The 57,671-nt window shown below is 33.1% G+C and carries 59 protein-coding genes and 3 pseudogenes (1 of these 62 running past the window's edge); 49 read left to right on the top strand and 13 right to left on the bottom strand.

Annotation, left to right across the window (positions count from 1 at the left end; genetic code table 11):
* Together ACM55F_RS16930 and ACM55F_RS16935 are read left to right on the top strand one after the other, a co-directional pair.
* Window positions 1-114: pseudogene (locus ACM55F_RS16930) on the top strand (IS982 family transposase); the annotation flags it as partial.
* A 39-nt stretch (window positions 115-153) separates the two neighbouring features.
* Window positions 154-525 carry a hypothetical protein gene (locus ACM55F_RS16935; protein ID WP_416855004.1) on the top strand — a complete coding sequence of 124 codons (372 nt, stop codon included), beginning with the start codon at window positions 154-156 and terminating at the stop codon, window positions 523-525.
* Window positions 526-569: 44 nt separating this feature from the next.
* On the opposite strand, the gene ACM55F_RS16940 is transcribed toward ACM55F_RS16935, so the two are convergent.
* The gene (locus tag ACM55F_RS16940; protein WP_416855005.1) at window positions 570-1,370 is read right to left on the bottom strand and encodes a helix-turn-helix domain-containing protein; all 801 of its coding nucleotides are present in this window, start codon (window positions 1,368-1,370) and stop codon (window positions 570-572) included.
* 74 nt (window positions 1,371-1,444) lie between these two features.
* On the bottom strand, window positions 1,445-1,585 hold the full coding sequence (locus tag ACM55F_RS16945) for a zinc-binding dehydrogenase (RefSeq protein WP_416855006.1): 141 nt from the start codon (window positions 1,583-1,585) through the stop codon (window positions 1,445-1,447).
* A gap of 170 nt (window positions 1,586-1,755) precedes the next feature.
* On the opposite strand from ACM55F_RS16945, the gene ACM55F_RS16950 reads away from it, so the two are divergent.
* Complete coding sequence (locus tag ACM55F_RS16950; protein WP_416855007.1) at window positions 1,756-2,163, top strand: winged helix-turn-helix transcriptional regulator; 408 nt, start codon at window positions 1,756-1,758, stop codon at window positions 2,161-2,163.
* Window positions 2,164-2,179: 16 nt separating this feature from the next.
* Here the strand turns inward: ACM55F_RS16950 and ACM55F_RS16955 are convergent, their stop codons facing one another.
* Entirely contained in the window at window positions 2,180-3,007 is an 828-nt protein-coding gene (locus tag ACM55F_RS16955; RefSeq protein WP_416855008.1) for an AraC family transcriptional regulator, read from the bottom strand.
* Between the two features lie 210 nt (window positions 3,008-3,217).
* Window positions 3,218-4,270 carry a 2Fe-2S iron-sulfur cluster-binding protein gene (locus ACM55F_RS16960; RefSeq protein WP_416855009.1) on the bottom strand — a complete coding sequence of 351 codons (1,053 nt, stop codon included), beginning with the start codon at window positions 4,268-4,270 and terminating at the stop codon, window positions 3,218-3,220.
* 124 nt (window positions 4,271-4,394) lie between these two features.
* On the opposite strand from ACM55F_RS16960, the gene ACM55F_RS16965 reads away from it, so the two are divergent.
* The 23 genes and pseudogenes from ACM55F_RS16965 (at window position 4,395) to ACM55F_RS17075 (ending at window position 25,904) form a co-directional block, all read left to right on the top strand.
* Window positions 4,395-5,864, top strand: a complete 1,470-nt coding sequence (locus ACM55F_RS16965) for a DUF5687 family protein (RefSeq protein ID WP_416855010.1) — start codon at window positions 4,395-4,397, stop codon at window positions 5,862-5,864.
* A gap of 50 nt (window positions 5,865-5,914) precedes the next feature.
* Window positions 5,915-6,610: an ABC transporter ATP-binding protein gene (locus ACM55F_RS16970; RefSeq protein ID WP_416855011.1), complete on the top strand. Its 696-nt coding sequence runs from the start codon at window positions 5,915-5,917 to the stop codon at window positions 6,608-6,610.
* 238 nt (window positions 6,611-6,848) lie between these two features.
* Window positions 6,849-9,476: a type IX secretion system periplasmic lipoprotein PorW/SprE gene (gene porW, locus ACM55F_RS16975; RefSeq protein WP_416855012.1), complete on the top strand. Its 2,628-nt coding sequence runs from the start codon at window positions 6,849-6,851 to the stop codon at window positions 9,474-9,476.
* Between the two features lie 2 nt (window positions 9,477-9,478).
* Window positions 9,479-9,886 (top strand): bactofilin family protein, encoded by a 408-nt coding sequence (locus ACM55F_RS16980; RefSeq protein WP_416855013.1) that lies wholly within the window; start codon window positions 9,479-9,481, stop codon window positions 9,884-9,886.
* Complete coding sequence (locus ACM55F_RS16985; protein WP_416855014.1) at window positions 9,855-10,079, top strand: AtpZ/AtpI family protein; 225 nt, start codon at window positions 9,855-9,857, stop codon at window positions 10,077-10,079. Before ACM55F_RS16980 ends, ACM55F_RS16985 begins: the two co-directional genes overlap by 32 nt.
* 107 nt (window positions 10,080-10,186) lie before the next feature.
* A complete protein-coding gene (locus ACM55F_RS16990) occupies window positions 10,187-10,579 on the top strand; it encodes a DUF6168 family protein (RefSeq protein WP_416855015.1) in 393 nt (130 codons plus the stop codon).
* A 120-nt stretch (window positions 10,580-10,699) separates the two neighbouring features.
* Window positions 10,700-11,830, top strand: a complete 1,131-nt coding sequence (gene atpB, locus ACM55F_RS16995) for a F0F1 ATP synthase subunit A (RefSeq protein WP_416855016.1) — start codon at window positions 10,700-10,702, stop codon at window positions 11,828-11,830.
* Between the two features lie 95 nt (window positions 11,831-11,925).
* The gene (gene atpE, locus ACM55F_RS17000; protein WP_073353856.1) at window positions 11,926-12,117 is read left to right on the top strand and encodes an ATP synthase F0 subunit C; all 192 of its coding nucleotides are present in this window, start codon (window positions 11,926-11,928) and stop codon (window positions 12,115-12,117) included.
* A gap of 116 nt (window positions 12,118-12,233) precedes the next feature.
* Window positions 12,234-12,734, top strand: coding sequence for a F0F1 ATP synthase subunit B (locus ACM55F_RS17005; RefSeq protein ID WP_416855017.1), 501 nt, complete (start codon window positions 12,234-12,236; stop codon window positions 12,732-12,734).
* Between the two features lie 5 nt (window positions 12,735-12,739).
* Window positions 12,740-13,273 carry an ATP synthase F1 subunit delta gene (gene atpH / locus ACM55F_RS17010; RefSeq protein WP_416855018.1) on the top strand — a complete coding sequence of 178 codons (534 nt, stop codon included), beginning with the start codon at window positions 12,740-12,742 and terminating at the stop codon, window positions 13,271-13,273.
* Window positions 13,274-13,311: 38 nt separating this feature from the next.
* Window positions 13,312-14,889 carry a F0F1 ATP synthase subunit alpha gene (gene atpA, locus ACM55F_RS17015; protein ID WP_035669021.1) on the top strand — a complete coding sequence of 526 codons (1,578 nt, stop codon included), beginning with the start codon at window positions 13,312-13,314 and terminating at the stop codon, window positions 14,887-14,889.
* Between the two features lie 85 nt (window positions 14,890-14,974).
* A complete protein-coding gene (gene atpG, locus ACM55F_RS17020) occupies window positions 14,975-15,835 on the top strand; it encodes an ATP synthase F1 subunit gamma (protein ID WP_416855019.1) in 861 nt (286 codons plus the stop codon).
* A gap of 321 nt (window positions 15,836-16,156) precedes the next feature.
* On the top strand, window positions 16,157-16,591 hold the full coding sequence (locus tag ACM55F_RS17025) for a DUF547 domain-containing protein (protein WP_416855020.1): 435 nt from the start codon (window positions 16,157-16,159) through the stop codon (window positions 16,589-16,591).
* Window positions 16,592-16,711: 120 nt separating this feature from the next.
* Window positions 16,712-17,155, top strand: a complete 444-nt coding sequence (locus ACM55F_RS17030) for a GNAT family N-acetyltransferase (protein ID WP_416855021.1) — start codon at window positions 16,712-16,714, stop codon at window positions 17,153-17,155.
* Window positions 17,156-17,229: 74 nt separating this feature from the next.
* The gene (locus tag ACM55F_RS17035; protein ID WP_416855022.1) at window positions 17,230-17,664 is read left to right on the top strand and encodes a hypothetical protein; all 435 of its coding nucleotides are present in this window, start codon (window positions 17,230-17,232) and stop codon (window positions 17,662-17,664) included.
* 38 nt (window positions 17,665-17,702) lie between these two features.
* Window positions 17,703-19,169, top strand: coding sequence for a lipopolysaccharide biosynthesis protein (locus tag ACM55F_RS17040; protein ID WP_416855023.1), 1,467 nt, complete (start codon window positions 17,703-17,705; stop codon window positions 19,167-19,169).
* Window positions 19,170-19,592: 423 nt separating this feature from the next.
* Window positions 19,593-19,823: pseudogene (locus tag ACM55F_RS17045) on the top strand (dCTP deaminase/dUTPase family protein); the annotation flags it as partial.
* A 105-nt stretch (window positions 19,824-19,928) separates the two neighbouring features.
* The gene (gene tnpA / locus ACM55F_RS17050) at window positions 19,929-20,393 is read left to right on the top strand and encodes an IS200/IS605 family transposase (protein ID WP_416855024.1); all 465 of its coding nucleotides are present in this window, start codon (window positions 19,929-19,931) and stop codon (window positions 20,391-20,393) included.
* A gap of 316 nt (window positions 20,394-20,709) precedes the next feature.
* Window positions 20,710-21,144 (top strand): dUTP diphosphatase, encoded by a 435-nt coding sequence (gene dut, locus ACM55F_RS17055; RefSeq protein ID WP_416855025.1) that lies wholly within the window; start codon window positions 20,710-20,712, stop codon window positions 21,142-21,144.
* 228 nt (window positions 21,145-21,372) lie between these two features.
* Entirely contained in the window at window positions 21,373-22,383 is a 1,011-nt protein-coding gene (locus ACM55F_RS17060) for a sugar phosphate nucleotidyltransferase (protein WP_416855026.1), read from the top strand.
* A gap of 36 nt (window positions 22,384-22,419) precedes the next feature.
* Window positions 22,420-23,769, top strand: coding sequence for a tetratricopeptide repeat protein (locus tag ACM55F_RS17065; RefSeq protein ID WP_416855027.1), 1,350 nt, complete (start codon window positions 22,420-22,422; stop codon window positions 23,767-23,769).
* Window positions 23,769-24,569 carry a lipoprotein insertase outer membrane protein LolB1 gene (lolB1, locus tag ACM55F_RS17070; protein ID WP_416855028.1) on the top strand — a complete coding sequence of 267 codons (801 nt, stop codon included), beginning with the start codon at window positions 23,769-23,771 and terminating at the stop codon, window positions 24,567-24,569. Before ACM55F_RS17065 ends, lolB1 begins: the two co-directional genes overlap by 1 nt.
* Before the next feature lie 60 nt (window positions 24,570-24,629).
* A complete protein-coding gene (locus ACM55F_RS17075; protein WP_416855029.1) occupies window positions 24,630-25,904 on the top strand; it encodes a murein hydrolase activator EnvC family protein in 1,275 nt (424 codons plus the stop codon).
* Between the two features lie 104 nt (window positions 25,905-26,008).
* On the opposite strand, the gene ACM55F_RS17080 is transcribed toward ACM55F_RS17075, so the two are convergent.
* From ACM55F_RS17080 to ACM55F_RS17115, 8 genes are all read right to left on the bottom strand, one after another.
* On the bottom strand, window positions 26,009-26,962 hold the full coding sequence (locus ACM55F_RS17080; RefSeq protein WP_416855030.1) for a transglutaminase family protein: 954 nt from the start codon (window positions 26,960-26,962) through the stop codon (window positions 26,009-26,011).
* 5 nt (window positions 26,963-26,967) lie between these two features.
* Window positions 26,968-27,921, bottom strand: a complete 954-nt coding sequence (locus ACM55F_RS17085) for an alpha-E domain-containing protein (protein ID WP_039108408.1) — start codon at window positions 27,919-27,921, stop codon at window positions 26,968-26,970.
* A gap of 44 nt (window positions 27,922-27,965) precedes the next feature.
* Window positions 27,966-29,402: a circularly permuted type 2 ATP-grasp protein gene (locus ACM55F_RS17090; protein ID WP_416855031.1), complete on the bottom strand. Its 1,437-nt coding sequence runs from the start codon at window positions 29,400-29,402 to the stop codon at window positions 27,966-27,968.
* A gap of 452 nt (window positions 29,403-29,854) precedes the next feature.
* Complete coding sequence (locus ACM55F_RS17095) at window positions 29,855-30,703, bottom strand: polysaccharide deacetylase family protein (protein ID WP_416855032.1); 849 nt, start codon at window positions 30,701-30,703, stop codon at window positions 29,855-29,857.
* 11 nt (window positions 30,704-30,714) lie between these two features.
* Complete coding sequence (locus ACM55F_RS17100; RefSeq protein WP_416855033.1) at window positions 30,715-31,740, bottom strand: hypothetical protein; 1,026 nt, start codon at window positions 31,738-31,740, stop codon at window positions 30,715-30,717.
* A 455-nt stretch (window positions 31,741-32,195) separates the two neighbouring features.
* Window positions 32,196-32,639, bottom strand: a complete 444-nt coding sequence (locus ACM55F_RS17105) for a c-type cytochrome (protein ID WP_416855034.1) — start codon at window positions 32,637-32,639, stop codon at window positions 32,196-32,198.
* Window positions 32,640-32,642: 3 nt separating this feature from the next.
* Window positions 32,643-33,767: a PQQ-dependent sugar dehydrogenase gene (locus tag ACM55F_RS17110; RefSeq protein WP_416855035.1), complete on the bottom strand. Its 1,125-nt coding sequence runs from the start codon at window positions 33,765-33,767 to the stop codon at window positions 32,643-32,645.
* 814 nt (window positions 33,768-34,581) lie between these two features.
* Window positions 34,582-35,322 carry a tyrosine-protein phosphatase gene (locus ACM55F_RS17115; protein ID WP_416855036.1) on the bottom strand — a complete coding sequence of 247 codons (741 nt, stop codon included), beginning with the start codon at window positions 35,320-35,322 and terminating at the stop codon, window positions 34,582-34,584.
* Window positions 35,323-35,479: 157 nt separating this feature from the next.
* On the opposite strand from ACM55F_RS17115, the gene ACM55F_RS17120 reads away from it, so the two are divergent.
* From ACM55F_RS17120 to ACM55F_RS17130, 3 genes are all read left to right on the top strand, one after another.
* Entirely contained in the window at window positions 35,480-36,349 is an 870-nt protein-coding gene (locus ACM55F_RS17120; protein WP_416855037.1) for an ABC transporter permease, read from the top strand.
* A 295-nt stretch (window positions 36,350-36,644) separates the two neighbouring features.
* The gene (locus ACM55F_RS17125; protein ID WP_416855038.1) at window positions 36,645-36,941 is read left to right on the top strand and encodes a nucleotidyltransferase family protein; all 297 of its coding nucleotides are present in this window, start codon (window positions 36,645-36,647) and stop codon (window positions 36,939-36,941) included.
* Window positions 36,934-37,386 carry a hypothetical protein gene (locus ACM55F_RS17130; RefSeq protein ID WP_416855039.1) on the top strand — a complete coding sequence of 151 codons (453 nt, stop codon included), beginning with the start codon at window positions 36,934-36,936 and terminating at the stop codon, window positions 37,384-37,386. Before ACM55F_RS17125 ends, ACM55F_RS17130 begins: the two co-directional genes overlap by 8 nt.
* 276 nt (window positions 37,387-37,662) lie before the next feature.
* Here ACM55F_RS17130 and ACM55F_RS17135 read toward each other — a convergent pair.
* Window positions 37,663-37,761: pseudogene (locus ACM55F_RS17135) on the bottom strand (histidinol phosphatase); the annotation flags it as partial.
* A gap of 265 nt (window positions 37,762-38,026) precedes the next feature.
* Here ACM55F_RS17135 and ACM55F_RS17140 point away from each other — a divergent pair.
* From ACM55F_RS17140 to ACM55F_RS17235, 20 genes are all read left to right on the top strand, one after another.
* A complete protein-coding gene (locus tag ACM55F_RS17140) occupies window positions 38,027-38,890 on the top strand; it encodes an ABC transporter permease (RefSeq protein ID WP_416855040.1) in 864 nt (287 codons plus the stop codon).
* A complete protein-coding gene (locus tag ACM55F_RS17145) occupies window positions 38,890-40,077 on the top strand; it encodes an ABC transporter ATP-binding protein (protein ID WP_416855041.1) in 1,188 nt (395 codons plus the stop codon). Before ACM55F_RS17140 ends, ACM55F_RS17145 begins: the two co-directional genes overlap by 1 nt.
* Window positions 40,078-40,083: 6 nt before the next feature.
* Window positions 40,084-41,160: a DegT/DnrJ/EryC1/StrS family aminotransferase gene (locus tag ACM55F_RS17150; RefSeq protein ID WP_416855042.1), complete on the top strand. Its 1,077-nt coding sequence runs from the start codon at window positions 40,084-40,086 to the stop codon at window positions 41,158-41,160.
* Window positions 41,154-41,801 (top strand): acetyltransferase, encoded by a 648-nt coding sequence (locus ACM55F_RS17155; RefSeq protein ID WP_416855043.1) that lies wholly within the window; start codon window positions 41,154-41,156, stop codon window positions 41,799-41,801. The genes ACM55F_RS17150 and ACM55F_RS17155 overlap by 7 nt, the downstream gene beginning before the upstream one ends.
* A 1-nt stretch (window position 41,802) precedes the next feature.
* Window positions 41,803-43,362, top strand: a complete 1,560-nt coding sequence (locus ACM55F_RS17160; RefSeq protein ID WP_416855044.1) for a glycosyltransferase — start codon at window positions 41,803-41,805, stop codon at window positions 43,360-43,362.
* A 53-nt stretch (window positions 43,363-43,415) separates the two neighbouring features.
* The gene (locus ACM55F_RS17165) at window positions 43,416-44,627 is read left to right on the top strand and encodes a glycosyltransferase (RefSeq protein ID WP_416855045.1); all 1,212 of its coding nucleotides are present in this window, start codon (window positions 43,416-43,418) and stop codon (window positions 44,625-44,627) included.
* Window positions 44,628-45,003: 376 nt separating this feature from the next.
* Complete coding sequence (locus ACM55F_RS17170) at window positions 45,004-45,129, top strand: hypothetical protein (protein WP_416855046.1); 126 nt, start codon at window positions 45,004-45,006, stop codon at window positions 45,127-45,129.
* Entirely contained in the window at window positions 45,122-46,105 is a 984-nt protein-coding gene (locus tag ACM55F_RS17175; protein ID WP_416855047.1) for a glycosyltransferase family 2 protein, read from the top strand. Before ACM55F_RS17170 ends, ACM55F_RS17175 begins: the two co-directional genes overlap by 8 nt.
* Complete coding sequence (locus ACM55F_RS17180; protein ID WP_416855048.1) at window positions 46,105-47,007, top strand: glycosyltransferase family 2 protein; 903 nt, start codon at window positions 46,105-46,107, stop codon at window positions 47,005-47,007. Before ACM55F_RS17175 ends, ACM55F_RS17180 begins: the two co-directional genes overlap by 1 nt.
* Window positions 47,007-47,960 (top strand): glycosyltransferase family 2 protein, encoded by a 954-nt coding sequence (locus tag ACM55F_RS17185; protein WP_416855049.1) that lies wholly within the window; start codon window positions 47,007-47,009, stop codon window positions 47,958-47,960. The genes ACM55F_RS17180 and ACM55F_RS17185 overlap by 1 nt, the downstream gene beginning before the upstream one ends.
* On the top strand, window positions 47,947-48,810 hold the full coding sequence (locus ACM55F_RS17190; RefSeq protein WP_416855050.1) for a glycosyltransferase: 864 nt from the start codon (window positions 47,947-47,949) through the stop codon (window positions 48,808-48,810). Before ACM55F_RS17185 ends, ACM55F_RS17190 begins: the two co-directional genes overlap by 14 nt.
* A 26-nt stretch (window positions 48,811-48,836) precedes the next feature.
* The gene (locus ACM55F_RS17195) at window positions 48,837-49,646 is read left to right on the top strand and encodes a hypothetical protein (RefSeq protein WP_416855051.1); all 810 of its coding nucleotides are present in this window, start codon (window positions 48,837-48,839) and stop codon (window positions 49,644-49,646) included.
* Window positions 49,643-50,581 carry a glycosyltransferase family 2 protein gene (locus ACM55F_RS17200; RefSeq protein ID WP_416855052.1) on the top strand — a complete coding sequence of 313 codons (939 nt, stop codon included), beginning with the start codon at window positions 49,643-49,645 and terminating at the stop codon, window positions 50,579-50,581. Before ACM55F_RS17195 ends, ACM55F_RS17200 begins: the two co-directional genes overlap by 4 nt.
* 12 nt (window positions 50,582-50,593) lie before the next feature.
* Complete coding sequence (locus tag ACM55F_RS17205) at window positions 50,594-51,538, top strand: glycosyltransferase family 2 protein (RefSeq protein ID WP_416855053.1); 945 nt, start codon at window positions 50,594-50,596, stop codon at window positions 51,536-51,538.
* Window positions 51,535-52,647 (top strand): non-hydrolyzing UDP-N-acetylglucosamine 2-epimerase, encoded by a 1,113-nt coding sequence (gene wecB, locus ACM55F_RS17210; protein ID WP_416855054.1) that lies wholly within the window; start codon window positions 51,535-51,537, stop codon window positions 52,645-52,647. Before ACM55F_RS17205 ends, wecB begins: the two co-directional genes overlap by 4 nt.
* The gene (locus tag ACM55F_RS17215; RefSeq protein WP_416855055.1) at window positions 52,644-53,897 is read left to right on the top strand and encodes a glycosyltransferase family protein; all 1,254 of its coding nucleotides are present in this window, start codon (window positions 52,644-52,646) and stop codon (window positions 53,895-53,897) included. Before wecB ends, ACM55F_RS17215 begins: the two co-directional genes overlap by 4 nt.
* A 7-nt stretch (window positions 53,898-53,904) precedes the next feature.
* Window positions 53,905-54,930 (top strand): glycosyltransferase family 2 protein, encoded by a 1,026-nt coding sequence (locus tag ACM55F_RS17220; protein ID WP_416855056.1) that lies wholly within the window; start codon window positions 53,905-53,907, stop codon window positions 54,928-54,930.
* Between the two features lie 3 nt (window positions 54,931-54,933).
* Window positions 54,934-55,818 carry a glycosyltransferase family 2 protein gene (locus ACM55F_RS17225; protein WP_416855057.1) on the top strand — a complete coding sequence of 295 codons (885 nt, stop codon included), beginning with the start codon at window positions 54,934-54,936 and terminating at the stop codon, window positions 55,816-55,818.
* A gap of 388 nt (window positions 55,819-56,206) precedes the next feature.
* Window positions 56,207-56,842: a hypothetical protein gene (locus ACM55F_RS17230; RefSeq protein WP_416855058.1), complete on the top strand. Its 636-nt coding sequence runs from the start codon at window positions 56,207-56,209 to the stop codon at window positions 56,840-56,842.
* A 126-nt stretch (window positions 56,843-56,968) separates the two neighbouring features.
* On the top strand, window positions 56,969-57,671 hold the 5' portion of the coding sequence (locus tag ACM55F_RS17235; RefSeq protein ID WP_416855059.1) for a cytidylyltransferase domain-containing protein. 458 nt of this gene lie beyond the right edge of the window; only the first 703 of its 1,161 coding nucleotides appear in the window; its start codon is at window positions 56,969-56,971; the stop codon falls past the right edge of the window.

Here is a 57,671-nt window from a genome sequence, read left to right on the forward strand (position 1 = left end):
GAAGGTTTTAGAACAAGAGTTTTGGCTAAAATAACAGCATTAACAATGGTACAATATATCAATAAATTTATCTTTCAAAGACCGATAAATAATATTAAAAATCAAATTATTTAATTACACCCAACGGGTAATTAAATAATAAATAAGTTTCAAATGTCAGAACAATCAATTTTGCGGCTCACTATGTCCGCAGCGGTAAATCCCAATGAATGGGAAAAATTAGAACAATTAATGGCAGAAGCAAGAATCGCAGTGCCGAAAGAAGGAGACGGGGTTTTAATCCACGAATGTCATTATAATCCGGAGACATTAGATATTCTTTTCCTGGAATCTTACGCGAACGAAAATGAATTGATGAAACACGCACAAGCGTTTGCTCCGGTGATGAATAATCATAAAGTGGATTGGAAAATCAATAGAATAGACCTGCTTGGCAACTATTCTGAAGAGATTTTTGCAATGATGAAAGGAATGGCAAACGGTGCGGAAGTAAATCTTTACAAAAAAGTATTTAAAAACAAATAATAATCCGCAATGGATTATTATTTGTTTGAACTTTAGCTTACAGATTATAATTCTGAAGGAGAATAGCCAAACTGTTTCTTAAAGGCAAAAGAAAAATGGGAGAGATTTTCAAAACCAATTTCTAAATAAATATCTCCCGCTTTTTTGTCTTTTTTGGAAAGTTGAAAATGAGCCAGCTCCAGTCGTTTTCTTGTAAGCCAACGTTGCGGCGTGATTTTAAAAGCCTTCTTAAAATCTCTGATAAATGTTGAAAGACTGCGACCCGTGAGATAGGCAAATTTTTCAAGAGGCATATTAAACTTGTAATGTTTCTCCATGAAATCAACCAGGTTTATTTTTCCGGGTTCAGAGAAATCTGCGAGAACACTGTCGATATTTGGTTCAATAAATCTGAGAATGGATATTGCCTCTTCAAATTTAAGCTTTGCAATATTTTCGGGAAGATTTTGCTCCAATTCAAAATAAGGAATTATGGATGAAAAGAAACTTTTCAACAATGGCTGTTCATTTAAAATTCGGACAGACGGGTCTGGCGGAACGTTAAGATTTGGTTTTTCTTTTGCGTAAAATGCTTTCAGTCTTTCTACCGTCAACCCAAAAACGACAGCTTTGTAAGGTCTGCCATCTTTAGGTTGTTTTATGACAGCCGATATCTGATTTCTAGGAAACAACAACATACTTTCCGCACCGAATGTATATGATTTGTCTGCCTGTATGATTTTCATTTCGCCGGAAATAATCAGCACAAAAGAATGAAATTCAAGACTAAGGTCGTCTTTATAAATGCCTTCCTCGGTAACCGTCCAAACAAGATCTGTGAATTTGTTAAAGTTTTGTTTTGCCATTAGTTTTGATTATTATTTACATTAAATAATAGCTGTGTTGAATACCAAAATTACAAATATTAACTTTAAATAAATTAAAGTTTGACCACGATTTTGCCTTTAGTAGCGTGGGTTTCTATTTGTTGGTGTGCCTTATACGTTTCTTTGAGTGCAAAAGTTTGAGAAATGTGTGACTTCAATTTACCAGCTTCCAATAACTCTTTAATCTCTTCCACATCACTCTTTTAATTGTTTTTTGTTTTTAAAATTTCTAGTGTCATAATTTTACTTTTTAATTAATTCTTGAAAAATCGTTATGTTATTATTACTCAAAAAAATTATAGTATATTTGCTAACAATTTATTAGTAGTTACTTAAAGGTTAGTGACTAAGAAACATCATAGTTATGGCTGAAGTAAAAGAAAATCAAATAGATAACAAAGCATTTACAGAAGAATGTAATGCTGTTTTAATGGCAGTTTCAGACGCATTATACGCCATTGGAGGAAAATGGAAATTGATGATTATCATTGCAATGGCAAGAGGAAACAAGCGTTTTACCGAAATTCAGCGACAAGTAAATGGCATTTCGGCAAGGGTACTTTCGAGCGAACTTAAAGAATTAGAACTAAACGGATTTATTATAAAAAAAGTGGCAGTTGGTTATCCGGTTAGTATTGAATATGAATTGCTACCGTACAGCCAAACCTTAGAAGAAGTTGTCGGGGCAATGACCAAATGGGGAATGCAACACCGCCAGAAGATTAGAAACGAAAGTTCTTTGGAAGCGTCATCTAAAAGTTCGAAAAAGTAAAACTGACTCCAAAATTTTAAACTTCTGTAGGTGAAATTCCATATTGTTTTTTAAAAGCCGTAGAGAAATGCGATGGATTTTTAAATCCAACTTCCACATACACATCCTGTACTTTTTTACCTTCTTCTTTCAGTTTAAAATAGGCAACTTCAAGACGTTTTTTAATCAGCCATTTTTGTGGAGTAAGATTGCTTATTTTTTTGAAATCTCGTTTAAAAGTTGCTAAACTACGCCCCGTGAAGGATGCAATTTGTTCCATGGTCAGTTCGTCCTGATAATTTTCATTTAGGAATTCAATGATGTCTACTTTCCAGGGTTCAGCAAAATCAAAAAGTATTGGATATAATAATTCATTACTATTTAACAAGGCATAAATTCCTTCCAATAATTTCAGATGGGTTACACCTTCGGTTGGTTTCACATTGCTATCAAAATAAGGATTCAACGATTGAAATAGACTTTCTATTGCGGGCGAAGGTTGTAATTTAAAAACATAATCATCTGAAACAGCTATGTTTTTCGGCATTTCAGCCTTATCCATTTTACTGTAAAATTCACGCAACACACTTCGTTTAAACGTAAGCGAAATGCCTTTGTATAATTCTTCTCCCTTGCTGTTTTTGTACATTTTCAAACGGTGGTCTCTTCTGATAAATGCACAATCACCTGCCTGTAACGTTATTTTCCTATTTCTATCTTCAATTACTTGTTCACCAGAATACAGATAGATCAAAACGTGTTCTGGAGTTGCGTGAATACATTTTTCGCTATAATCTGAAAAGCAGGATAAAAATATACCTGAATAAGCTATGGTTTTTAAACTATCGTCTTGTTGCATATTCATAATTTGCTGATGTTAGATTATTAACCAACAAATTTAAGTTTTTTGCTTTAGTATGACTTTATTGCAAGGTTCATTTTGTCTTTCTGTAAGGCTCACTTTAAAATTGTGCCTGTCAAGTTGTGCTGGTTTGCGGTGTCGCTTTACAAAACCTCCTTAAAATAAAAAAACTTCCCTTTTCAGAGAAGTTTTCGGTATCATTTAGACTATTTGCTAAACATCGTCATAATCTACATAAATGCTTTCTGACGTTGGGTGCGCTTGACAGGTTAAGATTAAACCATCGGCGATTTCTTTATCAGTAAGAATCGAGTTTTTAGTCATTTCGGCAGTTCCTGAAGTTACACGAGCCAGACAACTGCTACAGATTCCGCCTTGGCATGAATAGGGAGCATCAAGACCTTGTTTTAAAGCTGCTTCAAGGATGGTTTGTTTTTGTGACATTTCAAAAGTCGTTTCATCATCATCCACCATAACAGTGATTTTAGAATGTCCTTCTAATGATTTTTCGATTTTATGTTCTTTGGAAGAAGTAGTAAACAATTCAAATTTTATGGCTGATTCTTTGATGTTTTTTGCTGCCAAAACACCAGAAACGGCATTAATCATTTCCTCTGGGCCACATAAATAGAACTTATCAAATTCCAATTCTTTGTGTTTGTTATTCAAAACAAAATTCACCGTCGATTTATCTATTCGGCCAAATAATGCATGTTCTGCTTTGGCTTGACTGTAAACATAATGCACAAAAAGACGGCCTACATATTGCAATTGCAAATCGTGCAATTCTTGATGAAAGATAGTTTCCTCGGGAGATCTGTTTCCATAAACAAGGACAAAAGAACTTTTAGGTTCGCTTTTCAATACTGATTTCAGGATAGAAAGTACGGGTGTGATTCCGCTTCCGGCTACAAAAGCCACATAATTTTTTTGTCGGTCAGCTTGTGGTTCAAAAGTAAATTTCCCTTCTGGTTTTCCTACTTCAAGAGCGTCACCTGCCTTCAATTTTGTATTGGCAAACTGAGAAAAAGCACCATTTTTTACTGCTTTTACAGCGATTCGTAATTCCCCACTTTCTGGAGCAGAACAAAGAGAATACGCACGACGAATTTCCTGATTGTCTAAGGTAAGTCTAAGATTAATATATTGACCTGCAACAAAAATATAGTTTGGTTTTAATTCCTCAGGAACATTAAAAAGTATGGAAACCGCATCTTTGGTTTCACGTTTTACTTCTTTTATAATAAGTTTTAAAAAGGATGGCATGTGATTAATTTTTTACAAAAGTAGGAAACGACAAATAAATGGGGATTATAATTGCCGATTTTTTTATCTTAGATCTAACATTTCAAGAATTTAACTACCTATTTGCAAAACCAAACTATAAACCATGTTCAAAAAATTTATCTATCTCGAATGGAAGGCTTTTACGAGATCAGCTTCCTTCGCAACAAATTTAGGTTTAAAAATCTTGATGCTTTTTCTGGCTATTTATTTTGCTTTAGTTTTTTTGGCTTTGGGAATTGGAGCCTTTTATATTATCAAGAAAATGAATCTGGAACCATTGGAAACCGTCAATAAATTCCTGATTTACTACTTTTTATTTGATTTGATTTTTCGTTTGCTGTTGCAAAAAATTCCGGTAATGAACATCCGTCCCTTATTGGTTTTACCGTTTAAGAAACCAACAATTGTTCATTTTTCGTTGGGCAAAACCGTATTGTCTTTTTTTAATTATGGACATGCTTTTTTCTTTTTGCCATTTTCAGTAGTATTAATTATTGAAGGATATGATGTGGTGAGCGTATTGCTTTGGCATTTAGCCATGATTTCGTTGATTTACGTCAATAATTTTCTAAATATCATATTGAATAATAGAGATAATTTGTTTGCCATTTTCGTGGGAATTGTGATTGTTTTGGGGGGCTGTCAGTATTATCATGTTTTTGATATTACTAATTATACGACCATTTTCTTTGAGGGTTTATTCTACACAAAATGGATGTTTTTACTGCCAATTTTGGCTTTAATTGGACTGTATTATGTTACGTTCAAGTATTTCAAAAACAATTTATACCTTGATTCAGGACTTTCAAACAAACAACAAATCGCCAAAACCGAGGATTTAACGTGGTTGAATCAGTTTGGAACATTGGGAACATTCTTGAAAAATGACATTAAACTCATCAAAAGAAACAAACGGTCTAAAACTACCGTTATCATGAGTGTGGTGTTTTTATTTTATGGTTTCCTATTCTTTACCAATAAAATTGAAGCGTATAATAATCCCATAATGCACATTTTTGCAGGAATTTTTGTTTCGGGGGGTTTTCTCTTCACTTTCGGACAATTTGTGCCTAGTTGGGACAGCTCTTATTATCAATTAATGATGACCCAAAATATTCCGTATCGAGGATATTTGAGTTCAAAATGGTGGCTAATCGTTATTGCAACAGTTATTTCGACGATTTTGTCTTCATTCTATTTGTATTTTGGATGGCAGGTGTATCTGACAATTGTTGTGGGCGCCATTTATAATATTGGAGTAAATTCACATTTGGTACTTCTTGCGGGCGCTTATACTAAAACGCCAATAGATTTAGATTCCAGCAAAGGCGCTTTTGGAGATAAAAAAGCCTTTAATGTAAATACCATGTTGATCTCGTTGCCTAAATTGCTATTGCCGTTGGGACTTTATTGGATTGGTTCCACGTTAATGAGTCCTAATTTAGGATTAGCAATGGTGGCAATTGCTGGAATAATAGGTTTTGCTTTGAGAGATAAGGTCTTTTCATTGATCGAAAGAATTTATAAAACAGAGAAGTACAAAACGATAGCGGCTTACAAACAAAAAAGTTAATTAGAAATCAGATTAACCAATAACCAGTTAAACGATTAAACTTTAAAAAAATGATACAAGTAAACGATCTTTCAAAAATATATAACGGCACAACGGTTCTTAAAATCGAAAATCTGGAAATCCCAAAAGGGCAAAGTTTTGGATTGGTAGGGAATAACGGCGCCGGAAAAACCACATTTTTCAGTTTGCTATTGGATTTAATCCAGCCTTCAACGGGGCATATTATCAACAGTGCCATTCAAGTAAATACAAGCGAAAACTGGAAACCTTTCACCGCTTCTTTTCTGGACGAAAGCTTTTTAATTGGCTACTTAACCCCCGAAGAATATTTTTATTTCATAGGCGATTTACGCGGACAGAACAAAGCGGATATTGATGCTTTGCTGGACAAACACGAGGAATTTTTTAATGGTGAAATCCTTAAAAACAAGAAGTATTTGCGTGATTTATCCAAAGGAAACCAGAAGAAAGTGGGAATTATCGCGACACTCATAGGAAACCCTGAAGTGATAATTCTGGATGAACCCTTTGCTAATTTAGACCCTACAACGGTCAATAGATTGAAAAAAATCATCAAAGAATTAGCGGAAAATCCGGATGTAACAGTGCTGGTTTCCAGTCATGACTTGCAACATACGGTTGAGGTTTGTAACAGAATTGTTGCGTTAAACAAAGGCGAAGTCGTGAAAGATATTCAAACATCTGCCGAAACGTTGCAAGAACTGGAACTGTTTTTTGCAGTTTAAAATTTAATTTGGGCGTGACCCGGAAAGAAAAATTCCGGGTCGGGCTTTTCGCTCTCAATCTTTTTTATTCTTGAAAAAAGAATAAAAAAGGATTTCCGCTGCTAACCCTCACGCAAAAGCAAAACTGGCAATCAAAAAGAAACCCAATAATTTCCACGATAGCAAAAAGAAACGTATTTTTACAAGTCATTATACTAAATAGTACTTTTAGAAGTTAATTGATAAAAAACGTTTACCATTGAAAACCAACACATTCAAACATATATTTTCGCTAGGATTTTTATTGTTTTTGGTAGCGTGTTCTACTAAAAAGGACACTTTTTTGGCGAGAAAATCACATGCTTTGAGCACGAAATACAATATTTTATACAACGGGCAAATAGGGTTGGACAAAGGAGTTAATGGTATAAAAGCAAACAGTAAAGATGATTTTTGGAAGCGTTTGCCAATCGAAAGAATGCAAATGGAGGAGGATGTTTCTCCTGATGGAAAACCTAAAAATACTGATTTTGAATTGGCCGAAACCAAAGCCACAAAGGCAATTCAAAAACACTCCATGAACATTGGCGGAAGAGAAAAAAACAGCCAAATAGACGAAGCGTATTTACTACTTGGTAAATCCCGTTATTACGACCAAAGATTCGTTCCGGCATTGGATGCATTCAATTATATTTTATACAAATATCCCAACAGCAGTAGAATTTATGAAGCCAAAATTTGGCGTGAAAAAACCAATATGCGACTTGGAAACGATGCTTTGGTTGTGAAAAATATGACCAAAATGCTGAAGGAAAAAGAGTTGAAAAAACAGGTTTTTGCTGATGCAAATGCACTATTATCAGAAGCTTTTTTGAACTTGGAAGAAAAAGACAGCGCTTTAGTAAAATTAAAAATAGCCGAAAGATATACTAAAGTAAAAGCTGAAAGAGCGAGATATCGCTTTATTCTTGGGCAATTGTACGAGGAATTAGGCAAAAAAGACAGTGCTATTTACAGCTATCAATCGGTGATTGATATGAATAGAAAATCCGAAAGGAAATATGTTATTCAGGCTTACGCCAAAAAAGCGCAATTATTCGATTATAAAACCGGAGATACCACTGCGTTTTTAAAAACATACAACAAACTAATTGCCGACAGAGAAAACAGACCATTTCTAGATGTAATTTATAGAGAAAAGGCAGTGTTTTATGATAAAAATGACAAACAAAAAGAAGCTTTAAATTTTTACAACACTTCGCTAAAAAAAGCAACAACAGACCAATATTTGATCGCTTCAAATTATAGGGATTTAGGAAATATGTATTTCAAAAATGCCGATTATCCAGTTGCCGCTAAGTATTATGACAGTACTTTAGTAAAGCTGGATGTTAAAACCAGAGAATTCATTCGCATTCAAAAAACCAGAAAAGATTTAGACGAAGTAATACAACTCGAAGCTATTGCCAAAACAAACGACAGTATTTTGAATGTGGTTGCTTTGTCAGAAACGGACAGGGTTTTATATTTTGAAAATTATATCGACAAGTTAAAAAAGGATGATGAAGCCAAAAGAATTTTAGAAGAGAAGCTTAAAGAGAAACAGGAAAATATAGAAAGAAATACTAAAACTGCCTTGATTGATCCAGCTTCCCCTAATCAGGAAGCAGGAAAACCAATAAGAAAATCACCATTAGCACCTCCAACAATTGATGTTTCTTCTTCACAACAGGCAGCAAGTGTTTTCTATTTTTACAATCCCACAACCATTGCTTTTGGAAAACTGGAGTTTAAAAAAACATGGGGAGACCGATCTTCAAGGGGGAATTGGAGATTGTCAGCCAACAAAACGGACTTTGCTGTGAATGATTCCATCAATGGAAACAAAGCAACATCGGAAGATAAATTAGCAATTGACAAACCAGTTGAAACATACACCACCGATTATTATCTAAAACAGCTTCCAACAAAACAAACCGCGATTGACAGCATTGCCAAAGAACGTAATTTTGCCTATTATCAACTTGGGGTTATTTATAAAGAAAAATTCAAAGAATATGAATTGGCCAGTACTAAACTGGAACAGTTATTAAAAAATAATCCAGAAGAAAAACTGATTCTTCCGGCACTCTATAATTTATATAAAATTTACCAAATTACGGATGTTGCTAAAGCGGAGACAATCAAAAACAAAATTTCTAGTCAATTCCCGGATTCTCGGTATGCACAAATAATAAACAATACCAATTCGAATGTAGCTTCAGATAATGAATCACCGGAGAAAGTCTATAATAAATGGTATAAATTGTACCAAGAAGAGCAATATGCTGTTGTATTAGCAAAAATTGACGATTTGATTAATCAGTTTTCAGGTGATGAAATTGTTTCCAAATTTGAACTTTTAAAAGCAACCACTCTTGGAAAACTTAGAGGATTATTAGCCTATAAAAAAGCATTGCAGGAATTGGCGGATAATTATCCTAATAGCGAAGAAGGTAAAAAAGCTGTAGAAATTCTGACAGCTCAAATTCCGTTTTTAGAAGAAAAAGACTTTAGTACTGCTGATACCAAGAATTGGAAAATTATTTATAAAGTAGGAGCAAGAGCCGATAAAAACACAAAGACAATTGAAGACAAATTAAAGTTGTTCATTACCAATGAGAATTTTAAGGTTTCTTATTCCTATGATGTTTATACTGAAAACGAAAATTTTATAACTATTCATGGGATAAACTCGGAGCCTTTTGCAAAAAATATCATTCAGGTTTTAAAAGAAAATAAGAAATATAAAATTGATGAACCTGCAATAGTTGTTTCGGCTGAAAACTATACAGTAATTCAAATCAAGAAAAACCTTGAGGTGTATTTAGCACCTAAAAACCCATAATTATGTTTGATAAAAAGGCAAAATCATATACTGATCTTTTGGGAAAAACCAATAGAATAGTTGAAGGAACCACCATAAAAGGCGATATTATTTCTCAGGCCGATTTTAGATTGGATGGGGAATTAATTGGGAATTTCCAATCAAGTGGAAAAATAGTTATTGGCCCCGCGGGAAGTGTTACCGGTGATATCGTTTGTAAAAACGCTGATATTGAAGGGAAGTTCAATGGTAAAATTCAGGTAACCGAAATCCTGAATGTAAAATCCAAAGCAAGTATTCAAGGTGAAGTTTCAGTTGGGAAATTATCAGTAGAACCGGGTGCTGATTTTAGTGCTTCTTGTGCAATGAAGACCAATATAAAAAATCTAATGCCAAACGATGGACAACAAACCCAACAAAAGACAAGCTAGTAAATGGCTGGCCCTGATTAATATCCCGATTCAAATGGGGGCGATCATCTTTCTGTTTTCCTATCTTGGAGATTGGTTAGACGAAAATCATCCCAATCCAAAAGTGTATTATAATAAAATCTTGATAATGGTTGGTGTTGCATTGGCTTTGTATAATGTGATACGACAGGTAAACGAAATCAACAAAAAGTAGTGATTTTTCAAAAGAAAAAATAGTAAGAACCAGGTGTAAATGTATTTCTCTGTCAGAAATCATAATAACTTTACGTCTTAGTACCTTCGCGGCAAAAAACAAACCCAATGAATTTACAAAATTACAAACCGCTTCTAAGCTTACTGTCACTTGCGGGATTAGCCTACATTCTTCATAAAATTATTTTTTATGTTTTACATATAAATGATGAAGCTTTTTATTATTCGATTGAAACGCTCTATTTACTTTTTTTAGGTTTATCAATAATTGTCTTTATTGTTTTGTTGAAAGTCAAAGAACGCAGTTTTGATAATGTTGGAATGTCATTTCTTCTGGGAACAAGCATTAAAATGGTTTTTTGTTATTTGATTTTAAGACCTTTATTGCAAGTCTCAAATCAAAATAACACAATGGAGAGGAAGAATTTTTTTGTGATGTTTATTCTCTTTTTAGCAATTGAAACCGTTCTAACGATACGCATACTAAACGAAAAGCAATAAATATGATGTTTATGTATCAAATGTTCCAAAAATAAATTTTTATATGCTTTTGAATATTAATAAAAAATGTACATTTGCACCAAATTTCAGAAACGTAATAAATTAAGATAATTAACTGTTATGGTGATTTCAAACAAACCACTTAGATTTATATTAGTAGCTTTTGTAGCGTGTCTTCCTCTAATTAGTTTTGCAAATCCTGAAAAGGATTCTGTGAAAGTAAAAACGGAAGTTGCTCATGAGGTGACAGAAGAGGCTCATGCTGAACCAACAGATGTGAAATCTAAAATTAAGGAATTTATCAATCATCACCTTTTGGATGCTCATGATTTTACATTTTCTGTAAATGAAGAAACAGGAGAGCATTATGGTTTTTCATTGCCAATTATTCTTTGGGATAATGGTTTGCAAGTATTTTCTTCTTCAAAATTTCATCATGGTGAAGAAGTTGCAGAACACAATGGAAACTTCTACGTATTGCACCATGAAAAAATATACAAAACGGACGCTTCTGGAACTTTAACAGAAGAGCATGGTCACCCAACAAATGCAACTCCACTAGACTTATCTATTACAAAAAGTGTAATCGGTATTTTAGGAATAGCAGTCTTAATGTTTGTATTGTTTACAGGTTTAGCAAAATCGTATGCTAAAAATGGCGGTATAGCTTCAGGAGCTGGTCGTTTCTTTGAACCACTTGTTCTTTATGTAAGAGACGAAATTGCAATTCCAAACATTGGAGAAAAAGGATATAAAAAATACATGAGTTATTTATTGACTATATTTTTCTTTATTTTCTTTTTAAACATATTAGGATTAACTCCGCTAGGATTTAACGTAACAGGTAATATTGCTATTACAGCATCATTAGCTTTGTTAACGTATTTAATTACAACTTTCACTGCTAATAAAAATTACTGGGGACATATTTTCTGGATGCCAGGTGTGCCAACTCCAATGAAATTTATTTTGGCTCCAATTGAATTATTGGGAACAATCATCAAACCATTTTCATTAATGATACGTTTATACGCTAATATTTTAGCAGGACACGTTGTTTTGATGAGCATCATTGGTTTAATGTTTATCTTTAAAAGCTGGATTGGAAGTACTTTGTCATTCGGATTGGCATTTGCACTTTCTATCCTTGAAATATTAGTTGCGTTTTTACAAGCGTATATTTTCACCATGTTGTCGGCTCTTTATTTTGGAGCAGGAAACGAAGAGCATCATCACGACGAAGCTCATTAAAAAAGTTTAATCGTTTTTTGTTTAATCGTTTAACCGAATAAACAATTAACCGAATAAACCTTAACAAAGAATGTTTAATTTTTAATATATATATTATGGAAATTCCAACTATTGTAGGAGCAGGATTGATTGTTATCGGAGCAGGTTTAGGTATTGGTAGAATTGGTGGTTCAGCAATGGACGCTATTGCTCGTCAACCAGAAGCTTCTGGAAAAATCCAAACAGCTATGCTTATTGCAGCTGCACTTATTGAAGGTATTGGTTTTGCTGCGTTATTCGCATCTTAATTAAAACTTAAAAAAACAATAGTTACAACGGTTGGTTGTAACTATTGTTTTTAAAATTAAAACATTAAAATTGCGATTAAAAGCAATTCATACTTTAAAATTTATAATTAGATATAATGGATAAGTTAATAAATGATTTTTCGTTTGGTTTGTTTATTTGGCAAATAGCAATATTTGTTGGATTAATATTCTTATTAAAAAAATTCGCTTGGAAACCAATTCTTGATGCAGTTAATGATAGAGAAGAAGGAATCAAAAATGCATTACTTTCTGCTGAAAATGCTAGAAAAGAAATGCAAAATCTTCAAGCAGACAACCAACGTATTTTACAAGAAGCGAGATTAGAGCGTGACAACATGCTTAAAGATGCTCGTGAAATGAAAGAGAAAATGGTTGCTGATGCTAAAAACGAAGCGCAAGTTCAAGGTCTGAAAATGATTGAGCAAGCGAAAGCAGCAATTGAAAGCGAAAAAAATGCAGCTATGGCAGAATTGAAATTACAAGTTTCAACTTTATCATTGAGTATCGCAGAAAAAATATTGAAAGACGAATTATCTAACAAAGAAGCTCAAACTAAATTAGTTGAGAAAATGTTAGGCGACGTAAAGTTAAACTAACAATTATGGCAAGTACAAGAGCAGCAATTCGTTATGCAAAAGCAATTCTAGACTTAGCAAACTCAAAAGGTGTTGCCGAAGTTGTAAATAACGATATGAAATCTATTGCTTCGACAATTAATGGTAATTTGGAATTGAGTACTTTTATTCAAAATCCTACCATGAAAGTGGAAGTGAAAGAAAAAGCACTGTTAGAAGTTTTTGCAGGTATCAATGGGGTAACTCAAGGGTTATTTCATTTGTTATTTGAAAACAAAAGATTCGAAATTCTAGAAGCAATTGCAATAGAGTACAGTAAGTTATCTGATATCATGAATGGTGTTGAAGTGGCGCAAGTTACTACAGCTATCACAATGGATGCAGCATTAGAAGCTAAAGTTTTAGCTAAAATTGCAACATTATCGGATAAAAAAATCACAATAGAAAATATAGTAGATGCTTCAATCATTGGAGGATTTATTCTAAGAATAGGCGACAAGCAGTATAATGCTTCAGTAGCCAACAGATTACAAGTATTAAAGAGAGAGTTAAGTAATTAGTTTTATTACACATTTAAGTGTCTAAATTATAAATTAAGATGGCGGAAATCAAACCTGCTGAAATTTCAGCAATATTAAGAAAGCAAGTAGAAGGTTTTGAATCTGGTGCTACACTAGAAGAAGTAGGAACAGTACTTCAAGTTGGAGATGGTATTGCTCGTGTTTACGGGCTTTCTAATGTTCAATACGGAGAATTAGTTGAATTTGACAATGGATTAGAAGCTATTGTTTTGAATCTTGAAGAAGACAATGTAGGTGTGGTACTTTTAGGACCATCTACAGGAATCAAAGAAGGATCAACTGCAAAAAGAACACAACGTATTGCTTCTCTTAAAGTAGGAGAACAAATGGTAGGTCGTGTAGTAAATACTCTTGGTTTTCCAATTGATGGAAAAGGACCAATCGGTGGAGATTTATACGAGATGCCTTTGGAAAGAAAAGCTCCTGGAGTTATCTTCCGTCAACCAGTTACTGAGCCATTACAAACCGGTATTAAAGCAGTAGATGCTATGATTCCAGTAGGTCGTGGACAACGTGAGCTAGTTATTGGTGACCGTCAAACAGGTAAATCAACTGTTTGTATCGATACTATCTTAAATCAAAAAGAATTTTATGATGCTGGGAAACCAGTATTCTGTATATATGTTGCAATTGGACAAAAAGCGTCAACTGTAGCAGGAATTGCTAAAATGTTAGAAGAAAAAGGCGCAATGGCTTATACCATTATTGTTGCTGCTAATGCTTCTGATCCAGCTCCAATGCAAGTGTATGCTCCTTTCGCAGGTGCTGCAATTGGAGAATATTTTAGAGATTCAGGTCGCCCGGCTTTAATTGTTTATGATGATTTATCTAAACAAGCTGTTGCTTACCGTGAGGTTTCTCTTTTATTAAGAAGACCACCGGGACGTGAAGCATATCCTGGAGACGTTTTCTACCTTCACAGTAGATTATTAGAACGTGCTTGTAAAGTAATTGCAGATGATGGAATTGCTAAAGACATGAACGATTTACCAGATTCATTGAAATCAATTGTAAAAGGTGGTGGTTCATTGACTGCTTTACCAATTATTGAAACTCAAGCTGGTGACGTTTCTGCCTATATCCCAACAAACGTAATTTCGATTACAGATGGTCAAATTTTCTTGGATGGAGATTTGTTTAACTCTGGGGTTCGTCCGGCAATTAATGTAGGTATTTCGGTATCTCGTGTTGGAGGAAATGCACAAATTAAATCAATGAAAAAAGTAGCAGGTACTTTAAAACTGGATCAAGCACAATTCCGTGAATTGGAAGCGTTTGCTAAATTTGGTTCTGATTTAGATGCAGTTACTTTAAACGTAATTGAAAAAGGAAAAAGAAACGTTGAGATCTTGAAACAAGGTTTAAATGATCCTTATACTGTTGAAGACCAAGTTGCGATTATCTATGCTGGTTCTAAAAACTTATTGAGAAATGTTCCTGTGAATAAAGTAAGAGAATTTGAGAAAGATTTCTTAGAATTCTTAAACAACAAACACAGAGCGACTCTTGATGCTTTGAAAGCAGGAAAATTAACAGACGAAATTACTGATGTAATCGAAACTGTAGCAAAAGAATTATCAGCAAAATATAACTAAAAAAGTTTTAAATTTTAAGTAGTAAGTAGTAAGGTTTTCTTTATTACTTATTACTTAATAATTACTACTTAATACTTACAAAAAAATGGCAAATTTAAAGGAAATCCGTAATAGAATTACTTCCGTTTCATCTACGATGCAAATTACATCGGCAATGAAAATGGTTTCTGCAGCAAAGCTAAAGAAAGCACAAGATGCAATCACAGCAATGCGCCCTTATGCCGAAAAATTAACGGAATTATTGCAAAATCTTTCTGCTACACTTGAAGGTGATGCAGGTGGAGAGTTTACAACACAACGTGAGATTAAAAAAGTTTTAGTTGTAGCCATAACTTCAAATAGAGGTTTATGTGGTGCATTTAATACAAATGTTATCAAAGAAGCGAAAAGCCGTTCTGAGGTTTATGCTGGAAAACAAGTTGATATTTTTGCTATCGGTAAAAAAGGAAATGATGTTTTGAGCAAATCACTTTCAATTGTTGATAATCAAAGCGCTATTTTTGACGATTTGACTTTTGACAATGTGGCTAAAATTGCGGACCTGTTAACGGAGAAATTCGTTTCTGGTGAATACGATAAAATTGAGTTGATTTACAACCAATTTAAAAATGCTGCGACACAAATCGTTCAAACCGAACAATTTTTGCCATTAGCACCTATAAAATCTGATCTTACAGTTTCGACTGGTGATTATATTTTTGAACCTTCAAAAGAAGAAATCGTGTTGACTTTGATTCCAAAATCATTAAAAACACAATTGTATAAAGGAATTCGTGATTCATTTGCTTCAGAGCACGGAGCGCGTATGACTGCCATGCACAAAGCAACGGATAACGCAACGGAGTTGAGAAATCAATTGAAATTGACTTACAATAAAGCACGTCAAGCTTCTATTACTAATGAGATCTTAGAGATTGTTGGTGGTGCCGAAGCATTGAATGGATAATAAATTATTGATTGAAAATATATTAAGAGCCAACCATGTGTTGGCTCTTTTTTTTTTGGTATAAATTTTTAGTCCATTAGCCAGTACTCAGTATAATATTTTCTGTTATCTAAATAGTTGCAGAGATTCTTGTTGATTATTGATAAACAACATTAATTTAATGTGAGTAATGATTGCTTAACAATTGTAATAGTTTTAAAATTTAAATTAATTCAATCTTTGCATTTTTATTCAATTCATTATCGAGTAGAAAAATACGGTGATTGAATTGTTTTTATCTGTTGCAACGGGATTAAATTTTAAATCTATATTTAAATTATTTTGGAAAATTATCTAATACTTTTATCGGAAAGAATTCTATTGAAAGCTCAGTCAAGGGAAGATTCTGTTTTATTGAGAAGAGAGCTTTTTTACTTAAAACAAAAAAACATTGATATCAATTTGAATACGGATGATTTAAAAAAAACGTTTTGGATTAATATCTACAATGCTTACGTTTTAATAATCGCTAACGAACCAAGACAGCATACGTCTGTTTTTAAACAAAAGAGAATTAAGATTTCGCGGTATCATTTATCCTTAAATGATATTGAGTATGGAATTTTAAGAAATTACAGCTATAATATTGGCTCCATTTATATTAACAACCCATTTTATTCAAAGTTTATAAAAACGATTGCTATAAGCCAATTAGATTATAATTTGCATTTTCTATTGAATCGTGGCGCTTTAAGCTTTAATCCATCCAGAGTTTAATCTATAAATTTTCCTAAATTATTGGTTGTAAAAGAATAACGTGTTTCTATAAATATTTCAATGGCCTATATTTACAGGTTCTTTTTGTTTAATTTTATAGTTTAAAACACAGTAGGAAGAATGCAATTAGAAATTAAAGAACTGACCACGTTAGCCGAAATGCTTAGCAATATCGAAGTAATGCGGTTTTTATATCCCACATTTACTTTAGAAAAATATGAATCGTATTTGGTTGAAATGATTCCGCATAATTACAAGCAAGTAGCTGTTTTTGAAAATGAGGTTTGTGTGGCTGTTTCCGGATTTTGGTCGGGAACAAAACTTTGGTCGGGAAAATACATTGAGATAGACAATTTTATCGTTCACCCGGAACATCGTTCTAAAGGTCTGGGCAAAATGATGACAGATTATATAGATATAAAAGCCAAAGAGACAGGCTGTACCATGATTGTTTTGGATGCTTTTACGGGAAATTTTACTGCTCATCGCTTTTATTACAACCAAGGATATGTGCCAAAAGGATTTCATTTTCTTAAGATTTTAAACGAAGAAGGATTAAGTTAAATCGCCAAAAGATGAAACGATATAAAAGAATAGTGCTCTTTTTTATGCTTACAATCAGCTTAACTTTTTGTGCTATGAAACAAGAATTTCAAATGGAATTTCCACAAGAAATCAAATCCGTTTATTTTCAAAAATGGATTGGTGGGCAAGATGGAATGATAAGCGGAATCGATTTTTATATTGAATTCAAAAAACCGCTTTCTAAGGAAATTAAGCTGGGGAAAATCTATTTTAGAAATCAGGAATCAAATCTTGAAGAAGTTACCAAAAGTACTTTTGTAGTACATTTTTACCAAAAAAATAGGATTCCGGATTTAATCATGGATAGTGATTCCTTAAAAGAATATGGGAACAAAGCACCAGTTATTATAAAATCCAAATTCGATTTAAAACTTAACGAAGCAGTATTGGAATACAAGAAAATGGATCAAACGCTTTTTTTTAAAATAGTAAATCCCAAAGAAAAGCCAATGATTGCCTATCCATCGATAAATAAACCAAAGAATTAGTTATTTTTGTTTTTATAAATATTAACAGATAAATCATTTTGGGATTATATAAAAGCCTTTTCAAACAAACAGCAATTTATGGACTAGCTACGGTTATACCTAGAATGTTCAGTTTTTTACTGGTCCCGCTTTATACTGATTTATTGCCAAAAGCCGAGTATGGAAAAGTATCTATCATTTTTGCATGGATGATTTTTTTTAATGTTATTTTAGCTTACGGAATGGAAACTGCTTTTTTTAGGTTTTATAATAATGAAACCAATAAGAAATCAGTAGTTGAAACAACAATGGTTTCAATTTTTTGGACCTCGATTTGCTTTCTGTTCGCTGCGCTTTTATTTCGAAACACATTGGCACAATGGTCAGGAATAGATGCGCAATACATTACCTATACCATTTGGATTTTAGCATTGGATGCTTTGGTGATTATTCCGTTTTCAAAATTGAGAGCCTATCAAAAACCGATGGTTTATGCTGCAATCAAAATTGGAAATGTTTTAATTAATCTTTCTTTAAGCGTTTTCTTTTTACTCTTTTTACCCAAAATTGCGGAATCCCATCCTAATGGATCTTTAGGTTCGTTATTCATTGAAAATTTCCAGATTGGGTATATCTTTTTAGCCAACATCATTGCCAGTTTGTTGACATTTGTAGTGCTGTCACCGGATTATATTTTGCTTAAATGGAAGTTTGATGCAGCTCTTTGGAAGCGAATGATGCGTTATGGATTACCTATAATGGTCGCCGGAATCGCATTTGCCATCAACGAGCAGTTTGATAAAATTCTATTAGGGAGATTATTGCCGGTAAATATTGCCGAAGCTGAAGTTGGAGTGTATTCGGCTTGTTATAAATTAGGGTTATTCATGGTTTTGTATCGAACCGCCTATACATTAGGAATAGAGCCTTTCTTTTTTAGCCACGCTTCTAATGCTAATGCACCGCAAACCTATGCCACAGTGACTAAATATTTTGTCATTTTTGGCTCTTTTATTTTATTGGCGGTAATCGTTTTTGCCGATGTTTTAAAACAGCTTATGATTCGGGATACCTCGTATTGGGAAGCAATGAAAGTCGTTCCGTTGATTATTCTAGCCAATTTTTTCCTCGGAATTTATACCAATCTTTCCGTTTGGTACAAACTCATTGACAAAACCTATATTGGGGCTTATATCTCCATTGTTGGCGCAATTGTAACATTGGTGTTGAATTACCTGCTTATTCCAACGATGAGTTATTATGGGTCAGCAATCGCAACATTAGCTGCTTATGGAAGCATGATGTTTATCTCCTATTATTTAGGAAATAAATACTATCCAATACCGTATGATGCCAAGAAAATAGGGGGATATCTTGGTCTTTCAATAGGATTTTCGGTGATTTCATTCTATGGTTTCCGAGAAAATTATTTTGTTGGAATTCCTCTACTACTCGCATTCATGTATTTCATATATTACAACGAAAAAGAAATGTTAACCCGAATTTTGAACCGAAATAACAATTAGAATTTAATTAGGAGCTAATCGCGCTGTACGTTACAAGCTTTACTTTAAAATTGGTTTTTTCTAAGTCCAAAAAGGAGCTTCCTTTGGTCGCTCTTTTTGTCCAAGAAAAAATACAATTTTAAAGTAAAGGCTTTTCACTTTCATCACGGCTAAACAACAACAATGACGATAAACAGTATCAATTAATCAAGTACGATTTGCAAAATTATGAAACTGCGAATATTTGTTTGAATGGATTGAGGATGAATAATTTTTTGTGTAAAAAGATACCATACTAGAGACCCCAACGGGGTCAAATGTTTATAGAATCAAATGCGTTACATGGGTTCGACCCCGAAGGGGTCGTACAATCTCGGAAATCATGTTTTCTATAAACATGAAATTCCTTCGGGATTAGGAAGCAAAATAATATAAAATAAAAAAATGACAATAAAAATTATCAACAAATCGCAACATGCTTTACCAAACTATGAAACCATAGCTTCGGCAGGAATGGATTTAAGAGCAAACTTAACGGAATCAATAACCTTAAATCCATTAGAAAGAGCCATTGTAAAACCCGGACTTTTCATAGAATTATCAATAGGATACGAAGCAGAAGTGCGCCCAAGAAGTGGTTTGGCTGCCAAAAAAGGAGTCATCGTTCTCAATTCTTCCGTTGGTTTGGGTAATGGTCACAAGCGGGACGCTTGAGCCAGCGATGATGATACCATTTAGGAAGCTAAAAAAAATAGGAGATCGAAAAAAACAATTAAATTTATGTCGGGTACATTTTCTCAAATTTATATACAGATAGTTTTTGCAGTAAAGGGCAGACAGTCTTTAATTAATAATAGTTGGGAAGAGGAATTGTATAAGTACATAACAGGTATTGTTCAAAATAAAGGACAAAAAATGTTAGCTATAAATGGAATGCCGGATCACATCCATATATTTATAGGAATGAAACCTTCTTGTTGCTTATCTGATTTAGTTAGAGAAGTGAAAAAATCTTCAAATGAATTTATAAATGATAAGAAATTTTGTTCTAGAACTTTTAGTTGGCAAGAAGGTTACGGAGCATTTTCATATAGTCATTCTGCATTAGACAATGTCATTGCCTATATTATGAATCAAAAGCAGCATCATAATGCGAAAACTTTCAAGGAAGAATATTTAAAGATGTTGAAAAATTTTGAAATAGAATTCAAAGATGAATATTTGTTTGAATGGATTGAGGGATGAATAAATTTTTATGTAAAAAGATATTATACTAGAGACCCCAACGGGGTCAAATGTTATAGAAGTTTTCAAGGAAGAATATTTGAAAAATTTTGAAATAGAATTCAAAGATGAATATTTGTTTGAAAGGATTGAGGGATGAATAAATTTTTGTGCAAAAAGATATGATACTAGAGACCCCAACGGGGTCAAATGTTTATAGAAACAAATGCGTTACATGGGTTCGACCCCGAAGGGGTCGTACAATCTCGGAAATCATGTTTTCTATAAACATGATTTCCCTTCGGGATTAGGAAGTAAAATAATATAAAATAAAAAAATGACAATAAAAATTATCAACAAATCGCAACATGGTTTGCCAAACTATGAAACCATAGCTTCAGCAGGAATGGATTTAAGAGCAAACTTAACGGAATCAATAACCTTAAAACCATTGGAAAGAGCCATTGTGAAAACAGGTCTTTTCATAGAATTACCTATAGGATACGAAGCACAGGTTCGCCCAAGAAGTGGTTTGGCTGCCAAAAAAGGAATTACCGTTCTCAATTCTCCTGGAACAGTTGATGCTGATTATCGTGGTGAAATAGGTGTGATTTTAGTAAATTTATCCAATGAAGCTTTTGTGGTCGAAAACGGAGAACGCATCGCCCAACTTATCATCGCACAACACGAACGTGCGGAGTGGATTGAAGTTCAAGAATTAACAGAAACTTCAAGAGGTGAAGGCGGTTTTGGAAGTACGGGAGTGAAGTAGGTTTCAGTGTTCAGACGCAGTTAAAAGTTGTGAAACGAGATGATATTTTGCAACAAATTTTAAATAAAAAATCCGGGGAAATCGGTTTAATCCGTTTAATCTGTGGCCAAATAATATAAAAAAAACCTTCGTGAACTTTGCAGAAAACCCTGCAAACTTTGCGGTTAAAAATAAAAATTGAATTAATAAGAGGATGAGATTGCTTCGTTCCTCGCAATGACAAAACAAATGAAAATAATTGTACCAATGGCTGGGCGAGGTTCCAGATTAAGACCACATACATTAACCATTCCTAAACCATTAATTCCCATCGCCGGAAAACCTATTGTGCACCGTCTGGTAGAAGACATTGCAGGCGTATTGAATCAAGATATCGAAGAAGTAGCCTTTATTATCCACGAAAGTTTTGGCAAAAAAGTAGAAGAGGAATTAATTGCTATCGCACAAAAATTAGGCGCCAAAGGAACTATTTATTATCAAAACGAGGCGCTTGGAACAGGTCATGCTATTATGTGTGCCAAAGATTCTTTGAGTGGACCAGCTGTTATTGCTTATGCCGATACTTTAATTCGTGCCGATTTCGATTTAGATCAAAATGCTGACAGTGTTATTTGGGTAAAACAAGTAGATCATCCAGAAGCTTTTGGTGTGATAAACTTAAACGAAGCGAATGAAATAGTCGAACTGGTAGAGAAACCTGCGGCATTTGTTTCAGACCTTGCCGTTATTGGAATTTACTATTTTAAAGATGTTGCTGTTTTAAAAAATGAACTTCAATTAGTATTAGATAATAATATTATTCACGGTGGAGAATATCAAATCAATGATGGAATAAAGCAAATGATGGCAAAAGGCATGGTATTTGTTCCCGGTAAAGTAGACGAGTGGATGGATTGTGGAAACAAAGACGTTACCGTGGAAACGAATTCCAGAATGTTAGGGTTCTTGCATAACGATGGAATACATTTAGTGGACTTTGATGTTAAGTTAGAAAATTCAACCATCATTCCGCCATGTTATATTGGGGAAGATGTGGTTTTGATCAATGCAACTGTTGGACCTAATGTGTCATTAGGAAAAGGATGTCATGTATCAAACAGTACCATAAAAAATAGTTTGGTACAAACCCATTCTCACATTAAAAATGCGAATCTGGATAATGCCATGATAGGGAATCACGCCAGTTTTGACGGTAATTTTACAAATATTAGTATTGGAGATTATTCGGTGTTGGAATAATTGCATCCAAAGGGATGAAATGGCAAGGAATATTCAATGAAAAAAGGAGCTTTCATAATTCTATTTTTGGTTTTGCAATGCAATTCAACGTTGCTATTGGCGCAAACCGAACCGGAAGAGATTAAGCAGGAAACAGATCAGTTTCAGGAATTTTTTTATGAAGCGTTGCTTCAAAAGGGGATTGAAAATTATGACAAAGCAATTAAAGCTTTGGAACAATGTGTAAAACTCCAACCCAATAATGCCACAGTCTATTTCGAATTAGGAAAAAATTATCTGGCATCAAAGGATTATGGAAATGCGTACAGTTCATTTGAACACGCCACACAAATTGATCCAAAAAACAAATGGTTTTGGGTGGGAATGTATGATGTGAGTTATGAAACCAGCAATTATAATCAAGCGCTGATTGCCATTAATAAATTAATACCATTTGACGAAAAGTATAAGGAGGATTTAACGTCGCTTTATATGGGGACTAAGCAATTTGATAAAGCGCTTGATCTCATCAATGAATTGAATGCTACTTTTGGAAAATCTGAAAGAAGGGAATTATATAAAATGCAGATTTTATCGGAGGGGAAATTTCAAAATGTTGAAGAGTCCAATTTAATAGCGCAAATCGATAAACACCCAAAAGAGGAATCTAATTATATTGCGCTAATTAATTTGTACTCCAAGAATAATGAAATTGAAAAGGCTTTTGAAGTAACTAAAAAGTTAGCGGCAGCAATTCCTACTTCTGAATGGGCACAAGTGAGTTTATTCAAAGTTTATTTGGAGAATAATGAGGCACCAAAAGCAATAAATGCGATGAATATTTCTTTGGCCAGTGCCAAAATAGACTCAAAGATAAAACACAGAATGCTGAATGAATTTTTGATTTTTGTGGATCGAAACCCTCAATATGCTCCTGATTTAGAAAAAGCAATTGCCTATTTTGATACTGATAACGAGGTTAATGTAGCCAAAGAAATTGGAAAATATTATCATAGTAAAAAGCAATGGGACAAAGCGATTGCGTTTTATGAACGTGCAGTAAAGAATGGTTCAGGTGAAGATATTGAAACGAATTTGCTTTTGCTTCAAGCATATACCGAAGTAAAACAATTTGAGCTTTTGGCGGTAAAAGCCATGACAATGATTGAAACATTTCCTACGCAACCTCAGTTTTATTATTATTCAGGTTTGGCGAACAATCAATTGCAACACTATAAAAAAGCGGCAGCAATTCTGGAAATGGGATTGGATTATTTAGTAGACGACATAACATTAGAAACAAATTTCAATATCCAGCTTGGAGAAGCATATAACGGTTTGGGAGATTTCAAGAAGAAAGAAGTGTATTTCTCCAAAGCCAACGAATTATTAAAACAAAAAAAATAATGAAAAAAATTTCAATATTACGGGTACTTGCAGTCGTTATGGTTTGCTTCGCCAGTTCGCTCACGCTCGTGTCGTGTAAATCGAAAGCTATTGTGGCTGAGGCAAGTGTAAAATCGACCTATTTGACCGCTGATAAAATAATAGAAAATCATTACAACAATAAAAACAATTTTTCTACATTATATATTAAGTCCAACGCACGATATGCTGACGATAAACAAACCCAAAATGTTACCGCCGAAATAAAAATTAAGAAAGACCAACAAATTTTGATTAGTATTCGGTTCTTGGGAATTACTATGGCAAAAGCATTGATTACGCCAACAGCTGTAAACTATTACGAAAAAATAAACGGCAGTTATTTTGAAGGTGATTTTCGAGGTTTGAGCCAATGGTTGGGAACTGATTTAGATTTTAAAAAAATCCAAAATATGTTGTTAGGCGATGCAATTGATGATTTGAATAAAGGGAAATACACGGAATCATTGATGGAACAAACGTATAGATTGGATGATGTGTCGAATAAAAACACAAAAAAATCATTCTTCTTTGATGCCGATAAATTCTTAATCAAAAGACAAGAAATAAAACAGATTGTTGAAGACCGAATGATTCAGGTGGCTTATTCGGACAATAAAGTGTACAATGAAGCCACATTACCTTTAAATGTTCTAATAAACACAGTTCAAAAGAAAGGTAAAACGGAAATTAATTTAGATTACAACAGTGTAACGTTCAATGAAGAACTTTCTTTTCCTTATAGTGTTCCAAATGGGTACAAAAGAATTATAATTAAGTAAATTTGCAAAAAATATTTTTTTAAGATGCCAAAATTTCTCCTAAGCCTAATTTTTATAAGCATGACTTCACTGATGTGGAGCCAGACCTCTCAACAAGAAAAATTAGAAGAACGAAAAGCCCAGATTCAAAAAGAAATTCGCGAAAATGAAAAGCTGTTACAAACCGTAAAGAAAAAAGAAAAAACGGCTGTAAATGTAATTGTTATACAAAGTAACAAGATAAAGCTTAAAGAAAAACTGATTAATACCACTGAAAGACAAAAGAAGCTTTTGGGGAATGATATGTACATTAATCAGGTAAAAATCAATAAACTTAAAAAAGAACTGGAAATACTTAAGGCAGATTACGCTGAGATGATTGTGAAATCGTACAAAAGCCGTTCTGAGGAAAGTAGAGCAATGTTTTTATTATCGTCTGAGAATTTTTTACAGGCCTATAAAAGGGCACAGTACATGAAACAGTACACGAATTATAGAAAGATGCAGGGTGAGGAAATAAAATCTAAAACGGGAGAGCTTATTGTATATAATGGAAAATTGGATGTACAAAAAAAGGCAAAACAAAAACTCATTGCTGAAAACGAAAAAGAACGTTTGTCATTAGAAAAAGAGCGACAAGAGCAGGAAAAATTAGTAAAATCCATTAAAAAAGATAAGAACAAAATTCTTGCTGAAATCAAGAAAAGACAACAAGAGTCCAGACAAATTGATAGACAAATCAATAGATTAATACGCGAAGCAATTGCAGAGGCCAATAGAAAAGCGGCAATGGAAAGGGCAATGGAAAGAGCAAAAGCAGAATCTAAAGCCGAGTCAAAAACAGAATCGAAATCAGAACTGAAAACCCGTGCTAAGGCAATTGTTTCTTCTTCTTCAGTGTCATCTTCAAAAATAGAACTGACAGCAGAGACAAAATTAATTGCGGATAACTTTAGAGCCAATAGAGGTAAATTACCATGGCCGGTAGAAAAAGGATTTGTGTCATTAGGGTATGGAGATCAGGCACATCCAGTTTACAAAACATTAGTTATTCATAATAGTGGAGTGGAAATCACTACCGACCAAGGATCAAATGCAAGAGCAGTTTTTGGTGGTGAAGTGGCAAGTGTAATTGTTTTATCTCCAATAAATAAAGCAGTAATGGTACAACATGGAGATTTCTTCACGGTTTATCAGAATTTAAGCTCTGTTTCTGTAAGTAAAGGAGATAAAGTAAGCACCAAACAAAGCCTTGGAAAAGTAAGAACCAATAGTGAAGGGAGAACCATAATTAAATTTTTAATTCTTCAAAACACAACGTATAACAATCCTCAAAGTTGGTTGTATAACATGTAATAATTGATTTGGAATTGAAGTAGATTAGGTCTTATATTTAGCTAAAAAAGCGAATCAAATTATATTTTTGATTCGCTTTTTTTGTACCAAACAATTTGATTTGATTATTGTTGCTGTTGTTTTTGTTGCTGTTGAAGCAGTTCAATGTAATCCAATTGTTTCTGGAGTTCTATGGAAACTTCTTCGAGTTGCACATCGTTTATATCTTCAAATTGTCGTCCATCCTCATAGCCAATCGAAACACAAACGGAAAGCGTTTGTCTGGAAAGACCTTTGAAGGTTCCTTTTACCGGAGTGCAATCATAGAAATTACGACCAACGGAAAGTTTCACATGATTGTCCATGGTCCAGATGTTATTGGTGGGATCCAAGCCTAACCAACCTTGTTTTGGAGTGTAAATTTCTACCCAAGCGTGTGTAGCACCTTCACCTCTGAGTCCGCTTTCGTTCGGGCAAATGTATCCACTCACATATCGCGACGGAATTCCGGCCGTACGTAAGAGTTGTAATAGGACATGCGCAAAGTCTTGACAAACTCCTTTTCTAATCTCTAAAATCTCGTCGACTGTGGTTTCGATATTAGTGATTCCTTTGGTGTACGTGAAATTTGTAAAAATGTATTGATTGCATTGTTGCGCAATTTCTATGATGGGTTTGTCGATACAGTTTATTTCGTCCAGAATTGTATTAATTTTATTTTGTTTTTTAATGGTTTCTGGGTAACAAAGTCGCAGTAAAGGAATGCTTTTTTCTTTTACCAAATCCTTTACTGTGGTATAATCTATTTCCGGGATTTTGAGCGAATGATTGACACGAACTAACATCCGGGATTCTATAGTCATTTCGGTATGTGACTCTAAAGTATTGAAATTCCCCACGCGATTGCCATAGTAATCTTGCGAAATCTCGACCTCGGGATTGTTTGTTATTAAAAGCTGATATTGAAGTACATCTTGGTTATCAAAATGGTGTGGGAATAAACGAATCTCATTGATGCTTTCTTTTATGGGCCAGTTGTATTGGTATTTTGTGATGTGAACTATTTTGAAAATCGCCATTTTTATTAGGTGTAAGAGAAAAATAATTTAGAAAAATCTGTCGAAAACTGTATTAATTGTGTTCTGGTATTGTTAAGTACGTCTTCTAATTCTTTGTTGGTAAGATGGTGATAATCCGTAAATTCGACAGAACTTTTAAGTCTTCCAAACTGATTGTGCAATGTTCTCGCTTCGCTCAGATTATTGTCTTTAAACAAGTTGTTCAAATAAGTGTCTATTAATTCTAAAGTATAAATTACGGAATGCGCAAAATCTCTATTGAAGATAACCTGTTGCACCACTTTGCGATTGTGCGGAATATTACTGTAACTTTTCAAGTATAATTCGTAACCTGAAAGAGAAAGTAATAATCTTCTCCAATACAATAAATCTTCATTTCCATCGAGATTATACTGAATAGGAGCGTAGTACGCTTGGGTTAGCGAAATAGTTTGCAGACATCTTTCTATGTGTTTGCCAATACTGGAAAAACACCAACCCAACCCTCGGGGCATTGTAACCTGAAGAATGCCATTGTATAGCAAAAAATCCTTATTGAGTTTTGAGATTATATTACTCGCATCAGACGTTTCTAATTTTTTTGGCAAGTCAGGTGAATTCATGAAGTGATACAAAGAATTGATGTGCTCCCAAAGTTCTTTTGTAATTTTATCTTGGGAACCTCTCGCATTTTCTCGTGCTTTGATAACGAGATTCTTCACGGAATTATGGTTTGGACTATCGCAAATGATATACTTTAGAACAAAATTTGTATCGTATTGCATTTGATTTATTTGTTCCATTGGCAAATCAGTATAGTATTCCAATAACGGTTTATACCCTTGAGAATCATTCGTTTCTTTGTCAAAAGACAAGATATAAAAGGTGTTTAGGGTAAGTAACATTCCGTCTGTTCTTTCCATATATCGGTTGAGCCAAAACATTCCGTCTGCAACCCGGCTGAGCATATTTACTTTCATTTTGTTTATTTTTTAAAAAGGGTTCGCGCTGTTAGACCTTTAATTTATTTTACTATCCAAGTATCTTTACTTCCTCCGCCTTGCGAAGAATTAACGACTAATGAGCCTTCGGTAAGCGCGACTCGGGTTAGTCCACCAGGAACTATTTTTACGCCATTGGGGCCACATAAAGCATAGGGTCTTAAATCGACATGACGCAGTTTTAGTTCACCGTCGATGAGGCAAGGAACAGTACTGAGTTGAATGATGGGTTGTGCAATGAAATTACGGGGATTACCAACAATGGCAATTTTTGCATTATCTAATTCCTCTTGGGTAGCCTTATTTCCCATAATCATTCCATAGCCACCACTTTGATTGGTTTCCTTGATGACCATGTTTTCCATATTAGCAAAAACCATTTCTCTTTCGTCCAGATTTTCCATTCTGTAGGTTGGGACATTTTTGAGAATTGGCTCTTCGTTCATGTAATATTTTATCATGTCCGGTACATAAGCGTATACTGCTTTATCATCGGCAACACCGTTTCCTACTGCATTTACTAAAGCAACATTTCCTTGTTTGTAAGCACTAATAAGTCCTGGAACGCCCAGCGTACTATCTGGTTTGAAAACCAAAGGGTCAAGATATTCATCATCCAGACGTCTATAAATAACATCTACCTGATGAAGTCCGGAAGTAGTTTTCATATAAACTTTATTGTTATTCACGACTAAATCTCTTCCTTCTACCAAAGGAATTCCCATTTGCCTTGCTAAAAAAGTATGCTCATAATACGCCGAGTTGTAAACTCCGGGTGTTAATAAAACTACATTTGGGTTCGCAATATTTCTTGGAGACAGCGAAACCAAAATATTATGAAAAATCATCGGATAATTACTGACCATACTCACATGATTGGAGGTGAGCATTTCAGGAAAAATACGTTTAGTTATTTCCCTGTTTTCAAGCATATAACTCACGCCACTTGGGCAACGCAGGTTGTCTTCGAGGACATAAAATTCTCCTTTGGCACCTCTAATCAAATCAATTCCTGCAATGTGTACATGAATGTTGTGTGGGACTTTAATCCCGTGAACTTCTTGGATATAATGAGGACAAGAGGCAATTAATGCTCCGGGAATTATACCGTCTTTGATAATATGCTGCTCGTTATAGATATCTTCCAAGAATAAATTGAGCGCTTTTAACCTTTGTTTTATTCCGGATTCTACTTCGTTCCAGTCTTGTTGGGTAATGATTCTTGGAATGATATCAAAAGGAAAAATCCTTTCAATACCTTGATTGTCGTCACTATAAACCGTAAAAGTGATTCCTTGATTCATAAAAAAATCGGAAGCCTGCCTGTGTTTATCGTTTAGTTTTTCATGGTTTAAGCTTTGTAATGTTTGTAGTACCTGACGGTAAGATTCCCGAACTCCTTCATTAGAAAACATTTCGTCCCAACCATTTGGGTTTAAATTAGGTATCGACTTCATCATAATTCACATCATTATTAAATGGTTAAACTTAATGACATTTTGTTGTGTAAAATGCACTATAGTAGCTAAAATACCAATTTAAAATAGATATAAATGACGATTATGTGACTATTTAATAATTTTTACAGCATTCTTTTTTTGATAATTCTTTTTTGATAATTCTTTTTTTTTACAATGTTGTTTTTTGTGATTTCGCAGTGAAAAATATTTTTTTAATTAGAATGCCCCTGTTAATAAAGGAGTATTTCCGTTGATAGTTTTAATAAACAATCCAAAATAGGATTTAAAAAAGGGGGTGTAAAATTAATAATGAAAAAAGGTTCGATTTGTTTTGGGAACTAATAATCTCAATTTTATATGGTAGTTTTTCTTTTTTTCGAACAAAAAAAATCTCAATTATTAAGTTGATTTAATAATTGAGATTGGTTTGTATTCTTTAAAAAAATAATGGTTTATGGATTCTTATTAAAGGAAGATTTTACAGCTTTCATTACACTTGGAGTTGACCATTGGCCGGCAACAATAATACGTCTGATGGTGTATAATGGATCTATAGAATCTCTTTTGGTAGACAAGATAAATGCCATTTTATAATCGCTCTTTTTTATTTCAGGGATTGCCGCCGTATTCCATAAACCAAACGGATATGCAAAATCCGTCACGGGTTTTCCAATGATGTCTTCCAGTTTTGCTTTTGGTTTTACCAATTGCGTATTCCAATCGTCTCCTGTATATTTAGTTACCATATGGTGATCCCAAGTATGAGCTGCTACAACATGTCCGCTATCAGACAGGTTTTTAATTTGTTCTTTTGACAAATAATTAGGACGGTTAATAGAAACGGTCATGATAAAAAACACGCCTTTGAAACCGTATTTTTTCATTTCGGCAGCGCCTATACTGAATTGCTCTTCTCGGGTATCATCAAATGTGATCATTATGGGTTTAGCGGGTAATGGCGCATCATGAACTAAATATTCGTACAATTGATTCGGTAAAATGGTCTGATACCCTTCGTCTGACAGTGCTTTCATTTGCTCGGCAAAATTGGCTGGAGTCACAGTGTACGTTTTTTTCATTTCACTTGCATTGGCACTGAAATTCTGAATGCTATGATAACATAATATAGGCACTTCTTTTTTCGAAAGGATGGTCGCAGCGTCAGCCATTACTTTTTTTGGTGCTACTATTTTCACGGGAGCAGCAATAATGGGGATTTCCTTCGTTATTTTACGAGGCTCTGATTGACAGCCCAATAATAGAAAAAAACTGGCGAAAACTAAAAAAAGAAAATTTTTCATAGATACATTAATTATTGGTACTGAATGTAGATGGGTTTTGGAGTGAATTTAACTAATTCTTCCGGACTATACATTTTCCAATCTTTTTTATTATCATTTTTATAAAATAATTTAAAGCCGGCGAACTGTACCGGTTCTCTATAGATATAACTCATGTAAGAATCTTTTTTTAATACCTTACTTCCAAAACCATCCATGTCCATTACGATTTGAACTTCGGGTACGGTTTTAATTTCTTTATAATTTTTTACCATTCCTTGCGTAAAACGGTGTACCACCAATACTTTTGGAGTCAGTTTGTTTTTGCGCACGATGTTTGCCAAAATATCAATGGCGTCATTGATATCAGCGGCAGTAAAATGCCCAATTTTGGAACCCGGACGTTCTCCATTCTTCATCGAAAATTCAGGATCAATTCCTAAATGAACATTCGGCATGGAAAGGTATTTTTCTAGTTCAGCTACTTCGGCTTTAACGGTGCTGTGTCCTACTTGAATATCCAAAAACACTAATGCATTAATAGGTTTTGCCCAACTTAGAATAGTGTCTATTTGTTTAAAAGGCATGCGCATGCGGTGCATGTTGTTTTTCCCCGGAGCGCCTTGAGCGGTAACAGCGATGTAATGCAAAGCAGGAATTGCTTTAACGGTAGAGTCAGCTGCTTGCCATTTGGCTACTTCGCCTTGTAGTTTTGCCAACATTTGTTTTCGGGGTATTTCGCCTAAAATCCCCATTCTTGTGGAATATAAATTTCCATAATAGGCAATAATACGGTTGTAGGGTAAAAGTGCTCCGGGTAGCGGGTAAGGTGCTTTTACCGGCCATCTGCCAGTAGTGTCATTATTGCTTAATGCCACCATTCTTTTATTATAATCAAGAGTATCAATTGTAAGCGCTACCTTTTTCTCTATGGAATCAGACTTTATGGTTTCCGTTTTTTTTGTCTCATTTAAAGCATCAGCTGCTTTGCCACGATTACAACTGGAAACATAAAATAATAGGGGAAGTATAAGGAATACTATAGCTTGCTTTTTCATATGTAGGTAATATAGTTAGTAAAGGGATTTGGAACACTTCAGTTTAAAGAAAATCTTTATTCCTGTTTAGTTAAATAGGTTTTTTTTAAATGTTCGAATACAAATATAAAGTATTTTAAGAGCGATTGCTCCATTATAATGCCGTTCTAAGAGGATATTTTTTACATAATTCACAGATTTGGATTGTCTATTTGTATTATCAAAAATCACAAAGAATTAGAATTGTAAAGTGAAATATTCTTCGATAAGGTGCGTTGTTTTTAATACTGATAATTTTTTTGTGCGAAACCATTGGGATAACAATTCGGATTTTATAATGGACGTATCTAGAATTTTAATGCCCAATTGATTTATATGCTTTTTTTACAAAAAAATAACGTACTCATTTTAATCTTCATGAAGTATTAATTTTTTTAAATTATTTCATTAGATTAAGCTAAATGCTGACTCAGTTTTTATTTCTTAATCCCTGCCACTTCTTTTTCAGTAACAATTTTAGTTTGTTTATTTCCCCAGGAAGTCATGATGTAATTCATCACATCGGCTACTTCCTGATCCGAAAGTCCCATCGCCGGCATGCTGCTATTGTACTTTGTTTTATTGACAACAATTTCGCCACTTTGTCCAAATTTTACGACAGCAATGCTCTGGTTTCTCTTCTTTGTCAGCCAGTCAGAACCGGCAAGAGGCGGGAAATTTTTAGTATCCCCTTTTCCATTCGCCCCATGACATTGCATGCAAAAATCAGCATAAATTTCTTTTCCCGGTGTCTGAAATTTTGAAACAACAGCATTGTCTTTATTGAAGTCAATATAATTGTTAGCGGAAAATGGGTTTTCGAAAGAGGAGCTTCCCAATACAAACGCTCCAAATCCTAATAATAATTTCGTTGTCAACATAGCTTAATTTGGTATAATTTTGAGTATTCCTTTACCTTCAACGCCCATATAAATATAACCGTCCGGACCTTGTGCCACATTACGTACACGACCAATGTCAGTTGCAATTTTTTGTCTGCCGATAACTTCATTGCCTTTCAGTTTTACCAATTCAAGATATTGAAATTTTAAAGAGCCTACCAGCAAATGTCCTTTCCAGTCCGGATATTTGTCACGGGTAACAAAAGTCATTCCGCTTGGAGCGATGGAAGGCAGCCAATAATAAATTGGTTTTTCAATACCCGGTTTTTCGTTTTCTTTACTAATGGTTGTTCCGTCATAATCGATGCCATAGGTAACCATCGGCCATCCATAATTGGCTCCTTTTTTAATGATGTTGATTTCATCTCCGCCTTGAGGGCCGTGTTCATGCGCCCAAATAGCTCCTGTTACCGGGTTTTTCGCCATTCCTTGCGGATTGCGATTCCCATACGTGTAGATTGCTTCTTTCGCTCCGGTCTGACCTACAAAAGGATTGTCTTTAGGAATACTTCCGTCATCATTTAAGCGGTATATTTTTCCGCCATCGCGTTTAATGTCTTGCGGATTTACAAAATGATCCCCACGTTCTCCCACGGAGAAATACAAATAGCCGTCGTTGTCAAATACAATTCGGGAACCAAAATGCTGTCCTTTTGTAGTGTTGGGAGTGGCTTTGTAAAGCGATTCGATTTGTGTCAGACTTCCGTCCAATAATTTTGCTCGAATGAGTTTAGTGTTACCACCGGTACCTTCAGCTTCATCGGAAGCATACGTCATATAGATCCAACCATTTTTGGTGTAATCAGGATGTAGAACGATGTCTAACAATCCGCCTTGTCCTCTTGAATATACTTTGGGAACATTTTTGATTTCAGTTTTTGTGCCGTTTTTAATATGATATAGGATGCCACTTTTTTCGGTAACCAACATTGTGCCGTCAGGCAACCAAGTCATTCCCCAAGGTATTGCAATATCAGAAGCTACAGTTTCTAAAGTATATGTTTTTACTTCTTCTTTAATGGGGATGTCGTTAGATTTTACCTGCGCATCGCAACTGAAAGAAAGGAATGAAAGAAGCGAAAGAGAAACTATTGTGATTTTTTTCATGAGTATTGTTTTTTGGTTCCGTTTGAATAGAAATCTTTTTTAAAGATAGTAAAAGAGGCGTTAAAAAGGGAAGGAAGTGTTTAATTTTGCTTAGAATTAACAAACCAGACCGATTTAAGTGTTGCTTTTTTATCGTGTTTTTGTAAATGGGAAACCTGCCTTTTTAATAAAAATCCTAAAAATAGGGGGTAATTTTCGTTTTACCCCAGCCCTAAAGGGAGCCGAAAATTTAGAAGCTGTTAGTTTGTAAATGCGAAACCTGTCTTTTTAGTAAAAATCCTAAAAATAGGGGATAATTTTCGTTATACCCCAGCCCTAAAGGGAGCCGAAAATTTAGAAGTTGTTAGTTTTTAAATGGGAAACCTTTCTTTTTAGTAAAAATCCTAAAAATAGGGGATAATTTTCGTTTTTCCCCAGCCCTAAAGGGAGCCGAAAATTTAGAAGTTGTTAGTTTTTAAATGTGAAACCTGTCTTTTTAGTAAAAATCCTAAAAATAGGGGATAATTTTCGTTTTACCCCGGCTCTTAAGGGAGTCGAAAATTTAGAAGTTGTTAGTTTTTAAATGGGAAACCTGTCTTTTTAATAAAAAGCCTAAAAATAGGGGATAATTTTCGTTTTACCCCAGCCCTAAAGGGAGCCGAAAATTCAGAAGTTGTTAGTTTTTAAATGGGAAACCTGTCTTTTTAATAAAAAGATTAAATATATGGGATAATTTTCGTTTTTCCCCAGCCCTAAAGGGAGCCGAAAATTTAGAAGTTATTGTTAGCGGAATGTATCAAAGAGTTTCAATGTGGCGCAATAACAGTTTTACTGTTTACTCCCACTTAAAAAACTGGTTATTGGCGATTGCTTCTTTCAATGGAACTACATCTTTTAGTTTTACTTTTTGATCAAAGGCCGCGATGTGATTGTCATGATGTACATCAGAACCTACATAATTGTACATTCCTTTTTGTAGCAACTGCTCGGCTATTTTAGTGATTTCGGCACCATAATACCCCACTACCGATAATAAATTCAGCTGAAACAAGCAGCCGGCTCTTTTTAGTTTTAGGTACTCATTAAAATTATTGTGGTAAAATAAGTAGCGTTCCGGGTGGGCTAAAACTGGAATGTATCCTGCGACCTGCAAGTCAAACAATATGGAATACAATTGTATGGGCGCATTGATGTAAGACATTTCCACCAATACATAATTATCTTTCAGCGTGAGTAAATCGTGGGATTGAAAAAGACACACAAACTGATCGTCCATCAGGTATTCAGCAGCCGCTTTGAAGGGTGCGGTGATGGCCTGTTTTTTTAGCTCCGCTACCGTTGTTGTAGCATTGGATTGAATTCCTTCGTGTGTATTGTCCCATACCTGTTGGATAATGTGTGGGGTAGTGATAAACTGTGTCACCCCATGCCCTTCAAGGGCACGGGTCAGTCGTAACGTATCCTCAAAAGTTCTGGCGCCATCATCAATACCCGGCAAAAGATGCGAGTGGATATCGATATGGTGATCCGGAATAAGATCTTTTAAAACGGGTTTGTTTTTGAAAAAAGAGAACAATAGTATGTGTTTAGAAATTGCTATGCAAAGTAAATAAATATTTGGTAATACTAATCGTAAATAGGATACAATACTTAGAGCAAATTATTATATTTGCGTACTAACAATACCACTATTCAGAACGTAATCTAAATTTATTTAGGTTTTTATTATAACTATGAACCAACCCGAACATACCAATACCACATGGCTGTTTGAAATAACACCCAAAAATAAATTCTTCTCGCTTAATCTAAAAGAAGTTTGGCAATATCGTGATTTGCTGATGCTTTTTGTGAAAAGGGATGTGGTGACGGTGTACAAACAAACGGTCTTGGGGCCGCTTTGGTATTTAATACAGCCGCTGTTTACCTCGATTACGTTTACCATTATTTTTAATAATGTGGCAGGAATCGATACAGGAACGGTGCCTCCGTTTTTGTTCAATCTGGCCGGAATCACGGTTTGGAATTACTTTACCGCCTGTCTGAATGGTACCTCGAATACCTTTGGCAGTAATGCGGGTATTTTTGGAAAGGTTTATTTTCCCAGAATTATCGTACCACTGTCTATTGTTATTTCCAACTTATTAAAATTTGGAATCCAGTTTTTTATATTCATTTGTTTTTATACCTATTACTATTTTCAGGGGGCTGCAATTGGGATCAATGGAGTTGCCTTATTTTTTCCATTGCTAATTGTAATGATGGGTATTTTGGGTTTAGGATTAGGCATGTTTATTTCGTCGTTAGTGACGAAATACCGAGATTTCAGTAATTTGGTTGGCTTCGGTGTACAACTGTTGATGTATCTGTCGGCGGTTATGTATCCCATGGCACTAATCAAAGAAAAACTGCCTACTTATGGATGGCTGGTTCAATATAATCCGCTGGCTTATGTAATAGAGACTACCCGTTATATGTTATTGAATGTAGGTCAAATTTCCATTTGGGGATTATCCTATACGTTCTTAGTAACAGTAATTGTATTTTTTGTAGGCGTATTGGTTTTTAATAAGACGGAGAAGAGTTTCATAGATACGGTTTAGGGAGTAGTGTTTTGTTTTTAGTGTTCAGAAGTTAGATTTTAGAGGTAAGTTGTTGCGTTTTACGTGATTTTTCTTTAAAAAAATAGTAAAAAAAGTTTTAAGCGTAGCTTTAGAAATAGGTGAAAAGAGATAAAGTTATAGGTGTAGCTAAAACTTTTTAAAAACTAAAAAAAAAATGAAGCTGTTTTTGATAAAAACCACCGTAAAGTTTCAAGTAAGAAATTCCGAATTCCAATCAATTTCAAGAGAAAAAATAACGTAATTTTGTTATGGTGTTGGATAAAACATAAAAACAATGAGAATAGCGACTGCACAAAAAAAATTCATTTATGACTATTGGAAGGAAAAAGAGCCTTCCAATCAAGTGTATCTATTTGGGTCGCGAGTAGACGATTCTAAAAAAGGGGGGGATATTGATATTTTGGTATTGTCGGATAAAAAACTACATCATACTGACTTATTTAAAATGAAACAATTGTTTTTTTCTAAATTCGGAGCGCAAAAAATGGATGTGGTTAGTTTTACAAAGGATGATGTAAGCGTATTTAAAAAATATGTTCTGAGTTATGCAAAATTATTAAACAATGAATGAGTTATTCCAATTAGCATTTAAAGAATCGTGTAAATCTTTTAGTATAGCAATGGAAGGACTGGCTAAGTCTTTAGAACATTGTCAGGCAATCGGTACAAAAGAAAAATATGCTTTTGAAGAAACAGAAGCCTACGATGCATTGATCATAAAGTTAACAAGAAATTCGGATGTTTTCTTCCAACAGATAGTAAAAGGATACTTTAAGCTGAAAGGAGAAGATAATTTGTTGTTTATTGACAGACTTAATTTGTTAGAAAAAATAGGTGTGATAGCAAGTACTGATAAATTAATGGAGCTAAAAAGTTTTAGAAATCAAGCAGTACACGAATATTCGGCTGTTGCATTCCAGGAATTGTATGAAGAAGCATTACAGTTGACGCCTTTTTTTCAAAAAACTGTTTCTGATTTTATGGATTATTTAAAGAAACAAAATATAGTAGAGTAGCAGTTGAGGTTTTGTGTAAAGTTTTGAATAGTAATCTTAAAACAGATTTATGAACTTAACATACAGCCTAATAACCTATGTGTTTTCCTGAAACAACAACAATAACAACAATAACAACTTTGCGCCTTAGCGTCTTGGTGGCAAAAATCAAGTGCTTTCCGGTAAAAACACACACCCAATTGAAAGACATTATATTAAAAGCCGAAAACATCTCTAAACAATACCGCTTGGGACAGGTAGGTACGGGTACTATGGCACACGACCTGAACCGTTGACGCCATCATCAATACCCGGCAAAAGATGCGAGTGGATATCGATATGGTGATCCGGAATAAGATCTTTTAAAACGGGTTTGTTTTTGAAAAAAGAGAACAATAGTATGTGTTTAGAAATTGCTATGCAAAGTAAATAAATATTTGGTAATACTGCGGCTTGTTTTAGGTCTTTAAAAAACACACGTCTCTTGGAGTATTTTTTTGCTGTGGGATTTGGTTTATATGATTTTGTTTAAGCCAAAAACGGATCAAGAAGATTTTAGTGCAATACCAAAACTAATATAGTATATTTGCTTTTTAAGTTAAATTGCTACCGAGAATGGGATTTTAGTAACAAAATGAAGCATTAGATTTTTACATATACAATGACTAATAGAGATAGAGTAAAATTGGAAACCAGAATTTATTCTAATAGTAATAAATTTAGTGTAAAACAAATACTTTTAGATAGTGTAAAAGGATACAAAAGTTCCTTTTACTTGGCTAATCAATTAGCTAAACGTGATATTAAATCCCAACACAGGCAATCTATTTTGGGAATTTTTTGGGTCGTTTTGCCTGTGGTGATGAATGCGATGGTCTGGATTTTTTTACAAAGCACAGGCACCATTCAATTAACACCCACTACTATTCCTTATCCTTTGTTTGCTTTGGTGGGAACGACCATTTGGTCCATATTAGGGGAATGTTTAAATATGCCTATGAATACGATTAATGCGAATAAAGGAATTATAACCAAGATTAATTTTGAAAAAGAAGCATTGATTACTTTAGGGTTTCTAAAACTCTGTTTTAATCTGTTGATTAAATTGGGGATGATTGTATTTTTTATTCTGTATTTTCAAGTGGTACCTTCGGGGTCGATACTGTTGTTTTTCCCCTTTTTATTTTTAATGATTCTTTTATTCACCAGTATTGGCATTATTATTTCCCCAATAGGTATTTTATATAATGACATCAGTAGATTTATTCCTCTAGGATTGCAATTATTGATGTATATTACTCCCGTATTATATGTTGTTCCCAAAAGCGGGTTCATGCAAAAAGTGATGTCTTTGAATCCGTTGAGTTATGTAATTACCGATATTAGAAACAGCTTAACAGGAATGCCGGTAGAAAATGATTTTTTCTGGTTGATTGCTGTATTGGTTACTATCGTTCTATGTTTGATAGCTATGGTAGTGTATCGCGTTTCGATGCCTATAATAACCGAAAGAATGAGTGCGTAATGGAAGGAGAAGTATTGATACGAGCCGAACATGTTTCGAAGAAATTTGCCAAGAGCTTAAAGAAGAGTCTGTTCTATGGAGTTCAGGATTTAATTAGCGGAATTACTGGCAGAAACCAAAATAAGGATTTAAGAAAAGACGAGTTTTGGGCAGTAAAAGACATCAGTTTTGAAGTTCGAAGAGGCGAATGTTTAGGATTGATTGGACATAACGGAGCGGGGAAAAGCACCTTACTCAAAATGCTCAATGGTTTAATTTCGCCTGATGAAGGAATCATTACCATCAAAGGGAAAATAGGTGCTTTAATCGAATTAGGCGCCGGTTTTAACCCAATACTGACCGGACGGGAAAACATCTATAATAATGCTGCAGTTATTGGATTTTCTAAAAAAGAAATAGAAGTCAAGTTTGATGCAATTATTGCTTTTTCGGAGTTGGAAGAGTTCATCGATATGCCTGTTCAAAATTACAGCTCGGGAATGAAAGTCCGTTTGGGTTTCGCCATAGCAGCACAAATGCAACCTGATGTATTAATTGTGGATGAAGTCTTGGCTGTGGGGGATCTGGGGTTTGTTTTAAAATGTTTCAAACAAATTGATACTATATTACCAAATACCGCAATGATTTTTGTTTCGCATTCAATGCCCATGATAGCCCGAATTTGTAATCAAGTTATTTTGATGGAAAGGGGGGAATCTGATTTTCAGGGATTTGATATTGTAAAAGGGATAGGATTGTATTATAATAAGTTTTCCAATACTGAAAAAGGAGTGCTTTTTGATGAAGGTTCATTAGAACTCAAATCTTTTATCTTCAATGAAACCGTCGAAAAAGTACAGGTAAAAAGAGGGGAGGATATAAAACTCAATCTTATATTTAATATAATTAAAAAACTTGATTTTGCTCCTCGAATTTATCTCGAATTTAGAGATAAAGAACAAAGGCCTATTGCTGGTACCATAGTTAATGAAGTAAAAACGCAACTCAATTCGACGGCATTACATTATGATATTACCATAAAAAACCTTTTGTTTTCTCTGGGTTTGTATTCTATTGATGTGACTGTGTTGAATTTTGAAAATAAAACCCCAATGTTAAGAATCAATAATTTGGTTTCTTTTCAGGTAGAAAGTAATAATCAAATGTGGGTTCCTATTGAATTGGAATCAGAATGTAAAGTATATTAAAAAGAGATGATAAACGTCACTAAAACTTTTTTACCGCCCATTGAAGAATACAACAAGCACTTGCAGCGTGCTTGGGACAATCAATGGTTGACTAATAGGGGAGAATTAGTTTTAGAACTGGAAGATAAATTAAAAAAATACCTTGACGCACCAAATATTATTGCAACCAATAACGGGACCACTCCCTTACAAATTGCATTAAAATTATTGGGCAATAAAGGAGAAATCATCACTACCCCATTTTCCTATGTGGCCACTACTGCAGCGATTGTTTGGGAACATTGCACCCCTGTTTTTGTAGATATTCATCCCGAATATTTGACCATAGACGAAACTAAGATTGAAGCTGCGATTACGGATAAAACCACTGCTATTTTGGCTACTCACGTTTTTGGTAATCCGTGTCATATAGATGTTATTGAGGCTATTGCCAAAAAATACAATCTCAAAGTAATTTATGATGCAGCCCATTGTTTTGGGGTAAAATACAAGGGAAAATCTATTTTTGATTATGGAGATGTGAGCACCTGCAGTTTTCATGCCACCAAGTTATTTCATACAGGAGAAGGTGGAGCTATCTTTACTACTAATAATGATTTGCTACACCGGTTATTTTACAGTCATAATTTTGGACATAATGGGCCATTGGCTTTTCACGGTTTAGGGATTAATGCCAAGATGTCCGAACTGCAAGCCGCTATGGGATTAGCGGTCTTGCCGTATATGAAAACAATTTTAGCAGAAAGAAAGAAAGTAATTGATTATTACAACACCAATTTAGACTTTTCTGAACTGAAAGCTTTAAAAATTAGAGACAATACAACGTGGAATTACAGCTATTATCCCGTAATTTTTGACAACGAGGCACAGCTTCTAAAGATGGAACAGCGCTTAAAGGAAAGTCATATTTTCCCACGAAGATATTTTTATCCGGCTTTGAATACGCTTCAATATGTTTCTAATGTTGTAATGCCTATTTCTGAAAGTATTGCTTCGAGAATATTGTGTTTGCCATTGTATGTAGGTTTATCAGAAATTGATTTGAATAAAATTACTCAAATAATAAATACAAATTTATGTTGATAGTTGGAGCCAAAGGATTTGCGAAAGAGGTATTAGAAGTACTATATCAATTAAACGATTTAGAAAATTTGGTTTTTTATGATGATGTAAATACAGATATTCCAGAGAAATTATTCGGACAGTTTCCTGTTTTAATAACTCTAGAACAAGCAGCAAATTATTTTAAAACATTGGATAATCGTTTTACTATTGGGATTGGAAATCCTGTTTTACGTAAAGAGTTGTTTAATAAGTTTGAGTCAATAGGAGGGGTATTTACATCTACTTTAAGTCCACTTGCACGAATTGGAAATTTTGGGAATATAATTGAAGAGGGTTGTAATATCATGACAGGGACTGTAATTACATCTGATATTGTTGTCAGAAAAGGCGTTTTAATTAATTTGAATTGTACAATTGGTCACGATAGTGTAATAGGAAATTTTGTAGAAATGTCACCGGGAGTGCATATTTCGGGAAATTGTAAAATTGGAGATTATTCTGTATTGGGAACAAACGCAACAGTTTTGCCTAGAGTAACTATCGGAAAAAATGTTATAGTTGGAGCAGGCTCGGTAGTTACCAAAAATATTCCCGATAATTCTTTGGTTGTGGGCGTTCCCGCTATCATTAAAAAAGAATTAATCCCATTAGAATTTTAAAATGAGTAGTACTCCACAAGTTAGCGTTTGTATGATAACCTATGGTCATGAAGAATTTATTCTGCAAGCTATTGAAGGTGTTTTAATGCAAGAATGTGATTTTGTAATAGAACTTGTAATAGCTAATGATGCATCTCCTGATACTACAGATGAAATTATACAAGCTATTATTAAAAATCATCCTCGTGGCTCATGGATTAGATATACAAAGCATGAAAAAAATATAGGGATGATACCTAATTTTATTTTTGCTTTGAAAAAATGTAAAGGCAAATATATTGCGCTTTGTGATGGGGACGATTACTGGACTGATCCTTTGAAATTACAAAAACAAATTTGTTTTTTGGAAGCGAATGAGGATTATACTTTATGTTTTACAAGGTTTATTGTGAAAAATGGAAGTGTTTTTAGTGAGGATAAAAATGGACATTATTTTGGGAATCAATTAAATATAGTATTTGATTTTGAGAAATTTGTTAAGGGATGGTATGGAGGAATACCTACTTTAGTTTTTAGATCATCTTCTATTAATCAAGATGTATTTTTTAAATATAAATATTTTAGAGATATACATCTTATAACAGAACTTTTGATAAAAGGCAAGGGTATTTGCCTTAATTTTTTTACTGCTTTGTACCGTATCCATGATGGTGGTGTCCACTCTTCTGTTTCCGTATTGAACGGTAGTCGAATAGGGAGTTTATGTTATCAAGAAATTTATAATAAGCATAAAAACTTAACATTACTTAAAGTGAAATATCGAAATTTTCATGAGAATTATGTAAATGAATTAATAGTGCATAAGAAATATTTTAGTGCGGTTTCACAAATAATAAAATATGGATTAAAAATGGGAGATGTAAATTTTATAAAAAAAAACAGTTTTGAGTTAATTAAAAAAAAAATACTATTTATATTTTTTAAAAGAGTAACTCAAAAGAAATTAGGAATAAATGGTTTTCCTGGTTCAAACAATTATTGGGAAGCAAGATATAAAGAAAATAGAAATTCAGGTTCTGGAAGTTATGGTCGTTTAGCTGATTTTAAAGCAGAAATATTGAATGATTTTGTAATCAAGAATGGTATTCAGAGTGTAATAGAATATGGTTGTGGAGATGGAAATCAACTTGGTCTGGCTAATTACCCTAATTATATTGGTCTAGATGTTTCAGAAACTGCCATCTTGCTTTGTCAAAAAATTTTTAGCGGAGATAATACTAAGGAATTTTTTCTTATTGATGAGTTTAAAAATGAAAATATTAAAGCAGAACTTGCGCTTTCCCTAGATGTAATTTTTCATCTGATAGAAGATAAAGTATTTGAAAATTACATGAATGATTTATTTAATCATGCCATTAAATATGTGATTATTTATGCAAGTAATTATAATGATCATTTTGCGCCTCATGTAAAATGCAGAAAGTTTACTGACTGGATTGATAAAAATGTTTCCGAAAATTGGAAATTAAAGGAAGTTATTAATAACAAATTTCCATTTGAGAAAACAAAACCTGATACAACTTCAATGTCTGATTTTTATATATTTGAAAAGAAGAATTAAATAGAAATACTAAAAATTTAGAATAATTTTAATTATTAGCTTTTAAATAAAGGATGGATAAATTAGTTGTTTTTAAAACCAATGCCTTTCCCACCATATCAGAAACATTTATCGTTTCTAATATTGTTGAAACCATTAAAAAGGGATATGAAGTTAAAATAATTGTTGATACTATAAACCCAAAAACAAATACTGCACAGCCAGACTTGTTGGAACAATATGGTTTAATGGATAAAACAATAAAATTTAATCAGCCCGCACAAACACACACACGAAAAATAAAAGCATTGTATTTTTTGCTAAACCCTTTGTTGCTTTATTATTTTATAAAATATAGCATATATAAAGGAAAAAAATCATTTGATTATGTGTTCATTTTAAAATTTTATTGGAAATATAGAAGTGCAAAAGCTTATCATGTGCATTTTGCAACAGCCATCAATCCTCTATTTGATTTAAAGGAAATCGGATTTTTAAAGTCAAAAATACTGGTTACTTTTCATGGGTATGATGAACATGGTTTGCAGAAAGGGGCGTCATTAAATAACCTTATTTATAATTTTTATAATTATGTCGATAACATTACGACTAATACGAATTATTTAAAAAATAATTTAGTGGCAAAAGGGTTTGATATAAAAAAAATTAAAGTAGTACCTATTGGAATTGATAATAATTTTTTTAAAAATGATGCTATTAAAAACACAAAAAAACAGCTATTTAAAATAATAACAGTTGGACGTTTCGTCGAATTTAAAGGCCAGTCTTTTGGAATTAAGGCTGTTAAGTTATTAAAAGATAAAGGATATAAAATCTGTTATTCATTAGTTGGTTATGGAAAAGAATTAAACAACTTAGAACAGCTAGTTAAGGATTTAAATTTAGAGGATACAGTACATTTTATGGGTTCAAAAAACCAAACGGTGATAAAAAAAATGCTTAAAGAACACCAATTGTTTTTAATGACTTCTTCAAGAGACAAAACCGGAAGGCGAGAAACGTTTGGTGTCGTTTCATTAGAAGCACAAGCCATGGGATTACCGGTGATTGGTTTTCAATCAGGCGGTTTTCCGGAGACAGTGGTTGAAGGAGAAACGGGTTTTATTGTTGAAGATCAAAATGTTGCCGCAATGGCAAATGCCATCGAAAAATTAATGCTTGATGAGAATTTATTGCGCACGATGAGCGAAAAGGCAAAAAATCATATTTTGAACACTTATACCTTTGAAAAAACTACAGAGCAGTATTTGAAACTTTATAATTAACCTTTTAGTTTTAAATTATTTTTGTGCTTATCACGATAGATTATTCGGTAAACCCACGTTCTGGACTATAATTCGTTTGCAATTCAACTCGTATAGTTTTTTTTACGACATTTGAAAATTGAAGACTGTGTTTCATTACCAGGGATATTTTCTAAAGAACAATTTTTAGATTATTTGGCAACTTCGCGGGCCTTTGTTCAGCATTCGGTTACGGCACTTTCAGGTGAACAGGAGGGTACTCCTGTAGTGGTTTTAGAGGCGAGTACATCAGGAGTGCAGTAATTGAAACAATCCATGCCTGTATTCCTGATGTGATACTTATGGAGAAACAGGATTATTGGTTCCAGAGCATGATGTAGCAGCGATGGCTCAAAAAATGATATTTTTTTTAGAAAATAAAACAGTAGCTTCACAAATGGGAATAAAAGGAAAAGAAAGAATTAAAAACCATTTATTGACAATAGACATGTTATTAAGCAAAGTAATTCATGATAATGAATAATCCACTAGTTTCCATCATCATTCCTACTTATAATCGAGCGCATCTAATTAGTGAAACGCTGGATAGTGTCTTGGCACAAACTTATAAAAATTGGGAATGTATTATAGTTGATGATGGTTCTACAGATAATTCATCAGTGGTTATTGACGATTATGTTAAGAAGGATAATCGTTTTCAATACCATAATAGGCCTAAAAATAGAAACAAAGGAGCAAATGCTTGCCGAAATTATGGTTTTAGCATTAGTAAAGGGCAATTTGCATTGTTTTTTGATAGTGATGATATTTTAGATATTTCGATATTAAAATTATGTATTAATTTGTCAAATTCAATGTTTGATTTTATTTTTTATAATTATCAAGAATTTAGTGGAGATATTAAAAATATTACTTACTCTCAGTACAATAATTCGGTTAATCCATTATTGGATTATTTTTCTGGCAAAATAAATCTGGCAACTCCTTCTATTATTTGGAAACGCGAAATTATTAATGGGATACAATTTGACGAGAGCTTAAAAAAATCTCAAGAATTAAATTTTATTTTTAAAGTTTTTAAAAAGTATGGTTTTGGGGTTTTAAAAGGAATTTATCTTTGTGAGAATGGATTTCTTGTAAGAAAGCATGAGGATTCCATTGTTAATTCTTTCCATCAAGCGACTCCTGTTTTTTTATTATCGGATATTAGAGTAAGAAGCCAATTACTAAATTATTTTACAATTTTGGAATTTTTAGAAATACATTCCTTTAATAGACGTCTGTTAGAAAAATCATTAAGGTTATATTTCTATCATTCAAGTTATATTGATTTTATAAATATAATATTAAAATTAGACTGTAATTATAAATCTTTGTTGATTTTAAAAATTAGATTGCTGTGTTATAAAATTATTTATAAAATAACTGACCGAGATTATAGATTAAATAGTAGTATTAATGATTTGTTCAAAGAAGATTCTTATCTAAAAATAAACTAATGCTAACCATTATAATTCCCTATTATAAAATATCCTTTTTTGAGGAAGCTTTACAATCTTTAGCAAATCAAACAGATGAACGATTTAAAGTCTATATTGGTGACGATGCCAGTCCTGAAAATCCATCTGAGATTGTAGCAAAATACAAAGACCAATTGGATTTGGTTTATCATCGTTTTGAAACCAATTTGGGAGGGACTTCTTTGGTGCAACAATGGGAACGTTGTATTGCTTTGTCAGGAGATGGGGAGTGGATGATGATATTAGGGGATGATGATGTATTGAGTTCAAATTGTATCTCCGAATTTTATACTAACTTGCCTGAAATAAATGAAGTGAATTGTAATGTGGTTCGTTTTTCAACTGAAATCATTGATGAACAAAGTAAGTCTACTTCGATAAGGTATATTCATCCTAAAATAGAAAAAGCAACCGATTTTTTTTACAGACGATTTACCAATAAAACACGTAGTTCATTGTCGGAATATATTTTCAAGAGAAGTGCTTATAAAAAGTATGGTTTTTATGACTACAATTTAGCTTGGTATGCAGATGATAGAGCTTGGTTAGAATTTTCAGAATTCAAAAATATTTATACGATTAATACTGCCATTGTTCGTTTTAGATTGAGTAATGAAAATATCTCAAGAAATAATTATAAAACTAAAGAAAAAGAAGCGGTTCAATTACAGTTTTTTAAATTTATAGTCTCAAAAGCTTTAATGAAATTTAAACGAGATCAACAGAAACATTTTATGCTACATTATGAACAATTAATTTATAAAAATAAAAAAGTTAGTTTTTCTTTTTGGTTTTTTCTTTTGGGGTGCTTTATAAAATTTTTTTACTTCATTGAAGCTTTGAAATTTACAAGAAGAGTTTTTATCTATTTAAAAAAATAATGCAAAATAAACCGTTAATTTCAATCATCATTCCCGTTTATAATCGGGAAAAATTATTATCTGAAACACTAAATAGTCTTATTTCGCAGTCCTTTACCGATTGGGAATGTATATTAGTTGATGATAGAAGTACTGATGGTTCTTATCATGTGATGGAGCAATATGAAGAAAAAGACTATCGATTTAAAATTTTTAAAAGACCAGTTGTTATAAAAAAAGGAGCCAATGCTTGTCGGAATTATGGTTTTAAAAAGTCATTAGGGAGTTATATCAAGTGGTTTGATAGTGATGATATCATGTTGCCTAATCATTTGGAAAGAGCAGTTACTATTTTAGTCCAAAATAAACTAGACTTTGTTATTACTGATACGGTAAACTTTAATCATGAAACAAGAGAGATTACAAATAAACCATATTGTTTTGATAGAAATAAAGCATTAATAACCTCTCAAAATTTAGCATTAAATCACATAGGATGGATAACGGATGATTTTTTTGGTACTCGCAAAATAGTTGAAAATATTAGGTTTAATGAATTTATTGTTGATGGAGATGAGTATAATTTTTTTATAAAAATGTTACAACAACCCTTTAGAGGTGTTTTTGTAGATGAAGTATTAACTCATAGGCGTGTACATGCTGATTCAATATCTATAATCAATAGAGCGAATGATTTAGAATATTTAAAAATTTTAGCTACATTAAAATTTCAAACGGCTAAAGATTTAGTAGTTTATGAAAATAAAGAATTAATCTGTTGGTTTCTATCCGGATATATGCGTATTTCTTTTGATATTGCGTTAAAAAAGAAAATAATTCCATATAAAAAGGATGTATTTAAACTAATATGTAATTATTTTTCAATTCCGAAAGGTTTTATTTTTATATTGGCTTTATTTTTGGCTAAATATTTTAATAAAGGCTATAATATTATGAAGTATGCGAGAAGTTAAAGGTACTATTTTGCCTCTTGTTTCGGTAGTTATTCCGTGTTATAATGATGCTGAATTTATAGAGCAATCTATTAATTCTGCTTTAAATCAAACCTATTCTAATATTGAAGTAATAGTGGTTGATGATGGTTCAAATATAGAAACCAAAGTAGTTTTAAAAAAACTAGAACCTAAAATTACTAAATTAATCACACAAGAAAATCAAGGGCAAAGTACAGCCAGAAATGTAGGAATCATTGTCACTAAAGGGGAGTATGTTTTGGTATTGGATAGTGATGATTTTTTTGAACCCACTTTTTGTGAAAAAGCGATTGTTTATTTTGAAAATGACACAACGATTAAAATTATTACTTCTTATGTTAGTCGATTACAGTTAAACGGTCAAAATGATGTTTTTGAGCCTATTGGAGGCAATATTAAGAATTTTTTAAAATACAATTGCGCTACAGGTAGTGCTATGTTTAAAAAAAAGGATTGGGAACAGGTTAGAGGTTATGATGAAGATATGCGCCAAGGATTTGAAGATTGGGAATTTTATATTCGACTGCTGAAGGATGGGGGATACGCTTATATTATTCAAGAACCCCTTTTTAATTACAGGATTAAAGAAAATTCAACCACCACAAAAGCAAATAAGGGTAAGTATAACCTTTTGAAGTATATTTATACAAAACACCAAAAACTCTATAAAGAAAATTTTGAATTGCTTGTCAATCACTTATTACATCGAATTGAAAAGGAAGAAATTGAAAAAGTAAAAAATACTAAACGTATTGATTTTATAATTGGGAATTATTTTTTAATCCCATTTAGAAGTTTAAAAAATTTCTTTTTGAAATCTAGTAAGTAAATACTTAATAATCTTTTAAAATAAAAATGGAAATAAAAACGAGGCAAGATATAGGATTATTAACCACTGTAAATAATTTTGCCCTATACAAACAGACAGTTACGTCTTTTCCAGAACAATTTAAAACTTTTGTAATTGACGGATCAGAAGGTTTGTATGGATTGAACAGTTTTAAGTTTATGTTCAAAAAACTTAAAAATCAAAAATTAAAATGGTTGGTTCTGGTTGATGAAGATGTGGTTTTTGTTAATCCAGATGCCGTTCTAAATATTATAAAATCTTTAGAAAATAATCATGAAGATATTTGTGGTATTAGAGGTGGTGGCGTTTTATCGTGGAGAGATAAAAATCCACATCTATTAAATCCCTTTTTTTGCATTTTTAACTTAGAGAAAATTTATACAATATATAATGAAAAAGAGTTTTTAAGTCATCAATATATTATACCGGATGAATTTGATGATGACCTGTCAGCTTTGCCATTTAAGTTTAATAAAGAGTCACTTTTTGAAGAATATTATTGTTTTTTTTTGTGGTTGAGAAGAAATAATTTTAAGTTCAAGTTTTTGAATGCTCAGGGCAATGATTTTGAAAATGATTTAGAGACCACAAAGGTTTTTGATAGTAATAATAAAATATTATTATATCATACGTGGTATGCCAGATCCTATGGAAATAATAAATACCATACTGTAAGAATTGATAGAGTCATTAATGAAGGGAAGTTCATAAAGACATATTCTAATAGAACTATCATTTGGTATAAGAACTATCGTTTCTCAATATTGAAAGGCATTAAAAAGATATATAAGCCAATAATAAAATTTATAAAATGAATCAATTGCCAAAAGTAAGCATCTGTATGATTACCTATCGTCATGAACAATTCATTGAAGAGGCAATAAATAGCATTTTGATACAGGAATGTGATTTTGAAATCGAATTGATTTTGGCAAATGATTGTTCACCTGACGGGACAGATGAAGTGGTAAAAAAAATCATGGAGACACATCCTAGAGCAGGAGTGATTACTTATATAAAACACGAGGTAAACCAAGGTATGATGGCTAATTTTCTTTTTTCATTGCAACAATGTAAAGGAGAGTATGTGGCATTATGCGAAGGAGATGATTATTGGACTGATTCATTGAAATTGCAAAAACAAGTAGGTTTTTTGGATGCTAATCGTGATTATGTACTGTCATTTCATAATGCGACAATTATGAATAGCCATAGAAATGTTAGCGGCGTTTTCAATAAATTTTTAAAATCAGATTATACCCCCAATGAAATTTTAAAAAATTGGATAACCCCTACGGCAAGTATGGTTTTTAGAAATGTGATTACTGAATTTCCTTTGTTTTTAAAAGAAGCAACACATGGAGATCTTGCTTTACGAGTTTATTTGTGTGAGTTTGGGAAAGTAGGTGCCTTTAATGAAATGATGAGTGTCTATCGCATTAATGAACAAAGTATTACAGTTAAATTATATCAAGATTTAGAGAATATAAAAAAATTGATCAAGCAATTGGAACTTATGAAGTCATATTTTAAAGGGAAATATGATATTGAATTGCAAGAAAAAATATTTTTATTGAAATTAGATTGTGCTAATTGTTATAAAGGGAAAAATATAATAAAGCAAATTTTGTTGTTTTTTAGAACCATTATTTTAAATCCTAAATTGACTTTTAGTTTTCCAAAAAAAGTATGGACTTCAATAAAATCTATTGGAGTGTCATTTTTAGTTTTATTGAAATTAAAAAAATAAAGTAAAACTAAGATGAGTTTACATCCCACAGTAACTATAATCATGGCCACTTACAATAGAGCTCACTTTATTGAAGAGTCTTTGCTATCTATACTAAATCAGGCTTTTACTAATTGGGAATGTTTGATAATTGATGATGGTGGTACTGATAATACATCTGAAATTATTGCCCTTTTTTCGGAACATGATTCTCGATTTCAATTTTTAAAACGACCTGATAGCTATAAAAAAGGTTTGCCGGGTTGTAGAAATTATGGATTAGATTTAGCTCAAGGGGATTATGTAATTTTCTTTGATGATGATGATTTTGTGCATCCAGATAATTTAAAAATCTGTTTGAAGGAATTGGACGATTCTTTGAAAGATTTTTGTCATTATCAAAAATTATCATATTCAGATGTAAAACCAAAATTTAAGAATGCCATAGTAAAAGAACGAAAATCAATTGATAAAACAGCTATTGAGAAGGTGATTACCCAAGAAATTGGATTGGCTTCCTGTACGGTGCTGTGGAGAAAACATTGTTTTAATCAAGTTCGGTTTAATGAAAATCTTTTATATGCGGAAGAGTGGGAATGTTATTCTAAATTAATTACCCACAATTTCAATGGAGTAATAATTGATACGGTTTTATATTACAATAGAAAACATGCAGATTCCAATACAGCGGCGTTTTATAGCTGTAATCCAATAAGAATAGACTCAACAGTTCAAGCAATTTTGTTAGTTTTGCAAAATTTGAAAGAGAAAAAACTATTAACTTATTCTTTAAAGAAATATTTTATACTGAATTCAGTGAAATATAAAGAATACAACTTGTTTGACCAAATTTTAAAGGAATTGGAGTTGTCATTATTTGAAAAAATACAATGGCAGTTTTTTTATAAATTGATACCCTTGAGATTGTGCCTTTTTGGAATGTGGAATAGATTTAAAAAAGATCGTATAAAAAAATGAAAATCTTACTTTGTTTTGGCACTCGCCCAGAGGCTATTAAAATGGCACCGGTATATCACGCTTTAAAAGAGCAAAAAAGTTTTGAAGTACTTGTTTGTGTCACAGCGCAGCACCGGGAAATGTTGGATCAGGTATTGCATTTTTTTGAAATGGTTCCCGATTATGATTTGAATTTGATGCAAGCGAATCAGACCTTAAATCAATTAAGTGCTTCTATTTTATCAGCAATAGATGCGGTGCTACTGGATGCAAAACCTAATTTGGTTTTGGTTCACGGGGATACCACTACCGCTGCTATGGTAGCTTTAGCAGCTTTTCATTTGGGGATACAAGTAGGACATGTAGAGGCTGGATTGCGAAGTTTTAATAAACAAGCCCCTTTTCCCGAAGAAATCAACAGGCAATTTACCAGCAAAATTGCCGATATTCATTTTACCCCTACAACACTAGCTACTCAAAATTTATTAAACGAAGGAATAGCATCAAAAGATGTTTTTCAAACAGGCAATACCGTTATTGATGCTTTATTGTGGACTAGTGCCAAAATAAAGGAAGAACAGTATAGTCATCCAGAAATTGAAGTCTTAAAAAAAACGATTCCATTGCATAAGAAAATGGTTTTGGTTACGGGACATCGCAGGGAAAATTATGGTGAAGGCTTTGAAAATGTGTGTAGCGCCTTATTGACAATTGCAAAACGGGATGATGTAAGTATCGTTTATCCTGTACATCTGAATCCGAACGTGCAAGATGTTGTAAATCAAAAATTAGCCCATCAGGAAAATATTTATCTCATAGCACCGGTATCTTATCCTGCCTTTGTCTGGTTGATGCAGCACTCTTTTTTGATTCTCACCGATTCCGGCGGAATACAGGAAGAAGCACCAACTCTAGGGAAACCAGTCTTGGTTACACGAAGCGTTTCTGAAAGACCGGAAGGAATCGCAGCAGGTTTTTCTACTTTGGTAGGGACAGATAAAAATAAAATTATTGAGACAATCCATTCCATTTTAGATGATTTTACAGGTTTTGAGAAAATAACTAATCCTTATGGTGATGGCAATGCTGCTCAACAAATTGTTGATTCTTTAGTAAAAAAAGACAGATGAAAATATTGGTAGTTGTAGATTCTATTGACATTGAAGATAGTAGCGGATCCAAAGCTAATGTGGCCTTAATAAATAATCTAATCAAAGCGGGTTATGAAGTTCTGGTTTATCATTACACAAGGAAAGATATTCAGCTTTCAGGAGTTCGCTGTTTTTCGATACCAGAAATAAAATACAGCCCTCTGTATTTTATGAGTAGAGTTCAAAGAATCATACAAAGAAAGACTACTATTAATTTAGCTCTTTTTTTTGAAAAGAGATTCGGTTTTTCATTTACTTTTTTTAATGATACTCGCAGTATTGCAAATGCTATTAAAAAAATAACGTTTCAAACGGATTTAGTACTAACTTTAAGTAAAGGTGCGAGTTTCAGACCTCATTATGCTCTGCTTCAAATTCCGCAGTTACAGGACAAATGGATGGCATATATACATGATCCGTATCCTTTTTATTTTTATCCCAAACCTTATAAATGGTTAGAACCCAGTCATAAATTTAAAGAAGCTTTTTTTAAAGAAGTATCTCAAAAAGCTAAATACAGTGCTTTTCCAAGTCAGTTATTGCAGGAGTGGATGGGCGGATATTTCCCAGGTTTTTTAAAAACTGGAATTCTTGTTCCACATCAAAATGCAAAGGTCGAAGTACAGCATCCTGTATTGCCTTCTTATTTTGATGCTTCAAAATTTAATTTACTTCATGCAGGAAATTTGCTGGATGCTCGTTCCCCCAAAGGGCTTATAGAAGGGTTTAAATTGTTTTTGGAGCGAAACCCAATTGCGAAAGATGAGATTAGATTGTTGTTGATTGGTCCTTCTTCTCATTTTAGCAAAATTATTCAAGGCTATCAAAAAGAGATTCCGGAACTTATTGTTAAAAATGAAAATGTGAATTTTGATGCCGTATATCATATTCAAAAACAAGCCGCAGTAAATATTATTTTAGAGGCTAAATCAGAAATTAGTCCCTTTTTGCCTGCAAAGTTCGTTCATTGTGTCGAAGCCAATAAAATGATTTTATCATTGGCACCATCCAACAGTGAAGTCAGAAGGCTTTTAGGTGAAGACTATCCTTATTGGTCTGAGGTCGATGATGTTAAATCTATTGCCACAATTGTAGAAAAAATGTATTTGCTTTGGAAACAAAACCCAGAGAATCTACTATTGAACAGAATAGATTTGGAACAGTATCTTTCTGCGGAAAATTTAAAACAGACCATTGATAGATTGAATTTAACAAGTCCTAATTCCTAATCATTTTATGAAGATACGGCAAACAAAAAAACTAGCAGTTTTACTACCAACATATAATGCGGCTCCCTATTTGAAGGAAAGTATTGATTCGGTTTTGAATCAAACTTTCACTGATTTTGATTTGTTTGTGTATGATGACTGTTCAACGGATGCTACTGAAGAAATTATAAGTTCTTATAAGGATTCCCGAATTTTTTACATTAAAAATGAGAAGAATATCGGAGTGACCAAAACCTTAAACAAAGGCCTTGACTATTTGCTGCCTCATTATAAATATGTCGCCCGAATGGATGCTGATGATTGGTGTTTCTCTGAACGATTTGAAAAACAACTTTATTTTATGGATGAAAATCCGGAAGTTATAGTATGCGGAACACAAGGCTATTGGTTGAAAGACATGCAACAAAATCCTAGCGAAGGATGGACGTATCCTGTTAATTCAAGCTATATAAAATATTATTTGCTTTTTGGTGCTACTTTTGGACATTCTTCGGTTGTTTTACGAAGTCAAAAAATGATAGAATATAATCTTCGGTATGATGAAACCAAACTAAGTTGTCAGGATTGGGAGTTATGGTCCAGAATTTCAAAAGTTGGAATAATGGCTAATTTATCCGATTTTTTGATGAAGTATCGTATTCTTGAAAATAGTAATCATCGTTCTCTTGATAAAAATAATAAACATTTAGAATATAGATCAAGGATTATTTCAGGATATTGGGAATATTTTGGTTGTCCTTTTTCAGAGAAGGAAATTTATGCGTTTTATTTTGAAGAAAAAAAGCAGTCAAAGAGAATTTTTATGACTAATACCGCTAAATTAATAACTGCATTTAATGCTGTTTTTTATCAAAGTAAATCTGAACTTTCGTTTCAAGACCAAGGGTATTTTAGTTATATGTTAGCAAGAAGAATATTGAGTTATTGGAAACGTTCCGGAGTAAGTAGAAAGAATCTATTTATTTGGTTTTTTATTCTTAATAGGATTGAGTTTATGAGTAAAGTAAGATTAGTAAAAAGCATAATAAAATAATTCATGCAAGCATCCATTTTAATCGTTTCAAAAAACCGAAAAGCAGCACTCGAAAAAACTTTAACTGTTTTACAAAGTTTGATTGATTTATCTGTACATGAGGTCTTGGTTTTTTTGGATGGTTGTATGGATGAATCCTTTTTGTTGAAATCGCAATTTGATTGGGTAAAATGGGATTCGTCTGAAAAAAGTATAGGGGCATCTCCAGCGCGGAACGTTTTATATGAAAAAGCAAAAGGGGACATATTAATCGGTTTAGATGATGACGCTCATCCGTTGTATGTTGATTTCATTGAAAGAACAGTTGCTGTTTTTGAAAAAAATTCTAATGTAGGAGTTTTGGCGTTTGAAGAAATTAAAGGCGTTTTTAATTCAGATGAAGAGGCTTTAGCTCACCATCAAGAGGCTTTAGAAGAGTATTTCTGTAGTGAATTTGTAGGTTGTGGTTTTGCCATTAGAAAAGAAGTATATGAGGCTACGAATGGATTTCCGGTTTGGATAGACATTTATGGGGAAGAATCTTGTGTTGCTATTGAAGTTTTAGCCCAAGGCTATGCTATTTTGTATACTAATAGTATTGCAGTCAATCACAGAGTTGATAGGACGATGCGAATGCAAATGGGAAGAAATTATTTTAGATTTGGGAAACAATTAAAGAATACCGCCTTTTATTATTTAGTGTATTATCCTTTTCCGTTCTTTAAAATAGCTAAGTTATTTTGGCATAATTTCAAAAAATATGCTTGTAGTGATTGGATCTATTTTAAAATCTACTTTCAAAGTATGTTTGAAATACTGATTTTTTTGCCACGATTGATGTCATATAGGAACCCGATTGATTCTAAAATTCTGGCGAAAATACGTCAACTGCCCAGTCCTAAATTTTAAAAATAGTTTTGGGTTTTTTACTAAAATGAAAACAATCATTTTAAAAACAACCAAATTAGTATATTTGGGTTCCAATTAAACAATCACAAAATGAAAGAAATAGGTATACTTCCGCTTCGTAAAGATTCCAAAGGGATTCTCGGAAAAACAAAGCTAAATGATGGTGTCACTCCTTTTTTTCTAAACCATGTTTTTTCTGAAAATTGAAAATTGGATTTTCAATTTTTATGATTTTTGATTACATTTTTACGGGCAATTATTTAAATTCTTTTTTTGCCTGGGTTTTTGTCTTAAAGGAGATGTGAAAAATAATGCTTTTGTTTATTAGTAATATAACTGCGAGTAGGAGTTTTTTTATTGCAGATAAGAATAATTAATTTAAATAAATATGAAATATAAAGAAATTGCATTTAGGAATTACAAACATTTTTGTAGTTTGGAAGGTTGTGATTATATCGCAAGTGAATTTGCATTAGAAACTATTTTAAAGTTGATAAAAGAGTTTAATGTTTCAAATGTTTTAGAGTTAGGATTAGGTATTGGCTCTATTTCTGATACAGTTTTCAAATTTGCTAAAAACAGTAACTTGACCATAGAATATGTTGGAACAGAAAAGAATGATTTTTGTTTAAACGCATTGTCTAAGAATGTGGAAGATTATAAAAAAATTCATTTATTTTCTGAATTGAATGAAATAGAGAATAAAAATTTTGAATTTATTATTATTGATGGCTATGATAACTCGTTCAATGAAATAGAGAAATATTGTGTTAAAAATTCAATACTCTATGTTGAAGGTGCTAGAGGAGTTCAGACAAAAAAAATTCTTGATATTTTTCCGAAAAGTTTATATGTTAATGTCATTACGCTAAAAAAGAATCCACCTTATGCACATGAAGGTAGAAGTGTTGATAGTTATATTGGAGGTGGGCAATTAATTTTTACTGATCCTACCTTTAAAATGAAATTATTTTGGTTCAAAGAAAAATTTTCAACTTTTATAAAGAGAAAATTAAGAGATTAAAAACACTAAATTAGGACTCATTTTCTTTAGTAAAGTTCTCTGTCTGAAACAAGGTGTGACATAATTTAAGGATAATCCTAAATTCAATTATTTGACTAATTTTGATAAAGGTAAAAATATATAACAATGAAAAAAATAGGAGTTATACCGCTTCGTAAAGATTCCAAAGGAATTCCGGGAAAGAATAAGAAGAAAATGGTGGGACGCCCGTTATTTTCATGGGTACTCAGCGAAGCAATTTTTTCGGAATTGGATGAAATTTATGTGTTTACTAATGATGTCGAAATTATTAGCTATGTAGAAAGGGAATACCATTGGACGAATAAGGTATTTGCTTTGTTGCGTAACGAAGAAAATGCCAATGATACTGCTTCAACCGAGAGTACCATGATGGAATTTTCAGAGAAAATTAATCATGATTATGCTGTTTTATGTTTGCTTCAAGCCACTTCCCCGTTAACTAGAGCGGAAGATATTAATAAAGTATTGGATAAAATCAGCACAGAAAAATATGACAGTGCCCTTAGTGTGGTCAATACGCATCGTTTTACATGGAATAGTGATGGAACCCCTCAAAATTACGATGTGTTCAACAGACCCCGAAGACAGGATTTTGAAGGTTTGTTGATTGAAAACGGGGCGGTATATTGCACTACAAAAGAAGCGTTTTTGAAATCGAATAACAGGGTAAGCGGTACTATTGGATTGGTAGAAATGCCAGAGGAAACTTTGATGGAGATTGATAGCCGCTCTGACTGGAATAGTATCGAAAATCTACTGATGGAGCGACAAAAAGCAATGAAAACCAATCAAAGGATTCAATATTTGG

Source organism: Flavobacterium melibiosi, from assembly GCF_048158545.1.
Taxonomy (GTDB): Bacteria; Bacteroidota; Bacteroidia; order Flavobacteriales; family Flavobacteriaceae; genus Flavobacterium; species Flavobacterium melibiosi.

Excerpts from the sequence above, each read along its gene's own strand:
- ACM55F_RS17140 (WP_416855040.1), top strand. The coding sequence starts at position 38,027 with ATGACTAATAGAGATAGAGTAAAATTGGAAACCAGAATTTATTCTAAT.
- dut (WP_416855025.1), top strand. The coding sequence starts at position 20,710 with ATGACAATAAAAATTATCAACAAATCGCAACATGGTTTGCCAAACTAT.
- ACM55F_RS17145 (WP_416855041.1), top strand. The coding sequence starts at position 38,890 with ATGGAAGGAGAAGTATTGATACGAGCCGAACATGTTTCGAAGAAATTT.
- ACM55F_RS16970 (WP_416855011.1), top strand. The coding sequence starts at position 5,915 with ATGATACAAGTAAACGATCTTTCAAAAATATATAACGGCACAACGGTT.
- ACM55F_RS17205 (WP_416855053.1), top strand. The coding sequence starts at position 50,594 with ATGAGTTTACATCCCACAGTAACTATAATCATGGCCACTTACAATAGA.
- ACM55F_RS17065 (WP_416855027.1), top strand. The coding sequence starts at position 22,420 with ATGAAAAAAGGAGCTTTCATAATTCTATTTTTGGTTTTGCAATGCAAT.
- atpB (WP_416855016.1), top strand. The coding sequence starts at position 10,700 with ATGGTGATTTCAAACAAACCACTTAGATTTATATTAGTAGCTTTTGTA.
- wecB (WP_416855054.1), top strand. The coding sequence starts at position 51,535 with ATGAAAATCTTACTTTGTTTTGGCACTCGCCCAGAGGCTATTAAAATG.
- ACM55F_RS17130 (WP_416855039.1), top strand. The coding sequence starts at position 36,934 with ATGAATGAGTTATTCCAATTAGCATTTAAAGAATCGTGTAAATCTTTT.
- ACM55F_RS17190 (WP_416855050.1), top strand. The coding sequence starts at position 47,947 with ATGCGAGAAGTTAAAGGTACTATTTTGCCTCTTGTTTCGGTAGTTATT.
- ACM55F_RS17060 (WP_416855026.1), top strand. The coding sequence starts at position 21,373 with ATGAAAATAATTGTACCAATGGCTGGGCGAGGTTCCAGATTAAGACCA.
- ACM55F_RS17215 (WP_416855055.1), top strand. The coding sequence starts at position 52,644 with ATGAAAATATTGGTAGTTGTAGATTCTATTGACATTGAAGATAGTAGC.
- ACM55F_RS17075 (WP_416855029.1), top strand. The coding sequence starts at position 24,630 with ATGACTTCACTGATGTGGAGCCAGACCTCTCAACAAGAAAAATTAGAA.
- ACM55F_RS17185 (WP_416855049.1), top strand. The coding sequence starts at position 47,007 with ATGCAAAATAAACCGTTAATTTCAATCATCATTCCCGTTTATAATCGG.
- lolB1 (WP_416855028.1), top strand. The coding sequence starts at position 23,769 with ATGAAAAAAATTTCAATATTACGGGTACTTGCAGTCGTTATGGTTTGC.
- ACM55F_RS16955 (WP_416855008.1), bottom strand. The coding sequence starts at position 3,007 with ATGAATATGCAACAAGACGATAGTTTAAAAACCATAGCTTATTCAGGT.
- ACM55F_RS16965 (WP_416855010.1), top strand. The coding sequence starts at position 4,395 with ATGTTCAAAAAATTTATCTATCTCGAATGGAAGGCTTTTACGAGATCA.
- ACM55F_RS16990 (WP_416855015.1), top strand. The coding sequence starts at position 10,187 with ATGAATTTACAAAATTACAAACCGCTTCTAAGCTTACTGTCACTTGCG.
- atpE (WP_073353856.1), top strand. The coding sequence starts at position 11,926 with ATGGAAATTCCAACTATTGTAGGAGCAGGATTGATTGTTATCGGAGCA.
- ACM55F_RS16985 (WP_416855014.1), top strand. The coding sequence starts at position 9,855 with ATGGACAACAAACCCAACAAAAGACAAGCTAGTAAATGGCTGGCCCTG.
- ACM55F_RS17200 (WP_416855052.1), top strand. The coding sequence starts at position 49,643 with ATGAATCAATTGCCAAAAGTAAGCATCTGTATGATTACCTATCGTCAT.
- ACM55F_RS16980 (WP_416855013.1), top strand. The coding sequence starts at position 9,479 with ATGTTTGATAAAAAGGCAAAATCATATACTGATCTTTTGGGAAAAACC.
- ACM55F_RS17165 (WP_416855045.1), top strand. The coding sequence starts at position 43,416 with ATGGATAAATTAGTTGTTTTTAAAACCAATGCCTTTCCCACCATATCA.
- atpH (WP_416855018.1), top strand. The coding sequence starts at position 12,740 with ATGGCAAGTACAAGAGCAGCAATTCGTTATGCAAAAGCAATTCTAGAC.
- ACM55F_RS17110 (WP_416855035.1), bottom strand. The coding sequence starts at position 33,767 with ATGAAAAAAATCACAATAGTTTCTCTTTCGCTTCTTTCATTCCTTTCT.
- ACM55F_RS17220 (WP_416855056.1), top strand. The coding sequence starts at position 53,905 with ATGAAGATACGGCAAACAAAAAAACTAGCAGTTTTACTACCAACATAT.
- ACM55F_RS17125 (WP_416855038.1), top strand. The coding sequence starts at position 36,645 with ATGAGAATAGCGACTGCACAAAAAAAATTCATTTATGACTATTGGAAG.
- ACM55F_RS17150 (WP_416855042.1), top strand. The coding sequence starts at position 40,084 with ATGATAAACGTCACTAAAACTTTTTTACCGCCCATTGAAGAATACAAC.
- ACM55F_RS17080 (WP_416855030.1), bottom strand. The coding sequence starts at position 26,962 with ATGGCGATTTTCAAAATAGTTCACATCACAAAATACCAATACAACTGG.
- ACM55F_RS17120 (WP_416855037.1), top strand. The coding sequence starts at position 35,480 with ATGAACCAACCCGAACATACCAATACCACATGGCTGTTTGAAATAACA.
- ACM55F_RS17090 (WP_416855031.1), bottom strand. The coding sequence starts at position 29,402 with ATGATGAAGTCGATACCTAATTTAAACCCAAATGGTTGGGACGAAATG.
- ACM55F_RS17225 (WP_416855057.1), top strand. The coding sequence starts at position 54,934 with ATGCAAGCATCCATTTTAATCGTTTCAAAAAACCGAAAAGCAGCACTC.
- ACM55F_RS17180 (WP_416855048.1), top strand. The coding sequence starts at position 46,105 with ATGCTAACCATTATAATTCCCTATTATAAAATATCCTTTTTTGAGGAA.
- ACM55F_RS17035 (WP_416855022.1), top strand. The coding sequence starts at position 17,230 with ATGAAACAAGAATTTCAAATGGAATTTCCACAAGAAATCAAATCCGTT.
- tnpA (WP_416855024.1), top strand. The coding sequence starts at position 19,929 with ATGTCGGGTACATTTTCTCAAATTTATATACAGATAGTTTTTGCAGTA.
- ACM55F_RS17100 (WP_416855033.1), bottom strand. The coding sequence starts at position 31,740 with ATGAAAAAGCAAGCTATAGTATTCCTTATACTTCCCCTATTATTTTAT.
- ACM55F_RS17230 (WP_416855058.1), top strand. The coding sequence starts at position 56,207 with ATGAAATATAAAGAAATTGCATTTAGGAATTACAAACATTTTTGTAGT.
- ACM55F_RS17030 (WP_416855021.1), top strand. The coding sequence starts at position 16,712 with ATGCAATTAGAAATTAAAGAACTGACCACGTTAGCCGAAATGCTTAGC.
- ACM55F_RS16950 (WP_416855007.1), top strand. The coding sequence starts at position 1,756 with ATGGCTGAAGTAAAAGAAAATCAAATAGATAACAAAGCATTTACAGAA.
- atpA (WP_035669021.1), top strand. The coding sequence starts at position 13,312 with ATGGCGGAAATCAAACCTGCTGAAATTTCAGCAATATTAAGAAAGCAA.
- ACM55F_RS16960 (WP_416855009.1), bottom strand. The coding sequence starts at position 4,270 with ATGCCATCCTTTTTAAAACTTATTATAAAAGAAGTAAAACGTGAAACC.
- ACM55F_RS17095 (WP_416855032.1), bottom strand. The coding sequence starts at position 30,703 with ATGAAAAATTTTCTTTTTTTAGTTTTCGCCAGTTTTTTTCTATTATTG.
- ACM55F_RS17160 (WP_416855044.1), top strand. The coding sequence starts at position 41,803 with ATGAGTAGTACTCCACAAGTTAGCGTTTGTATGATAACCTATGGTCAT.
- ACM55F_RS17195 (WP_416855051.1), top strand. The coding sequence starts at position 48,837 with ATGGAAATAAAAACGAGGCAAGATATAGGATTATTAACCACTGTAAAT.
- ACM55F_RS17085 (WP_039108408.1), bottom strand. The coding sequence starts at position 27,921 with ATGAAAGTAAATATGCTCAGCCGGGTTGCAGACGGAATGTTTTGGCTC.
- ACM55F_RS17105 (WP_416855034.1), bottom strand. The coding sequence starts at position 32,639 with ATGTTGACAACGAAATTATTATTAGGATTTGGAGCGTTTGTATTGGGA.
- ACM55F_RS17155 (WP_416855043.1), top strand. The coding sequence starts at position 41,154 with ATGTTGATAGTTGGAGCCAAAGGATTTGCGAAAGAGGTATTAGAAGTA.
- ACM55F_RS17175 (WP_416855047.1), top strand. The coding sequence starts at position 45,122 with ATGAATAATCCACTAGTTTCCATCATCATTCCTACTTATAATCGAGCG.
- ACM55F_RS16935 (WP_416855004.1), top strand. The coding sequence starts at position 154 with ATGTCAGAACAATCAATTTTGCGGCTCACTATGTCCGCAGCGGTAAAT.
- ACM55F_RS17170 (WP_416855046.1), top strand. The coding sequence starts at position 45,004 with ATGATATTTTTTTTAGAAAATAAAACAGTAGCTTCACAAATGGGAATA.
- ACM55F_RS17005 (WP_416855017.1), top strand. The coding sequence starts at position 12,234 with ATGGATAAGTTAATAAATGATTTTTCGTTTGGTTTGTTTATTTGGCAA.
- ACM55F_RS16940 (WP_416855005.1), bottom strand. The coding sequence starts at position 1,370 with ATGGCAAAACAAAACTTTAACAAATTCACAGATCTTGTTTGGACGGTT.
- atpG (WP_416855019.1), top strand. The coding sequence starts at position 14,975 with ATGGCAAATTTAAAGGAAATCCGTAATAGAATTACTTCCGTTTCATCT.